The sequence below is a fragment of the Streptomyces sp. NPDC089799 genome (genome assembly GCF_040684755.1).
Classification (GTDB): domain Bacteria; phylum Actinomycetota; class Actinomycetes; order Streptomycetales; family Streptomycetaceae; genus Streptomyces.
In genome coordinates this window covers 1-54737 of the sequence record NZ_JBFBGR010000044.1, presented here as the reverse complement: position 1 = coordinate 54737, position 54737 = coordinate 1, and the positions used below count along the sequence as shown (strand labels likewise).

The window sequence follows — 54737 nt, the reverse complement described above, 5'->3', positions numbered from 1 at the left end:
TCACCCGTGCCCTCGACGCGCGCGGGCGGGCGACCGTACCGGGTCTGCTGCCGGCGGCGGCCCCTCCGGCGGAGGGGGCCGGATCCCGGCCGTCCGAGCCCGACCTGTACGACTACGGGCTGCCCCGGCTGCTGCTGTGCCAGGACCGCTCGATCGCCGCGATGCTGCTCGCCAACCACGTCCACCTGGAGGCGGCCTGCCCGATCCTCACGGCGGCCGACGGGCTGCCGCTGGATCCGCGCCTCGTCGCGGCCCTGGAGCGGGCGGAGGGCGCCACGGTGCACGTCCTGCACGACGCGAGCCCCGAAGGCGTGCTGCTCCCCGCCCGGGTACGGGCCGCGCTCGGCCCCGCGGCCGGGGTGCGGGTCAGCTCCCTGGGCCTCGTACCGCGGCACGTCTCCGCCCTGCGGCTGCCCACCGGGCGCGGCCCTGCCCCCGCCCCGGCGGCGGGCGCCCACTGGCCGGCCGCGCTGCGGCCGCGCGAGGCGGCATGGCTGGCCCGGGGCCGGTTCGCCGAGGTGGCCGCGGTCCCGCCGGCCAGGCTCGTACGGACGGTGCTGCGCCTGACCCGGGGGCCGCGGCCGCCCCGCGACTCCGTGTGGGGCGAGCTGAGCGGCCTGCGCACCGCCGGCTTCATGACCTGGCCCACCGCGTGACCGGCCCCCGTCACCCCTTCCACCGACCCGAGGTACGCATACGATGATCCGGCCCCAAGAGATCGGCTACGCGGACGAACTCCTCGCCGACGGCACGGTCCACCGCAGGTACGAGGACGGCCTGGAGGAGTGGCGCAGCCGTACCGCCGGCCGGCCGCACCTGGTGGGCTGGCGCGACAACCGGGGCGGCTCGGGGACCGATGAACTGCTCGGCAACCGGGTCATCAAGCGCACCCTCGCCGACGGCACCGCCCTCTACGCCCGGGACATCGGCTACGGCCGGACGGTGTGGCCGCGCGGCGAGCGCGTCACCGTGAACCGCAGCTCCTTCGGCGGCCGGATGGGGGTGCTGCTCGCCGGGCTGGGCGTGGCGGCCGTCGCCGTCACCGCCGCCCACCTGCCGCCGCTGACCATGAGTCCGGAGGAGGAAGAGGCGCTGCGCCGCCAGCAGGAGCAGGCCCAGGCGTCCTCGTCCTCCGGCGGCGGAGGCGGCGATGCCGGCGGCGACGTCGGCGGCGATGCGGGCGGGGACTCCGGCGACGACAGCTGGGAAGACGGCTGGGACGGCGACGAGGACGCCTGGAGCGACGACGACTTCGGCTGAGCCGAAGCCCCGGGCGACGGGACACCACGCACGAAGCCCCGACGCGCCGAAGCACGAACCACCACGCGCCGAAGCGCGAACCACCACGCGCCGAAGCGCGAAGCACGAAGCACAGCACCGAGGAAAGGAGCCGTCCGTGGCACGTCTCTGCGCCTGCCTGGCCGAGACCGCCGGGCGGGCCCGCGCCCATCTGGAGAGCATGGGCGCGGTCGGGCCGGGCCACGTCCCCGCCGGCGTACCCGGTGCGGAGCTGAGCCTCGTCACCGGGGAAACCGGCCGCGCCACGGGCCCGTTCACGGCGCACGGGCGCACCGCGGTCGGCGAAGTCACCCTCCACAACCGGCCGGCGCTGTTCGCCGCCCTCGCGGCCCGCGCCGACGCGCCCCCGCCGCCGGCCGACTGCCCCGACGCCGAACTCCTCCTCCACTGCTGGGCACTGCTCGGCGAGGCCGGAGTGGCGCTGGCCGAGGGGATGTTCGTCCTGGCCGTGCTCGACGGCCCCGATCTGGTCCTGATCCGCGACCACGTCGGAGCCCGCACCCTCTTCTACGCGCGGGCCGACGGCGCCTGGGCCGCCTCGACCTCGCTGCGGGCGCTGCGCCGCTGGCCGTCGCTCGGCACGACCATGAACCTGTCGGCCGTCCGCTCCTTCCTCACCTTCGCGTACCTGCCCGGCGAGGAGACCCTCCTCACCGGGGTCCGCGAGGTGCTGCCCGGCAGGATCCTGAGGCTGGCCCGCGACGGCGGGGTCACGGAAACGGTCCACTGGGAGCCCCGGGAGCACGTCGAGGACCCCGGCGCCGACGGGCCGACCGGCCATGTCCTGGCCCTGCGCGCCCTGTTGGAGCAGGCCACCGCGGCCCGGCTGCCCGAAGCCGAGCCCGCCGCGGTACTGCTCTCCGGGGGCATCGACAGCTCCCTCGTCACGGCCCTGGCGGCGAAACTCCACAGCCACCCCGTCCACACGTACTCGATCAGCTTCGGCGACGACCTGCCGAACGAACTGGGCTACTCGGGCCTGGTCGCCTCGCACTGCCACACCCGGCACCGGATCCTGAACGTCTCGGGGACGGCGGTGGCCTCGCGGCTCGCCGAGGCCGCGGCGCTGCTGGACAGCCCGGTCGGGGATCCGCTCACCGTGCCCAACCTGATGCTCGCCGAGGCCGTGGCGGCGGACGGTGCCTGCGTGGTCCTCAACGGCGAGGGCGGCGACCCCGTCTTCGGCGGGCCGAAGAACCTCCCCATGCTGGTGCAGGAGATGCACCGGACTCCGGGCGCGCCCTGGGACGAGGACCGGGCCACCGCCTACCTGCGCTCGTACCGCAAATGCTGGACGGACCTGCCGGTGCTGCTGACCGCCCCGGTCCTCGAAGCACTGGAGGACGCCCCGCGCCCGGAGCGGCACGTGGAGCCGTACCTGACGCCGCAGGGCCCCGGCCCGCACGCGATGGACCACCTCCTCAACCGGCTGCTCCACTGCAACCTGCGGACCAAGGGGGCGCACCACATCCTGACGAAGGTGGAGCGCCTCACCTCCTCCCAGGGCGTGGAAGGCCGGTCCCCGCTCTTCGACCGGTCGGTCATCGACCACGCCTTCGCGACACCGCCGGGGTACAAGCTCCGCGGCACGGCGGAGAAGTGGATCCTCAAGGAGGCCGTACGTGACCTGCTCCCGGCCACCGTGGTCGACCGGCCGAAGAGCGGCATGCGGGTGCCGGTCCAGCAGTGGCTGACCGGCCCGCTGCGCGACCTCGGCCACGAGCTGCTCCTCGGCCGCCGGTCCCGGCAGCGGGGCCTGTTCCGGCCGGAGACCATCCGCACCTGGCTGAAGGGCGAGGGCACGCTGCTGCCCCGGCAGGGCGGCAAGCTGTGGCTGGTGCTGACGCTGGAGCTGTGGCTGAGGTCCTACGACGTATGAGTTCCGAGTCAGACGTATGAGTTCCGAGGCAACGGCTCCGAGGCAAGAGCCCCGAGGCAAGAGCTCCGAGCAAGACCCGAGCAGCGAAAGGCACCCATGACCGCCGCACCCACCGCACCGTCCGAGCTGACCGACCCCCGCACCGGGCGGGTGCGCGGTACGGCCGCCCTCTCCCGCGGGACGGAGGTGGCGGCCGCCGTCGCGGCGGCCCGTGGCGCCCTCCCCGGCTGGAGCGCGCTGACCCCGAAGGACCGGGCCCGCCGGCTGGACCGTCTCGCCGCCCTGATCGAGGAGCACGCGGACCGGTACGCGGCCCGCGAGCAGGCGGGCACGGGCAAGCCCGCGGCAGAGACGGCGGGGGAGATCGAGCAGGTCGCGGACCTGTTCCGGTTCTACGCCTCGGCCGCCCGCACCCGGACCACCCCTGCCGCGGGGCACCTGGCCGAAGGGCACGAGAGCTGGGTCCGCTGGGAGCCGATGGGCGTGGTCGGGGTGATCGTGCCGTGGAACTACCCCCTCCTGATGGCGGCCTGGCGCTGCGCGCCGGCCCTCGCGGCGGGCAACGTGGTGGTGGCGAAGCCCGCCGAGACGACCCCCGACAGCCTGGAGCTCCTGGCGGAGCACGCGGCTCTGGCCCTGGGCGCGGACGTGCTGCGCCACCTCCCGGGCGACCGGGAGACGGGCCGGCTCCTGGTGGAGTCCGGGGTGGACATGGTCGCCTTCACCGGCAGCGGCCGGGCCGGCGCGGACGTCGTGGCACGGGCGGGGACCCGCCGGGTCAGCCTGGAACTGGGCGGCAACGCACCGGCGGTCGTCCTCCCGGACGCCCCCGCCGACACCTACGACGCGCTGGCGGCGGCCGCCACGTACAACGCGGGCCAGAGCTGCGCGGCCCCGGCCCGGGTGATCACCCTCGCGGAGAACTACGAGCAGACCGTCGCCGGCCTCGCCGCGGCCATGGGATCGCGGTTGGCCGGCCGCGACTTCGGTCCGCTGAACAATCCTGACCAGACGGCGCGCTACGACGCCCTGGTCGCCTCCTCCGCCGCCAAGCGGAACTTCGCGGCCGGTCTGTCTCCCGAGGCCGGCGAGGAGCGGGGCCACTGGCGCCCGGCCCGCCTGCTGGCGGACCTCCCGTACGACGACCCGGCCGTCACCGAGGAGGTGTTCGGCCCCCTCCTCACCGTCCAGCAGGCACCGGACGTGGAAGCGGCCCTGGCCCTGGCGAACGGTGTCCCGCAGGCGCTCGGGGCGAGTGTGTGGACCACCGATCTGGCCACGGGCCTCGACCTGGTCGCCCGGCTGGACGCGGGCGAGACATGGCTCAACTGCCACCTGGTGCAGACGGCCGAACTCCCGCACGGGGGCCGGGGGGCGTCCGGCCACGGCACCGACCTGAGCATCCTGGCGCTACACGAGTACCAGCGGCCGAAGACCGTGACCGTAAGGGTGCCGCGCCAGGCCCTTTCCCCCGGATCACCCCGCTGAGACCTGCTTGCGGTAGGCCCCCGGCGGCGATCCGAAGTGTCGCTTGAAGGCTTTGGCGAAGGCGAACTCCGACGTGTACCCCGTCTGCTGCGCGACGGTGCTCAGCGGGGCCGGCGACCGGTGCAGCAACCGTGCCGCGGTGGCCATCCGCCAGTTGGTCAGGTAGGTCAACGGCGGCTCGCCGACCACCGAGGCGAAGCGGCGGGCGAACGCCGCGCGGGACAGCCCGGCGCGGGTGCCCAGGGACTCGACGGTCCAGGGATGGCCGGGGTCGTCGTGGATCGCCTTCAGGGCCGGGGCGACCGCCGGGTCGGTCAGCGCGGCCACCCAACCCCGGGTCCGCTCCTTCGGCAGCTCGGCGTACCACGACCGGAGGATGTACAGCAGCAGCAGATCGACGAGCGCCGTGACGACCGCGTCCGAGCCCGGCTGCGGCGCGTGGAACTCGGCGCACAGCTGATCGACCGCCGAGCGCAGCACCGGGTGGCGGCCGGGAACCGCCGGGAGGTGGATGACCTCCGGCAGATCGCCGAACAGCGGGTGCGGGCGATCGACGTCGATCGCGTACGCGCCGCACACCAGCACCGTGCGCGGCCCCGGTCCGTCCACGGTGACCTGGCCGATCGGCGAGGAACGGTCCACCCGGTCCGGTACGAAGTCCACCGGATCGCGGTCCGGCACGTCGCACAGGGTGTGTCCGCTGCCGCGCTGCAGGAACACGATGTCGCCGGGTCCGAGCGCGAGCGGCCGGCCGTTCGGTGGCAGCAGGTGGCAGTGCCCTTCCACGACCACGTGGAATCCGGCTCCCGATACGGGTTGGAACGTCAGGGCCCACGGGGCGTGCGCGTCGGTGCGCGTCACCATCGGGCGTCCCGTGCGCAAGACTTCGAGGGTGTCGCTCAGGATGTCCATGGCGCCACCCTAATGCCTGCACGGCGAGACGATAAGACAGGGAATCAAGATCCAGAGCCATTCGTCGTCTTGTTGCGGAGCCGTAGGTTCTTGCCATGGCAGGTGCCGAACCCCGGCACTGCACCGACGAAGGAACGGATCCCATGTCTCTGTCCGGCAAGAAGATCGTGATCATCGGTGGCACCTCCGGCATCGGCTTCGCGGTGGCGCAAGGGGCCGCGGCGGCCGGCGCGCACGTCGTGGTCGCATCCAGCAGTCAGGACCGCGTGGACGCCGCGACCGGGCGGTTGGGCGCGCCGGCCGAAGGCCGTCGCCTGGACGTCACCGACGGCAACGCCATCGCCGCGTTCTTCGAGCAGGTAGGCGAGTTCGACCACCTCGTCTACACCGCGGGCGAACCCCTGCTGATCAAGCCGTTGGCCGACACCACCCCGCAGGAGGCCAGGGCCGTCTTCGAGCGCCGGTTCTGGGGCGCGTTCCTCTCCGCCAAGTACGCCGCACCGCGACTGCGCGACGGCGGCTCGATCACCTTCAGCTCCGGCGTCCTCGCGATCCGCCCCCTGTCCGGAACCGCGCTCACGGCAGGCATCACCGGCGGCATCGAGGCCCTGTCCCGGGCACTCGCCGTCGAACTCGCCCCTCTGCGCGTCAACGTGATCCAGCCCGGTGTCATCCGCACCGAGCTGTGGGACGGCAGCGTCCCGGACCCGGAGGCCTTCCTCCAGGGCGCCGGGTCCGAGCTGCTCACCCGGCGTGTCGGCACTGCCGGGGAAGCCGCGGCGGCCTATCTCTTCGTCCTGGCCAACGCCTACGTCACCGGCACCACGCTCGCGATAGACGGCGGCGCGGCACTGGTGTGACCCGGGCGCCACGCACGAGCCCGTCCCGGTCCGCGCCGGGCGGTCAGGGCGCCAGGGGCGCGAGCACCTGGTTGTGGGTGTGCTGGTAGATCACGGACGTACGGAATCCGACGACTTCGCGCCGCGCGGTGAACTTGTCCATGAGGAAGCCGTGGAGGTGGTCCACGCTGGGCGCGGAGACGTGCACGATCATGTCGTCGCCTCCGGTGACGACATAGACCGTGCTGACCTCGGGCAGGCCGGCGGCGTAGGCCTTGAACGCCTCGATGACCGCCCGGCTGAGCGGGCGGATCTGGAAGTGGATGAGCGCCTGCACATGGCGGTTCAGGGCGGCCGGGTCGACCGCCGCGTGGTAGCCGGTGATGACCCCGCGGGCCCGCAGGGCGCGGACGCGTTCGAGACAGGTCGACGGGGCGATGCCGAGCGTGCGGGCGAGATCGCGGTTGGTCTGCCGCGCATCGCGCTGCAGATGCCGGACGATCGCCGAATCAAGTTCGTCCATACGGCGATTATGGCCTCCGATCCGAATTCCGTTCGGCTGCCGGCCCCAACCACCGTTGTAATGGCTAGCTTCGGGCCATGACAGCCGGACTCGAGCACACCCTGTTCCTGAACGTCACCAGCCCCGCCCACGAGTTGGTGCACACCGTGCGAGGCCGCCGCAGCGGCCTCGCCATCACCGTCGCGATCCACTCGACCGCCCTGGGCCCGGCCGCCGGCGGATGCCGGATCGCCCACTACCCCTACCCCGCCGCCGCGATCGCGGACGCGATGCGGCTGGCGGAGGCCATGACCGCGAAGAACGCGCTGGCCGGTCTGGAACACGGTGGCGGAAAGACCGTCGTCGCGCTCCCCACGGCGACCCCGCCCACCGGCGCGGAGCGTACGGCGCTGCTCCACGACATCGGCGACGTGATCGAATTCCTCGGCGGCCGCTACGTCGCGGGCCCGGACGTCGGGAGCGGCCCGGCCGACATGTCCGTGATCGCGGAACGCACCGCGCACGTCTGCTGCAGGCCCGTGGAGGACGGCGGCAGCGGCGACTCCTCCCTCCACACCGCCCGCGGCACCCTCGCAGCACTGGGCGCGGTGGCGGAAGAGGCCTTCGGCTCGCCGGAGCTCGCCGGCCGGATCTTTGGGGTGATCGGCCTCGGCGCGGTCGGAGCCCATGTGGCCCGGCTCCTGCAGCGGGCCGGCGCACGGCTCGTGGTGACGGACGTCGCCCCGGCCGCCCGCCGCCTGGCCGCGGAGCTGGGCGCGGACTGGGTGGATCCGGACGACGCCCTCGCGGTGGAGGTCGACGTCCTGGTGCCGGCCGCGCTCGGCGGTCTGCTGACCGCCCGCACGGTGCCGCTGCTGCGGTGCGCTGCCGTCGCCGGCCCGGCCAACAACCAGGTCGACGAACCGGACACCGCCCGACTGATCGCCGCACGCGGCATTCTCTGGGCGCCGGACGTGGTCGTCAGCGCGGGAGGGGTCATCCACGCCACCGGCGTCGAACTGCGCGGGGAATCCGAGGAACAGCTGACCGGACGACTCCACGGCATCGCCACCACGCTCCGGCAGGTCTTCAGGTCGGCCCGCGCCCACCGGACCACACCCGCGGAAGCGGCCGCGGAACTCGCCGGGGAGCGAGTCCGCCGGGGAACCATGCACCCGGACCGCGGCGCACTGCCCCTGCTTCCGGGGCTCGCCGAGCCGGCGAAGCACGAGCCGCAGCCCTGCGCACCACGGTTCCACCCGAGCGCACAGGGGAGCTGACGACATGACGAACCGCTGGGTCGGAGTGACCATCGACTGCATCGACGTGGAACGGGTCGCGGGCTTCTGGAGCGCATTGCTGGACCGTCCGCACCTGCCGTCCCGGCCCGGCTGGGCCTACCTCGGCCGCCCCGGCGACCCGCAGCCGCGCCTCACCTTCCAGCCCGTGACCGAGCCGAAGAGCGCCAAGGCACGCCTGCACCTCGACGTCGCAGTCGACGACATCGGTCAGGGCATCGCCCAGGTCATCGCCCTCGGCGGCCGGTTCACCGGCGAACGGCACGACTACGACGAAGGCGTGGTCGTCGTGATGGCCGACCCCGAGGAGCACGAGTTCTGCCTGGTCCGGCACCACTGATCCGCAGGGAGCCGCTGCCGGGATGACGACCCGCCCATGCGCGTCCGGCGGCGACGGACCTCCCAGGCTCGGCTGAACGCCCTGCGGACCTCTTCTCCCCACGTGTCAGGACCGTACGGGGGAACTCCGTGGAATTCAATGGTGGTTGATCGGGCGTAATCCGTAGTTGATGTCGAGGTGTCGAGTGGCTACTGTCTCCCCGGAAAGGTCGCCACCGCGGCCGTTCCAGGGGGGCATCCACGCGTGAAGGGCATGACCCGGACGCTGCTGGGCGCTGTCGCACCACCAGGCTTTGCCATCGAGGACAGGGGGCTCGGCGGCGGAGGGATCGCAGTCCTTCTCGCGGTCAAGGGACTCCACCCAACCCCGGATCGTAGAGACCTCCCCGCAGCGTTCTCGTCGAGAGCACACCGCCGGCTGATTGCCGACAGCCGGACCATTCCGTTCAAAACGCCCGGCGCCGCCCGCGTTTCCGCCATCGCCGCGTCGCGGAAACGCTGCGCCATGCATCACGAAGGAAGTCCCATGCCTGATCCCCGTCTGCGCCCGGTGCGCATGACCTGCCTGCTCGTCACCGCCACCGCGGTCGCCGCGAGCCTGATCTCGGCCGGCTCCGCCCATGCCCTGGCGGGCCCCGAAGCCGCTCCCGGCCAGTACGCCCACGCCGCGAGGCTGACCGTCGGCGACGAGGCCAACAGCCGTGCCTGCACTGCCACACTGGTCAACGCACGCTGGGTGCTCACCGCCGCCGCGTGCCTCGCGGCCAGGCCCGGTGACGCGATCCCGGCCGGGCGGCCCTCGCCGGCGGCCACGGCCACCTTCGCCGACGGTCAGGCCCGACAGGTCGTGGAGGTCTCGGCGAGCGCGACCGACCGCGACCTGGTGCTGGCCCGTCTCGCCGCCCCGGTCACGGGCATCGCCCCCGTCAAGCGCGCCACCACCGCCCCGGTGAGCGGCGCGGACCTGACGGCGGCCGGGTTCGGTCGTACGAAGACCGAGTGGGTTCCCGGCAAGCTCCACAGCGGCACCTTCACGGCCGACTCCAGCGACGCCACCACCCTGGCCATCACCGGCAAGGGAACCGACGCCATCTGCAAGGGCGACACCGGCGGCCCGCTCCTCAACGCGGCCGGCGAGCTCGTCGGCATCAACAGCCGCTCCTGGCAGGGTGGCTGCCTCGGCACGACGGAGACCCGTACCGGCGCCGTCTCCGTCCGCACCGACAACATCGGCGATTGGATCGACCAGGTCGTCGCCCCCCGCAACAGCGATCAGGTCTCCCTGCTCGCCGGTGGTGGCGGGGCCATGTGGAAGCAGACCGGCGACCTCGGGTACGGAGAGTACGGACAGTCCTGGGCCAAGGCGGACGGGCTGGACGTCTCCCGGGTGAGCACGGTCCGCCACGGCGATTGGATCCGTGCGTATGGCATTGCGGGCGGCCGGATCTACGGCCAGGACTTCGACATGGGCACCGGCAGGTGGTCCGGCTGGGGCGAGGTGCCGGGTGGTGGCGGCGGCGCCAAGGACATCACGGCCTCCCTCGTGGGTGACACCGTCCACGTTCTGATCGTCGGCGGGGACGGCAACCTGTATGCGCAGGCCGCCGACTACAAGGCCCTGCGCTGGAACAACACCTGGACCGCGGTGGGCGGGGCCGGGCTCACCCACATCACCAGCGCGGTCTCCGGTACGACCGTGCGCGTCGCCGGCATCGCCGGCGGGCTGGTCTACAACCGCGACTTCGACACCCGCAACGGCAGCTGGAGCCCGTGGGGCGCGGTTCCGGGAGGCGCCGGCGGAGCCGTCGACATCGCCTCCAGCACCATCGGCAACAACGTCCACGTACAGATCATCGGCGCTGACGGCGGGATCTGGGCGCAGTACGGCAGCTACGACGCCGGCCGCTGGCACGACGTGTGGACCAGGGTGGGCGGCACCGGTCTCACGCGCATCACGAGCGTGGCCTCGGGCGACACCGTCGAGCTGTACGCGGTCGGGGCCGACGGTAAGATCAAGAACGCCGCCATGGACGCGGTCGACGGAGCCTGGAGCGCGTTCCGTGAGCTGCCGGGTGGTCTCGCCGGCGCCTCTGACGTGGCCGTGGCCGTTTCCGTGGCCCCCTCGAAGGTGACGCTGGCCGCGGGCGCGGGCAACACGATGTTCGCCCAGAACGGCAATCTGGCCACCGGCGAGTTCGGCGCCCAGTGGACCAGCATCGGCGGCGCCCCCGTCACCGCGCTCACCAGCGTCGAGCACGGCACGGTCATCCGCCACGTCGGCGTGGCCGGCGGCAAGGTCTACGACCGCGTGTACGACCCGCGGACCGACACCTGGGCCAACTGGGTCGAGATCCCCGGCGGTGCCGGCGGCGTCAAGGACGTCTCCGCCAGCATGATCAACAACGTCCTGTACGTCCAGATCATCGGCGCGGACGGCGCCCTCTACACCCAGGTCGGTGACTACAACGCCGGCCGCTGGAAGGACACCTGGACCCGGGACGCCGGAATCACCGGCCTGACCGGCATCACCAGCGTGAAGTCCGGCCGGTTCGTCCGCCTGTACGGCATCTCCGGCGGCAAGGTCCACGGCCGTGACCTCGACACAGGCAGGGGCACCTGGACCGCATGGGGCGAGATCCCCGGCGGCATCACCGGCGCCAAGGACATCACGGCCGCCCGCGTCGGCCACACCGTCGAGGTCCAGGTGATCGGCTCCGACGGCACCGCGTACAACCAGACCGCCGACTACCTCGCCGGCATGTGGAAGCCGTCCTGGACCGCCATCGGCGGCAGCGGCCTGACCCGTATCACCAGCACCTCCGCCGCGAACAACATCCACGTCTACGCCACCGGAACCGACGGCAAGGTCCAGAACGCCACGCTGGACACCGTCACGGGCAACTGGGCCGGCTGGCGCCGGACACCCGGCACTCTCGCCGCTCCGACGGACCTCACCGCCACCAGCAGCAAGTAGAGCCCCCGTACAACGTCCCCGCCCCGCATCAGGACCCGTCCCGATGCGAGGCGGGGCCCTCGCCGTGTCCGCGGCGGGAGCTGCGGGGGTGAGGGGACGTCCGCAGGTGGAGAGGGTTCCGGCGAGTTCCGGTGCTCCCTGCGGGCCACTGCATCCTTTGGCCTACTGTGCTCTCGGCCCTGCGGAGGACGATCCTGCGGGACCGCTGCGAGAGGGTTGATCCGTGAGAACAACCATCGGCCACACCGTCGAGAGCATCGGCTACGTCATCGGGGCACAGGGGCTCGTCAGTTTCGCTTCGCGCACCTTCTTCGGCACGGAGTGGGGCTGGATGCACAAGGTCGTCGACCTTCCGTCCACTGCCTACCTGGGCATCGTCGCCGTAGGACTGGTGCTCGTCATCGGCGGGGTGAAGACGCGGAAGGCACCGCAGCGCCCCAAGTCCGCCTGACCGGCGGGCCGCCACCCGCTGCCCGTTCGCAAGACCGGCGAGCCGACCGCGAGGCCGCGCCTCCCGGGTGGCATCGTCGAAGCCGAGAGCGGCGCGGAAGGTAGCCCGCTCCCGCCGGACATCAGCGTGAAGGAAACGGTCAGTTCGCAGGCGCGAGGGCATCTGGCAGGATCAGCTCGTGGCTCGGCATGCGGTGACCTTGAGGAGAATCGAACTCGCGGACTGGCGGGCCGTTCATTCCTGGGCTTCCCTCGACCGGGTCTGCCGCTTCCAGACCTGGGGACCGAACACCGAAGAGCAGACGCGGGCGTTCGTGGCGGCTGCGGTCGCTGCCTGGACGCACTCACCTCAGCAGCGGTACGCCTATGCGGCGCATGCCGAGGGCGACGTGGTCGGCATGGGTGAGCTCCACGTCCGGAGCCGTGGGCAGCGGCAGGGCGAGATCACCTATGCCGTGCATCCTCGCGTCTGGGGACGGGGTGTCGGAACGGCGATCGGAACGGAACTGCTTGCGCGGGGCTTCGAGGATCTCGGGCTCCACCGCATCCACGCCACCTGTGACCCGCGGAACCTCGGGTCGGCGCGGGTGCTCGGCAAGCTCGGTATGACATGGGAAGGACGTCATCGTCACACCGCGCTGATCCGGGACGGCTGGCGGGACTCCGAAGTGTTCGGCATCCTCGAGGACGAGTGGCGCGAACAGGACCGCCGGAGTGCCGGCGAATAAACGGCCGGGCTGCCTGCGCCGACCGGGCGACCGTATCGGCAGCGGCAATTCCCGGGTGTTTGGGTGATCGCCCGCGGGATGGCCTCCGGCCGATATATGGTTCCCTCAGCCAGGCTGTACTCGGCCCGTTTTCCTGGGCGATGGGCGTGCGTCTTCTGCGGGGCGAACCGGATTGCGTTCCGGTCTTTCCCGCTCGGGACGCGCGACGGTCGTCGTCCGGAAGGAGGAGCCTTGCCCGCACCTGGTGATCACCCCGGCGGCCCGGATGGGAGCGGCAGGTGGATGCGGTTGGCCCTGGTGGCGATCCCGCTGCTCACCGCCTGTGTGTCTCTCGCGGAGGCACTGCTGAGGTGACCCCACCCGGACCTGTACTCATCAGGTCCGGGCGGGGAGTCTGAGGGGAGGCCCGTCACCACTCGGTGGCGGGCCTCCAGCCGTCCTGCGCCCGCCGGTCCCCGAGGGCAATGCCGCCCGGTAAAAGGTGGACGCCGGTCCAACGTTTACACCGGTGACCGAAATACATACTGAAGACAGAATAAGCAACGCTCGGGCCTATACGTCAAAGCAAAGGTGATCCTATGGGGCTCGGTCGGAAAAATCCACGGAACCGCGGTATTGGTACCGGGCGGCCCGGTGAGGAGGCGGCCCGGGCCCAACCGACGGCCGGGCGAGTGACGCTCCCGGCCGCGGACGGTGTGTACGGCCTCGGGCCGGGTGGCACCGTGCGAGGGTGCGTGGGCCTCTGCCCGCCTCACCCGCCGGGAGTCTTCGGTGCCGGAAACCCGTTCCGCTGTCCGGAGGCAGGCGACCACTGGTCCGACGACGACCACGCGCACGGTCATGACGGCGTCAACAGCCGCATCGGCACCTGACCGGCGGCGAGTACCCCGCAGACGCATCCCGGGCGGGGGCCCGTGCTCCCGGCACACCCTCCCGACGGTTGCCGTGGGTGCGGCCGTAGTCCTGCTGACGACTGCCGGGTGCGGGGCGCCCGCGGCCCGGCAGGACGCCGCAATGCGGGCCGCAGCGGGGTTCGAGCTCGCTCTGGCGGCTGGAGACCATGCTGCGGCGTGTCGGCTGCCGGCCCCCAGGACCCGTGAGCAGGTCGAGCAGGACGGCAAGCAGGACTGCCGGCACGCGCTCGCGTCCGAAGACCTGCCCGTGGCCGTGGGACCGGCCCGGACCGAGGTCTACGGACGTGAGGCGATGGTGCGTACCGCGAGCGACACCGTGTTCCTGTCCCTGTTCACCCCGGGCTGGCAGGTCGTGGCCGCAGGCTGCACACCCAGACCCGACCAGCCCTACGACTGCCAGGTCGCGGGAGGCTGAACCCTTCGGAATCGCGTTCCTGGTGCTCCTGGCCTGCCAGGCCGTGTCCGGGCGCGCCTGACTCCCGGGCTACATGGGGTCCATGGTCCCGCTGCCCGGACCGTTCTCCTGCTCGCTCTTCTCCCGGATGTGCAGGGCCTTTCGGGTGAGGCGCTGCCGCTCGGCCGGATCGGTGGCTCGCTGGGCGGCATGCTCCAGCTCCTCGGCCTTCTCGCGCATCTGCCGGGCTCGCTCGCTCGGCTGGGATTCGCCGTTCATGATCGACCTCGCTTCGGATGCGTACGGGTTCGCTGCGCTCGGCGCCTGGACTGCCCAGCCAAGCAGCGCCGGCGCCCACCCGCCACCGGGGGACCGGGCAGCTGCGGTTGGTCCGGCGCCGAACGGGCAGGCGCAGCACCGGGGGACCGCAGGACAGCAGAATGCGCACGACCAGCTACAGGGGCTAGGCGGTACCCATGGTGCACATCGGATACACGATGATGACCGAGCAGGCCGGACCACGTGAACTGGTCTCCCACCTGCGGGGTGCGGAGGCGGCGGGTTTCGACTTCTGCGTGATCTCCGATCACTCCTTTCCCTGGTTGCCGTCCCAGGGGCACGCCCCGTACGCGTGGAGCGTACTGGGCGCGGCAGCGCAGGCGACCTCCCGAATCCCGCTGATGACGTACGTGACCTGTCCGACGTTCCGCTACCACCCCGCGGTCGTCGCACAGAAGGCGGCGACCATGCAGATCCTGTCCGAGGGCCGGTTCCGGCTGGGGCTGGGCTCCGGCGAGAACCTCAATGAGCACATCGTCGGCACCGGCTGGCCCGCCGCCCACGTGCGGCTGGAGATGTTGGAGGAGGCGGCGGGCATCATCCGGCAGCTGTTCACAGGCCGGTACGTGAGTCACCACGGCGCGCACTCGGCGGCCGGAAGGTCAACTCGGAACTCCCGGGCCCGGCCGGCTTCGAGCAGGCCACGCAGCACACCCGCCCCGAGGACGTCGCCGAGGCCATACCGTGTGGCAACCAAGTGGATGCCTTCGTGGAGGCGGTACGCCCTTACACGGAGGCCGGATTCACCGAAATCGCGCTCGTCCAGATCGGCGGAGAGCACCAGGACCCCTTCCTGCGCTGGGCCGAGTCGACACTGCTCCCCGCCCTGCGCAACCTCTGAGGTCGGAATCCGGCATGGGACCCCGACCTCCGAGCGGCGGGTCAGCCGGTCCCGCCCGTCGTGATCCGTGCGCACTCGCGGACGACCGCCCCCAGGGACCCCGTCGAGCGCAGCAGCTCCCGCTGTACGCGCGCCCCGTTGCCGTGCTCCAGCAGCCGGGTGGTCCCGGCCCGGACCAGCTCCTCGTCACCGGCGTCGGCCAGGGCCGGGCCCACGTGCCGGCAGAGTACGGCCAGCGCTGCCGCCGACGATGTTCGCATCATGGACTCCGGGTTCAGCACGGGGCCGTCCAGACCCGACCGGGCGGCCTGCCAGTTGGCCAGCCGCAGCAGGCCCGTGCTGATCCCGGTCGGCGGTTCGCCCGCCCGCCACGAGCGGGCCGCCGTTTCCACCAGCGCCCGCACCAGGGCCGCCAGGAGGACGGGTGTCGACGCGTCCAGGCACACGTCCGCCACCCTGACCTCCACCGTCGGATAGGTGGCCGACAACCGCGCGTCGAAGTAGATCATCCCCTTGTCGCGCAGCACCCCCGACTCGATCATGGCCCCGACCTCGGCGTGATAGGCGTCGGCGGAGCCGAACACGTCGGTGGGCCCGGCCGACGGGAGCCTGTTCCACACCCGGCTGCGGTAGGAGGCGTACGCGGTGTCCTCGCCCTGCCAGAACGGCGAGTTCGCGCTGAGCGCGGTGAGTACCGCCAGCCAGGGCCGGATGCGGTCCAGGACCGCGACGCCCTCCTCGTCGGACTCCACCGACACGTGCACGTGACAGCCGCAGGTGAGCTGTTCCTGAGCGGTCAGGCCGAACTGCCGGGCCACCCACTCGTAGCGGCGGCCCGGCGACATCGAGGGCCGGACCGGGAGAGGTGAGGTGGCCAGCGCGGCGACGACCGCTCCGGCCGTCGCTGCGTTCCGCGCCGCTTCCGCGCGCCAACGGACGATCTCCTCCTGGAGCTCGCCCATCTCCGTCACCGGGCGCGTGGCGAACTCGACCTGCTCCTGCTTGAGCTCCGACTCCAGCGCATGGCCGGCGCGGCGCGGGCCGGAGGACGGCCCTCCGGCGGCCTGCCCTCCGGCGGCCCGGTCGGCCGCGGCGAGCAGCACGCTGGCCACGGCCAGCGGTTCGCCGGTGTCCGCGTCCGCAAGCAGCAGTTCCTCTTCCACACCCACACTGCGCATGTGGCCGTTCCGTCCCGTCGGCCTGTCGCCCGCCGTGCCGCTACCAGCGGTACCAGCGGCCCCTGCCGCCGGCAGGCCGCGCGACGAAGCCGAGCAGCCAGAGGACGAGCACCGCGAGGGCCAGCCACCACAGCACCTTCACGGCGAACCCGGCGCCGAAAAGGATCAGGGCGAGGAGGAGCACGAGAAGCAGGGCGACCATGTCAGTCCATTCCTTTGTCGTAGTAGGTCGGATGTCGTAGTAGGTCGGATTCAGGTGGGATCGCGGGCCGGGAGCCGTCAGGATGCCCCAACGGTGTCGGCCGCGATCCACGCGTCGTAATGCGCGCTTGCCCCGGATCGGGGATCTGACACGGACCGGCGCGTTCCTGTGCCTCCGGAGTGCGAAGCGGACCGTCGACTGCCCGTAAACCAATCCGCCCCGCGGCTGAAAGGCCGGGGACCGGGTAGACGCGACGACCTCAGGAAGGGAGCCGGAGCCATGGGCGGCAAGGAGAAGAAGCGGCAGGAGCCGGGTATCGGCCGTGAGGAGCAGATCAGGGAGGACCCCGGTCCGGACCCCGTGCACCCCGAGGCCGGCAGGCCCGTCGCCGGCAAGACACCGGACGAGCTCAGGGAGCGGCAGGAGCAGAGGATGCAGCAGGACCGGGGAGACCGGGGAGACCGGGGAGACCGGGGAGACCGAGGAGACCGGGGAAAATCCGGGCGGCGATGACGGAGTCGGCACGACGACAGCCCACCTGGCCTGCCTGCGGCCATGTACGGGAGCAGCCCACCTCACTGCTCAGTGGCAGGGGGACACCGCGGAGGGAGAGGCATGGACAGGCAGACGGACCGGCAGACGGACCGGCAGACGGACCGGCGCCTGGAACGGGCCATCCTGGGGCTGCTGGAGCAGCGCGGACCGCGCTCGACGATATGCCCGTCCGACGCTGCCCGGGCCGTGTACGGAAGGGACGACGACGGCTGGCGCACACTCATGGAACCGGCCCGCCGCGCAGCCCGACGCCTGGTCGCGGCCGGCGAGGTGGAGATCACTCAGGCCGGCCACCCGGTCGAACCGGCGAAGGCCCGCGGGCCGATCCGCATCCGCCGCACCCGCTGACCGTCGCGGAGAAGCCCCTCCATGACGGCGTCCCGCACGGGAGGGGGCGGCCTCCGGCCCTCGACGCGTCACCGTGCCTCGTGCCGGGCAAAGGTCGCGTGTTCTTGCACGATGCTCCCACCGGCAGCCGCATCCTGCCGGATTCGTGCTCCGATGGGGACGTGCCCCCGGGCCCCGGGCAGCACCCCTCGCAGACACGAAGAAGGACCAGAAGTTGAGTGATCTGATGCAGCAGCGTCCGCTCCCGCACGCCTTCCACCCGCCGGTGCCCGAGCTGTCGGTGAGCAGCACGGACCTGACCGACGGCGGGACCCTCCCGGACGACCATGTGTACGCCAAGGGCAACTCCTCGCCGCAGATCGGCTGGTCCGCCGGACCGGAGGGCACCGGCAGCTATGCAGTCACCTGCTATGACCCGGACGCACCGACCGGCAGCGGGTTCTGGCACTGGACGGTCTTCGACATCCCGGCGGACGTCACCGAGCTGCCCGCGGCGGCCGGAACCGGGGGCTTCGAAGGATTGCCCGCAGGCGCCGTGCAGGTGCGGAACGACTACGGCAGCAGCGACTTCGGCGGGGCCGCGCCTCCGGAGGGGGACGGCCCGCACCGGTACGTGTTCACGGTGTACGCCGTCGACCGGGAGAAGCTGGGCCCGGATGCGGACGCGACGCCGGCCCTGGTGGGATTCCACCTGCGGTTCCACGCCATCGCCCGCGGCCGGCTGATAGCCCACTACGAGGAGCAGGGCAGCGGGGCGTAGCCCCACCCGGCTGCGCCGGTGATCCGCCCGATCTCGGCGCGTCCTTGCACGATCCTGCTCCACGCGCGGGGATCCTGCCGGTCTCGTGGTGAGATGGGGGGCATGTCCCTCAACGAGCTCCGCGACCTGCTGGCCCGCCATGCACGGCCCGATCTGAGCACCGCCATCGACGGCGTCCGGATCTGCCGGGCCGAACCGGGTGCCGAGCCGGAGTACACGATGTCCGGCGTGGCGCTCGCGGTCATCGCCCAGGGGGCCAAGCGGCTCGCGCTCGGAGACAGGGTGTACGAATACGGCGTCGGCCAGTACCTGGTCGCCTCGGCCGACCTGCCGGTGGTCGGGCGCATCGCCCGGGGACCCGAACTGGGCTTCGGCATGACGCTGGAGCCCGCCGTCATCGCGGAGCTGATGCTGCAGGCGGGGCCGGGCGACCTGCCGCCTTCGACCAGGTCGGCCCGGCCCGGGATCATGGTCAGCGACGCACCGGCAGAGCTGATCGACGCGATCGTGCGGCTGCTGCGCCTGCTGGACCGCCCGCGCGACCGCCGGGTACTGGTCCCCTTGGCCAAGCGGGAGATCCTGTGGAGGCTGATGACGGGGGAGCAGGGCGAAGCCGTCAGGCAGCTCGGCCTGGCGGACAGCGGCCTGACCCACATCACCCGGGCGGTGGGCTGGATCCGCGACAACTACGCCGAGGCGTTCCGCGTGGAAGACCTGGCCCGGACCTCCGGAATGAGCGTCTCCGCGTTCCACCGCAACTTCCAGTCGGTCACGGCGATGAGTCCGATCCAGTTCCAGAAGCAGATCCGGCTACAGGCGGCGCGGCTGCTGCTGGCCCGCCGCCCGCACGACGTGACCGGCGTGGCCTCCAGCGTGGGGTACGACAGCCCCTCGCAATTCAGCCGCGAGTACAAACGGCAGTTCGGCGCGCCGCCGCGCGCAGATGCGGCACGCATGCGGACCCGTACCGATCACGCTGCGGCCGCGACGGCCTGAACGCACCGCGCATCCCCGCAGCGGCTGCTCCCGTGGCCGTGATGGGAGCCCGGGCAGCACGGGCCCCTGCCGAGAGCGCAGCAGGGGCCCGTGGTGCGGACGGCCACGAAGGGCTGCCACCCGTCTTCGACGAGTGGTGACGAGCGGCAGACCGCCGACGCAGGCCCCGCCTGCTGCCGGTCTACCGGCCCGGCCTCACTTCAGGTGCCGGGTGAAGAACCTGGTCACGGCGTCGCCCGCGAACTGAGGAACGCCGGCGTGACCGCCCATATTTGCGTGCAGGGTCTTCTCCTTGGATCCGAAGGCGTCGAACAGGTCCAAGGCCGCCTGCCGGTCGTTGCCCTCGTCGTCCCACTGCAGCAGGACATGCAGCGGAATGGTGACCTGCCGGGCTTCCTCGAACATGGCGCGAGGCACCAGACTTCCCGCGAACAGACCGGCGGCCACGATGCGCGGCTCGACCACCGCCAGCCGGATGCCGATGGAGATCACTCCTCCCGAAAACCCGACCGGACCGCCGATCTCGGGCAGCGACAGCAGGGCGTCCAGCGCTGCCTGCCATTCCGGGACCGCCCTGTCGACCAGGGGGAGGACCAGGGAGTCGACGATCTCACCGCTCACCGTCTCGCCGGCCTGCATTGCCCGGCGCAGGTCGGCGCGGGCGTTGTCGAGGGCGGGCCAACCGGGCCGTTCGCCGCTTCCGGGGAGCTCGATGGTGGCCGTGGCGAAGCCCTCCGCCGCGGAGTGCAGGGCCCGGGTCACCAGCCGGGGGTACATCCCGTGCAGCCCCAGCGGGGGATGGCCGAGGAGGATCAACGGCACCGGTGCGGAAGCGGATGCGGCTTCGGGCGTCCACAGGATGCCGGGAATGTCACCCAGGGCGAATCCGCGCTCGAGGACACCGCCGTCGAGGTGTTGCGTGGAAGTGAAATGCATGGTCGTGCCTTTCGGGAGTGCACTGGAACGGCGCTCCCGGACGACCTGTCTATCGCCCGACCGTGACCCCGGAGGGGAGCACCCACGTCAATACTGTGTTCACGGGTACCACCTCCTCGAACTCTCACACGGCCTCCGGAAACGTAGCAGTGATGGACAGGACCGCCAAACAATTTGTGCGGGGTGTCCGCGGCCGGGAGCCGCCACACACCCCGCAGAGCTCCCGGCATGTCGTCAAGGCTTCCCGAGCGGCGGCCGCGTGACGCCGGGCAAGGGTGGCGGCTGTGACCGGCGCTTTGGCAGCAGATCCTCAGCCCGGCAGTTGCCTGAGGCGCGCGAGGTCGTCGTGTACGGACTCCTGTTCCTCCGGGGTGAGGTGGACTGCGGTGGCCGCGGCGAGCGCGGACGTCGCGGTGTCCTTCTCGCCGAGGCGAGCGGCGACGTCCGCACGCAGCACGAGAAGACGGAGCAGCTGCACAGGCGTGGGGCGCTCGTCCTGAAGGCGCAGTGCCCGGTCGATGATCTTCGCGGCGCCCGCCGGGTCTTCCTTGGAGTCCGCGAGGAGGGATGCGTGGTGCAGTGCCCGGGCGAAGGTCTCCTGGGGGGCGGGCCGGTGGTGCTGGTCGTCGCTCGTCTGCTGCCCGATGCGGATGCAGTTGCCGCCCGGATCGGTCATGAGGAACTGCCGCACGCCGTGTGACGTGTTCTTCAGCGGCCCGATTCGTGGCAGCCCGCGGTTCGGCACTCTCCCGTACGCCGCCTTCAGTCTGGCCCGAAAGATCTCATGCAGCCCGTCGACGTCATCGGTCTGGACGATGCACGTACTGAACGACTCGGCCGGCTCGTACTGCTTCATCCCGAAGAAGTGGAGCTGTACGCCGCCGAGCTGGACGGCCGCGTACGGATTGGGGCTCTTCTGCTGGAAGGTCACCTCGAACCCAAGGGTCGTGTAGAAGTCGAGAACGGGCTGGATGGTCTGGCACGGCAGGATCGGAATGGTCTTCTCACCCATGCCGCCACTCTAGTCAAAGTTGAATAGAAAGCCACGGGACATGTCGGCGATCCGCGGGGAGACCCGCCGCTGACGAATCGTCACCGGGTCTCCCGCGGTGGCCCTCGTCGATCCAGACCTGTGCGGCGCAGTGGCCGAAGGTCTCGGCCTGCCCGCCCCGAAGCCACCGTGCCCCCCCGCAGGCGGCGAACCCAGCCCCGCCCTGTCCCAGATCGGGCGCCCCGGAGCCACAGGGCCCCGACCCGCGTGTCCTGCTCCTGCTGAACGAGGCGTACCGGCACGGCAAGGCGGTCGGTGGCTGGAACGGATCCGGGCCGGTGCTCGAAGCCGCCGGCATCGGTGCCGGAGAACCCGGCGTCGCCCTCGGGGACGAAGGGCCGGCCGTCGCCGGTACCGTCACCGAGGCCCTCGGCAGGCACCGCGCCTGGGACAGGTTCCCTCCGGCCATCTGACCCGGATCACGGCCCACGGAACACGGCTCACGGCCCAGGCCCCAGGCTCCTGAGTCGTCGCCCACGCGTCAGGAGATGAGCGAGCGGCCCGTGGGCGCCAGCCGCAGTCTTCGGGGCGCCGCCGTCTGTTCCCGCTCGATGGCCGGCAGGAGCTCGCCCCGCGCCAGCGGATGAGCCCGTACGTCGGTGAGGTGTCGACGGTGCGCTGTCTCGTCGGGGTACGAGGTGAGGATCGCGACGACGTTCTCGCCGGAGCGGACCGGCAGCCTGGGGAAATCATTGTGCGCGTGTTCGGTGATCAGCAGGGCGAGCGGCGCAGGGCCCGTCTCCAGGAGCACGGGAAGGAGCCCGTCCCGGATCAGCGCGATGCCGTCCTGCCGTCCGGGAGGGAAGGACCACAGGGTGGCGTCCACGAACCGGTCCGGCGCGGGAGCCCCGTCCGCGGGGCGCCCGGAGGGGGAGCAGGTGAATCCGCTCCCGGTCGGCAGAGGGCGCAGCAGGAGGACGTCGTCGGAGTCGATCATCGTGTCGTTCGCCCGGGGACCGTGCCTGGCCCAGACGTCGCCGCCGTAGAAGTCCGTGAGCCCGCGATGGCGGGCCGTCATGTCCCGGAATCCGCGCAGCCAGACGAAGCGGTCCGGGTCGTCGAGGTCCCGGAACTGGCCGAGCACGATCATCCCCAGCTCTTCCTGGGGCTCGATGAACTCCCGGTCGAAGAGCGCCACGAGCTCGTCTCGCCGCCCCGGACGCAGCGTGTACTGGCGAAGCTCGATCACGGCAGGCAGACCGGTCAGGTCGGTCGGTGGCACAGCTGGACTCCTGTTCGGTACTTCTTCGGATACGCCCTCGCGGTTCGCGCGGCGCGAGCCGGACGCGGACCGACGGTAGGGGAGTCATCTGACAGGGGCTGTCAGGGTTTCCGAGGAGAATGCATCCATGTCTGCCAGTCGCCTGCTGTCGGTGCTGTTGTTGCTCCAATCCTCCGGCCGCCTGTCCGCCCAGACGATCGCCGATGAGCTGGGGGTATCGGTGCGGACGGCGTACCGTGACCTGACGCGCCTGCAGGCTGCCGGAGTTCCGGTCTACGCGGAACCGGGCCGCGGCGGCGGCTACCGACTCCTCGACGGCTACCGCACCCGGCTGACCGGGATGAGCGAGGGCGAGGCACGGGCACTGTTCTTCGCAGGGCTGCCGGGGCCCGCCGCCGACCTGGGCCTCGCCGGCGAGGTGACGGCCGCCCGGCTGAAACTGCTGGCCGCGCTACCCGCAGGACTGCGTGAAGAGGCGGCGCGGACCGCGGCGGTCTTCCACCTGGACGCCCCCGGCTGGTACCGGGAACCCGAACGGACACCGCACCTCCCCCTCCTCGTCGACGCGGTGCTCACCCGGCGCGCGGTGGACGTGCGCTACCGCCGCTGGCGCGCCCCGCAGGAGGTGAGTCGCCGCCTCCGCCCCTACGGACTGGTCCTCAAATCCGGCACCTGGTACCTCGTGGCCGCCACGGAGACGGGCGTCGCGACGTACCGCGCCACCCAAGTCCTCGACGCGGTGGTGAGCGAGGAGGTGTTCGACCGGCCCGGCGACTTCGACCTGGGCACGTACTGGACCTCCTACCTCGATGACTTCCGGACGCGCCGCTACACCGGCACGGCCACCATCCGCCTGTCTCCGCAAGGACGCCGACGCCTGCCCGACAACGTCCCACCGGAAGTGGTGCGGGCCGTCGACTCCACCGCGACCGCGGCCGGCGCCGACGGTTGGGTCGAGGCGGTCATCCCGACCGAGAGCACCCGACACGCCTGCGGCGAGCTGCTGCGGCTCGGCGTCGACGTCGAGGTCATCGCACCGGCGGAACTCCGCCTGGCCATGGCCGAGACCATCGGGGTCCTCGCCCGGGCCTACGAAGTCCACTGACCGCCGGCCGATGAGACCTCCTGCCACGCCCCCTCTGAGCGGTATCACCGCCCCGGCACGGGTGGCCACGGCAGTGACCCGTCTCGTGCAGGGGCCCGACTGCTCCGTCAGGCTCCTTCCTCCAGTACGGCGCTGATCAACTGCCGCTGGTTCGCGGTGAGGTGCGGCTCGTGCAGTTCCATGACCTTCCCGTCGACCTGCACGACGTACCGGTAGCCGTCGGCCACCGGCTGCCGATCGGCCGGCCAGTCCTCGCCGAGCGCCCGCTCGGCCAGCAGCTCAAGGTCGGCCCGGTCGGGCCGGCACTCCGTGTCGACCGCGGCCTGCCGTTCCCGACCCGCGAGCCCACCCGTACGCGTCACGGTGATCAGCATGCTGAACGTCCTCTTCGGTGCCGCGGATCCACCACCCGGTCGTACGAGAGCGGCGGCAGCGGCGCGGCTGTGCAGGACACCTACGCGCCTGCCCCGCCATCCCCACCCCGGACACACCGTCCGCTCCACCGCGCGAAGACGACCGAAAACGTGCACCCGCGAGGAGTTCCGGTGTCATTCGGGTGAGCGGTCATCGCCTCGAATGCACGGATGACGGGAGGGCAGAAGCGCGGTGTGATGACCGAGCTCAAGGTTCATCGGACGCGGTTGCGGCACACGAGGGAGGCGTTCAGCGCCGTGGCGAAGCCGCACCAGGCGGCGTACGGGAGCAGGGCCGCCGCGGCCGCCCGGTCGGCGCGGGCGGTGCGCCGGATCAGGTCCACGTTGCCGATGTCCAGCGCAAGGGTGCCGGCGAGGCCCGCGCCCGGGCTGCGGGCCCGGAAGAACAGCCAGGTCCAGCCCGCGTTCAGGACCAGGTTGACGGCCAGGCTGCCGGCCAGGGCAGCGCGGCTGCCGGGTGCCGCCGCGTTCCACGCGCGCCCGCCCGCCCACGCGATCCCCGCGTACAAAGGGGTCCAGACCGCGCCGAACGCCCACTCGGGCGGCTGCCACACCGGCTTGCGCAACTGCCGGTACCAGGAGCTGTCGGGGTCGACGGCGACGGAGCCCGCTCCGGCGGTCGCCGCCACGGCGAGGGCGGACACGGCGTAGGCCCGCCAGGCCCCTGCCGGGCGCGCCCCGCACGGGTGGCCGGCACCGCCCGGCCGCGCTCGCCCGAGAAGTCGCACGCCCGGCGTCTGCCCTGTCCCGCGCGGTCCACACCGGCCGGCGGACCCGGGCACGTGCGGCCCGGGCAGGTGCGGCCCGGACCCAGACCGGCCGCCGCCCCGCCGACAGCAGCTCCTGACAGGTCACTCCTCGTTGAGCCAGCCACATACGAAGTACTGCTGGTCCGCGTTCCGCTCGATGATCCATTGGTTGAGGACGTCGCCCGCGGGTTCCCCGGTCTCAGGGTGACGCCGGGTGATCTTCGCTTCCACGCTGAGCTCGTCCCTCCCCGGAGGGATCTCGTAGGGCTGGAGCTCCCAGCGGTCCACGAAGTAGCCGTTGAGGGCGAATCCGAGCAGGCCCGAGCGCAGCCGGGGGCAGGTGCCCCGGCGCAGCGAGGTCATGTCGTGGTCGGCCAGGCCGTTCATGTAGAGCGCGAAGATACGCTCGACGGCCTGACGGTCGAGTGGGGTGTGCGTGGCCCCACGCGTGGAGGAGGGGGCCGCCGTGGGGGTGGTCCGTGTGGGACCGGGGACGGACGGGGTGGTGGCGGTGGGCGCGACGGAGGAGGGAGGCGGGGACGGAGACGGGGAGTGGTGCGTGGGTGCCGTCGAGCCCGTCGCGCGGCTGCGACCGGCGTCGTCGTCGCGGGATCCGGCTTCCGGTAACCACCCGGGCATGGCGACCAGGGAGGCGACGACGACCGCCGCCAGGCCGCCCAGGAGGTACCCCCGCCGCCGGGCAGGGCGGGCGAACCCGGTCGGCAGTGGGATCAGCCGTCCCGCCCCGGGGCCGCGGCCCTTCGCCACCCCCAGGCGCAGCGTGGACGCCGAGGCCGGCGCGGGGTCCGGCGAGAAGGGCTCCGCTGTGGCCGCCGGTCCGGCGAGCAGGTCGTACGCCTCCTCGGCGGTGAGGCGCTGCGCCGGGTCCTTGCGAAGGAGGCCCATCAGCACGGGGGCGAGCTCCCCGGCGCGGACGGCGGCGGCGGGCTCCTCGGTGGCGATGGCGACGAAGACGGCCCAGGAACCCGAGCTGTCGAACGGAGGCCGGCCCTCCACGGCGGTGAACAACGTCGCGCCCAGCGACCACAAGTCGGATTCGGCAGTCGCCGGAAGACCACGCACCTGCTCGGGGGACATGTAGACCGGGGTACCCATGAGGGCCCCCGACCGGGTCAGACCAGGCTCGCCCTGCACGGCGGCGATCCCGAAGTCGGTCAGCACCACCCGGTCGCCTTCCAGCAGCACGTTGGCGGGCTTGACGTCCCGGTGGGTGACGCCCGTGGCGTGCACGGCGCTCAGCGCGTCGAGGACCTGTCGGCCGATCCTGGCCACCCGGGCCGGCGGAAGCGGGCCCTCCTCCTTGATCAGATCATCCAGGGAGCGGCCGCGGACGAGTTCCATCACGATCCACGGGCGGCCGTCGTCGCCGGCTATCCGGTCGTGGACGGTGATCACCCCCGGGTGTTTCAGCCGGGCGGCCGCGCGCGCCTCGCGGTCCAGGCGGCCGATCCAGGCTTCCCGCCGGGACGCGTCGAGGTCGTCGGGGAGCCGGAGCTCCTTGAGAGCGACCTCCCGGTCGAGCCGCTCGTCGTGGGCCCGCCAGACGGTCCCCATACCGCCCTGGCCGAGCAGTTCGGCCAGCCGGTACCGGCCGGCCAGCAGTCGTCCGCGATCGTGAGTCACGACCGGGAACCTAACCCAACCCGCCTGGCCGCGAGAACGGCCCCCACCTGCCGACCGTGGCCTGGCGCGGTCGAAGGTCCACACGGCCCGGTCGCCCGGCCTGACGACGAGGGTCGAGCGTCCGATGCGCTCCTCGTGGCGGCGCGGAACCGGACGGTTGAGGGAGTGTTCCACGGCATCGGAGGTTTCCCGGTCGAGCGCCCCGCAGGTGCGCTTCCCGGGCGCAGAACACGGGCCGTACGCTCCCCGCCCCGATCACCGCACCGACCCTGCCGTCGGGCACGACGCCACCGGGCGGCCCACAACTGCCCAGCGGGTGCGGCACGTCACAGCATCCGTACGCCGCATGGCATCAGCCGCTCCTGCCCTCCACGCATGCTCCTGGAGTCCCCCATGCATCACACTCCCGGCCTGCGGAGCAGCAGGAGGGCCATGTCGTCGATGTGGGCGGTGGCCTCCTCGGCGTGCCTGATGATGCCGTCGGCCAGGCCGTCCAGGGTCGCCGCATCCGCGTGCGCGAAGTACCGGAGCAGATCGGCGGTCGAGTCCCCGATGTCGACGCCGGGGATTTCGACGAGCCCGTCGGTGTAGAGGGCGAGGACGGTGCCGGGCGGCAGCGCGACCTCGGTGGTGGGGTACCCGGCGTCGGCGTCGATGCCGAGGAGCAGGCCCGGCGGCACGTCGAGCACCTCGGCATGTCCGTCCCGGCTGCGCAGCAGCGGCGGGGGATGGCCTGCGCTGGCCAGACGGAGCAGCCCCTCGGACAGGTCGAGTTCGGCGATCAGGCAACTGGTGAAGAGTCCGGGGTCGAGCTCGGTCAGCAGTCGGTTGGTGCGGCTGAGGATGGCCCCGGGGGAGGCGCCGGCGATGGCGTGTGCGTGTACGGCCGTGCGGACCTGCCCCATCAGGGCGGCCGCACTGGTGTTGTGTCCCTGCACGTCACCGATGACTGCGACGGCGGTGCTGGCTGTACCGGCGGTGCCGGCACCGGCACCGGCACCGGGGTGGATGAGGTCGTAGAAGTCACCGCCGATGTCCATGCCCTGGCCGGCGGCCAGGTAGCGGGCGGCCACGGCGAGACCGGGCACCGGCGGAAGGGCGTGCGGCAGCAGCCCGGCCTGCAGCGTGTGCGCAAGGGCGTGTGTGGCGTCGTAGAGCAGGGCCCGGTCCAAGGCCTGGGCGATCAGCCCGGCCAGCGAGCTCAGAAGCGCGCGTTCGGCGGGCGGGAAGGGACGCGGCCGGTCGTAGGAGAGGACGAGCGAGCCCACCGAACGGCCGGAGGCGGTCAGCGGCAGGAACGCCCACGCCTGGCGTCCGGTGAACCGGGGGGCGGTGGCGTGCGCGCGGCGGAAGTGGTCGTACGTGCGGAAGAACACGGGTGTGCCGGTGGCCAGCACCTGGGCGTTGGTGACGTCGGAGGTCACCGGGGTGCCGTCGAAACGGTCGAGGAACTCCCGTTCGTAGCCCCGGTGTTCGACGATGTGCAGCCGGCCCTCGTCCAGGGTCATCAGGACCAGGCCCTGGGGGCCGAACGCCGGCACGATCTGGTCGGCGACCAGCCTGGCCACGTCGCGCACGCCGACGGCCTCGGCGAGGGCGGCCGCCAGGTGCGTCAGCTGGTACAGGGCCATGGCGCCGAAGGGCTCCGGCGCCTGCGGACCGTACGGCCCGGTGGCGTCGGCCGGCGCCGTCCCCGTGGTGGCCGGCATGCCTACGGCGACCTCCTCGGGGCTGATCTGGACGCTGATCCCGCTCGCGTCCGGGTGGAGCCGGAACGACAGCCGGATGCCGGGCGGCCGCACGGCGGTGAATGCGGTCGGCCGGCCGGAGACCACCGCGGCGCGGTAGCGGTCCTCGGCGAGCGGATCGCGCAGCCACTGCAGCACCTCCCACGGTTGCTCGCCCAGCAGCCGGGCCGGCTCGGCACCGACCAGGGCCGCGCCGGCGGTGTTGATGAAGGTGATACGGCCGTCCAGGTCCAGGGAGCAGCAGCCCAGCGGCAGCCGCTCGGCGCACTCGAGGGCGGCGGCTGCCAGGGCCGGGTCGGTCTCCGTACGGGCAGGCGGGCGGACGGCCCGCGGTTCACCGCCATCGCGCAGTGGCCGCCCGCCGTCGGCCGCCCGCTGCAGGAGCCGGGCCGCCAGGTGGCAGAAGCCGTCGAGCGCCTCGTGTTCGGATGCGCCGAGCTCCGGCGGGTGCGGGACCGGCCACAGTACGACGATGGCGCCCCACACGGCGGCCGGAGCGGTGATGGGCGCGGCGGCCAGCACGAAGTCGTACGGCAACACGATCCCCAGGCGCGGGTACCGGCGGGCGACCTCCTCCTGACCGCCGCCCAGCCAGACCAGCCTCCCGTCCGCGACAGCGTCCGCCACCGGGAGCGGCGCGTCCGCCGGGACGCGGTACCAGGGGGCGGCGATCTGCCGGGAGGCGCCCGCCAGCAGGAGCAGCTGGAGGACCCCTTCCTCCGGCACCAGCAGGTACACCAGGCCGACGGAAGCCCCGCTGTCCCGCATCACCCGGGCGAGGGCCGAGTCGAGCCGTTCCTCGACGGAAGCGTCGTCCGGAGGCCCGTCGACCGGTGGCCGCATGCCGCTCACCGTCCCGCGCGACGTCCCGCACCGCCGCACGGGCGTCCCAGGTCCGCCGGCCGTGGCCGCGGGACCCCGCACGGGCCCCCGCGGACGTCGCTCATACCCGGACCATACTCCCGCCGTGCCGGGATGGCGCCCGGTCCCGCCGTACCGCCCCGGTCCAGCCCTGCCGTAGGTCCTTGGACAGGGGCCCCGCCGGGGAGTCAGCGTGCATCGGCCTCGGTGGTGAGCGCCTTCAGGGTGGTGTCCAGCCAGTCCAGCTCGGTGCGGCTGGTGGCGCGGGCGATGGTCAGCAGGCCCTGGCGGAAGGGGTCGGTGAACTCCTCGGCGCCGAGCGGGCGGTCCCCCTCGTAGAAGAAGGAGCTCGGCTCCTTGAGGAAGGCCAGGCGGCGACGGAGGACCGCGGCCTGCTGCCCGGGGTCCTCCAGGTGGCGCAGGAAGGCCAGGGCGACGAACCAGTGGTTCTCGTCGCTGATCCCGATGCCGTCGGCATCCCGCAGGCGGTGGCGCAGTTCGTTCCGGCCCGCTTCCGTCAAGGTGAGGACGTGCCGGGGCGCGGCACGGGTGCCGGGCTCGGTCTGCCGGCTCAGCAGTCCGGCCTTCTCCAGTCGCTTGATGGCCGGATAGAGCGTGCCGTCCGCGATCGGCCGGACATGGCCGGTCAGATGCGCGACGCGCCTCTTCAGCTCGTAGCCGTGCAGCGGCTGCTCGTACAGAAAGCCAAGGATCGCCAGTTCCAACACCCTGCCATGATGCCTCACTCTCGCTATACATCGGTGCCGATGTATAGTCTCGCCGAGGCTTTCGAAGTAGCCGAGTGATCGAGTGATCGAGGAGGAGTCATGCGCGACGCCCAGGTGACGCCCGGAGGGGCGCGGATCCGCTGGGTGGAGATGCCCGGACACCCCGGGCGCACCACCCGGGTCTACCTGCACGGGCTCGGCGCCTCCGCCGCGCCGTACTTCGCGGCTTCCGCCGCCCATCCCGCCCTGGCCGGCCACCGCTCACTGCTGGTGGACCTGCTGGGCTTCGGCATCAGCGACCGCCCCACCGACTTCGGCTATTCCATGGAGGAGCACGCCGACACCGTGGCAACGGCCCTGGAGGCCGCCGGGGTCCGGGCGGCGGATGTCATCGGGCACAGCATGGGCGGCGGGGTGGCCATCGTGCTGGCCGCCCGGCACCCCCACCTGGTGGACCGGCTCGTCCTGGTCGACGCCACCCTCGACCCGGTGCCCCTGGGGGAGATCCGCCCCGGATCGAGCGGCATCACCGCCCACACCGAAGAGGAGTTCCTCGCCGGCGGATGGCGCCGGGTCCGCGAGAACGTCGGGCCGCACTGGTGGTCCACCATGCGTCTGGCCGGACGTGAGGCGCTGTACCGCAGCGCGGTGCACCGGGCCCTCGGCACCGAGCCCGCCATGCGCGACGTGCTGGCGGCCCTGCCGATCCCGCGGACGTGCCTGCAGCCCGAGGCCGACGGGCCGCTCCCCGGGGCGGAGGAACTCCTGGAAGCGGGGGTCGAGGTGGTATCGATACCGGACTGCGGGCACAACATCATGCTGGACAACCCGGAGGCATTCGCCCGGGCCGCGGCCCGCGCCCTGCAACGGTCGTGACTCGGGCGGAGCTGTCGCCCGCGGTTCGGGGAAGCCGTCCAGGGCGGCCGGCGGTCCACATCGATGCCGGTGATTTCCAACCAACTCATGTGAAGTGATGGGAAGTTGAGTCACCCATCAGTAACATCCGACCGGCCAGTAGCACTCCGCCCGAGAAGCCGAGTCGAAAGGCTCCCGCATGCGCCGGACCTCCCGCGTCGCCCCTGTCGCCCTCGCCGTGGCAGCCCTGCTGCTCGGCGCCCTCCCCGTGCAGGCACAGGACCGTCCCCACCGCACCCCCGACCGTGTCACGGTCGGTGACCGCACGTTCATCGCCGACGGACAAGGCCGCGCGCTGCAGTGGCGCGGCTTCAACCTCGCCGACAAACGCAGCCGAGGTGCCGACGCGTTCGCCGACATCCACGAGAGCGACCTCAGGGACATGGCGGCGCGGGGCTTCAACCTTGCACGCCTGGCGTTCTTCTGGGACGACCTCGAACCCACCCGCGGCCACTACGACCGCGGTTACCTCGCCAAGATGCGTCGCATCCTCGACTGGGCCGACCGCTATCACATCAAGGTCATCCTCGATGCCCACCAGGACGTGTACGGCCCGCACTTCGGCTCCCGCGGCATACCCGCCTGGGCCACCCGGGACGAGGGGCTGCCGTTCTGGCCGATACCGGAGGACTGGTTCTCCGAATACTTCGAGCCGTCCGTGCAGGCCGCCTTCGACCACCTGTACAAGGACGCCGATCTCCGCGCCGCGCACGCCCGTATGTGGACGACGGTCGCTTCCGCCCTGGGCGGGCACCCGGCGCTGCTCGGCTACGACCTGATGAACGAGCCGTTCGCGAGGTTCCTCGAAGGCGAAGACCTGCCCGCCGCCGCGGCCCGCTTCGAGGCCGGGGAGCTCACCGAGATGTGGAACCGCCTGGCCCGGGCGGTCCGCCTGGTCGACCGCACCTCGTGGGTGTTCGTCGAGCCGACCGTCATCGTCGGTCTCGGCGTCCCGACCCGGATGGGCCGCGTCGACGACCCGCACGCCGGCTACGCGCCGCACTTCTACGAGACCGCCATGGAAACCGGCGGCGACTACGACCCCGACGGCACCTTCATCCCCGCCTACGAGGCCGCGATCAGCGACTACCCGACCCGTCACCGCATGCCGGTGATCGTCGGGGAATGGGGCGGCAACCCCTACGTTCCGCACGCGAGCCGGTTCGTCACCGACATGACGGCCTCCATGGACCGCTTCTCAAGCGGCTGGACCTGGTGGCAGTGGTGCCGGGGCGGCGGCTACTGCTTCCTCGATCAGGCGGGCGCGGCGAAGCCCAACGCCCGGCTCCTCGTGCAGCCCTACGCGCAGGCCGTCGCCGGCGACCCGCTCAGCTTCGCCTACGACCCCGCCACACGTACGTACACCCTCACCTTCCGCACCCGTGACAACGCCGAGGGGCCCACCCGGATCACCGTGCCCGAGGACACGTACCCGAACGGCTACCGCGTCGATGTCCAGGGCGGAAAGGCCAGTTGGGACGATCACGGCCACGGCCGGACCGTCACCGTGAACACCCGCGGCAGGACCGGAGCCACGTACACGGTCACGATCCGCCCGAGGTGACGCCGGGGCCGGAAGCCGGCAACGTGCATGCCTTCAGCGCGTCACCGGCAGGGCGATCCCGTGGGCGTTGGCGGTCGCGCCCGGGCGCAGGGTCCACGGCACGGGGGAGGTGTCGGTGAGCCAACCGTCCGCCAGCAGTCCGCTCACGATGAGGGACTTCAGGCTTCGGCGGCCCTTCCAGCCCAGGCCGGCGCACAGCTGGGTGTAGGACGGGCCGTGTCCGTGCTCCGCGCGGAACGCGATCGTGAAACGGGCGGCCTCCTCCCCGTGTTCGGGATGCTTCTCCTTCCACGCGTCGTAGGCGTCGCGCGCGCGGCGCGGCGGCGGGAGGTGGACCTGCTCCTCCATGAAGGCGGACGTCACCCGCTCGAAGGGGAGGCTGCACACGGCACAGCTTTCGACTGCCCCGGCATGCTTCCGCAGACCCGGTCGCGCCGTGGCCAACCACTGCGTCCAGTCGGCCGGGCTGATCCCGGGCGGGTCGGCGCGGGGTGGCGTAGGCGGGGGGAGCGCAAAGGGGTCGGCGGGGTCGTAGACCCTGCCGGCGAGGTGCCGCACTCCGTCGCCGAGGCGGTACTCCTCGCCGGAGAGCTCCGCGAGGAAGCCCTTCTCCAGCAACTCCGGCAGCCCGGCGCGGCACGATTCGGGGAGTTCGCCGGGCAGCGTCCCGCGGAGCTCGGACGTGCTGTGGGCAGCGAGGAACAGCGCGGCGAGCCGTCCGGCCTGGCCGGCCTTCTTGAGCGGCTTGGCGGCCAACGTGCGGGTGGACCAGCCCGATACCCGGGAACGCACCTGCTTGCCGAGGGGCAGCGGGTGGTCCGTCCCGGCGGCCAGAGCCGGCACCGTCACTCCGACCGGGACCTCGGGAGGTCCGTCGAGCAGCTCGTCGGGAATCCGCCACCCCAGGCCGCGCAGCGCCTCGACCGCCCCGGCCGGGTCGGCTTGTCTGAGCGACCGCAGATCCTGGCCCGTGATGTTCCCGTTGCCGCCCCGGGCGGAGCGGATGACCACCATCACCGCGAGCAGCTGGGCGTCCGGGGAGGACAGCGGCAGCGCGGCCACGTACGCCAGGAGCAGGCGTGCCGCACGGCCCTGCGGCATCGTCAGCAGGAACGGCAACTCAGGGACAGCGGGGGCGGCATGGGTCAGCACATCCCCTACAACGCTCGCCGGCGCCTTCGGTCACGGGCCGACGGCGCCGGCGCCGTCGGCCTTGGACACGGAGGGAGGCGAGGACCAGGTCGCGGAGTTCGTCGGGAGCCTGGGGTGGAGCCCGGCCGCGAGGCGAGCCCTCGTCAGGTCGGCTCGGCTAGGACTTGTCCGGCCGATCAGTACGGAGCCAGATGACGAGGGTTGCGGCAGTCGCGGTCCCGAGGAAGACGTAGCCGCGCTTGATGCCCCTATGGATGTCAAGCAGCCAGGACGTGGGTTGTGGTGTGCGTGATGAGTCGGTGGATCTCGCGTGCGACGTAGCGTTTGAGGCAGCGGAGTGCTTCGCGTCGGGTCTTGCCTTCGGAGACGCGCCTGTCGAGGTAGCCGCGGGTGCGGGTGTCCCATCGGAGGCGGGCCAGCACGATGGTGTAGAGGGCGGAGTTGGCCTGGCGGTTTCCGCCGCGGTTGAGGCGTCGTCGCTGGGTTTTCCCGGAGGAGGCCTCGACTGGGCTGACGCCGCAGAGGGCTGCGAACGAGGCCTCGCTGCGGAGTCGTTCCGGGTTGCCGCCTGCTGCGATCAGGAGGGTCGCGGCAGTGTCGGGGCCGACGCCGTAGCAGGCCAAGAGCTGCGGGTTGTGCCGCGTGATGACCTCTGTGATCCGCGTGGTGAGGTCCTCGATCTCTTCGGAAAGGTGCTGGATCCGCCGGGCCAGGAGCCGGAGCGTGTGGGCCGCTGCCCCGGCCGCTCCGACTGCCGGGCCGTCCAGGCCGGCGCAGGCGCGTATCAGTTTGGGGTTGCTCAGACCGGCCATGGACTGGCGGAGGTCGGGGTCGGTGGCCACGAGGACGGCCTTGAGCTGGTTGATTGCCTGAGCCCGGGACTTGGTCGCGGAGGCCTTGGCCATCTTGAACGGCCTGAGCATCTCCACGGGCCCGTCGCCGGCCTTCGCGGTCGCGGTGGCCCGGCCGGTGGTCACGGCACGGGCTGCGGCCTCGGCGTCGATGATGTCGCTCTTACCGCGGCGCCGACGGGTGGCCTTGTCGGGCTGGTTCACCTCGAAGACGGTGATGCCCTGACGGAGGAGATACCGGCTCAGTGCGGCGCCGTATGAGCCCGTGCACTCCACCCCGGCTCGGTCGAGGCGGCCGAGTGCCCGGGCCCAATGCAGTAAATGCTCGTAGCCCTCGGCGGTCGTCGGAAAGCTCCGGCTCTCGATGAAGGCGCCGGCGGCCGTGACCACGGCGGCCACATGGATGTCCTTGTGGGTATCGACACCCAGCACGATCTCGGAGGTCTCCTGGTCCAGCGGGGCGGACTGGGTCATCCTGGTCACGGTCACCTGTCTCCTACAGCCATGGGAAGTGGGGCGGCCATCGCTGGATCGGTCAGGGCGGTCAGGACTGTGACGGTGCCTCTCGCGAAGGCCCCTATCGGGACACGCCTGCCGGTCCAGCGGCAGCGAGTACCGCTCCGGACAGTGGCTGACAGATCAAACGCAAGGCACCAGGGCCAGTCGTAACGCGGGTCAAGCCACCACCCGAAGCGGCACCTGCACATCCTCACAGTCGTAGCGAGTGGCGACGGCCCGGTGCTGCTTCAGGCGGTTGATCGCTCGTTCGACTGTGTTGCGTTTCTTGTAGCGGTCCTCATCGAAGCCGGGTGGCCGTCCGCCGCGTGACCCTTTGCGCAGGCGGGCGGCCTGACTGTCGGTCTTCTCCGGAATCGTGTGCCGGATGCTCCGGCGCCGCAGATACTCGCGGCATGGGCCGTTGCTGTAGGCCTTGTCGGCGGCGAGGCTGTCAGGCTTCTTGCGTGGCCTGCCCGGCCCGATGCGTGGGACTCGGATCTTCTCCAGCACGGGCTTGAACTGGGTGCAGTCCGCCCGCTGCCCTGGCGTGACGATCAGGGACAGCGGGCGGCAGCGGCCGTCCGCGCCCAGGTGGAGCTTGGTGGTGAACCCGCCGCGCGAGCGGCCCAGGCCTTCACCTCCTGCACCGCCTCCACCAGGCGGGCGGCGAGGCTCTGCCACGGTGTTTCGCCCTGGTGTTCTGCCGCTGCGTCCCCCTTTGAGGCGGGAGTCGGCGGTGGTTCTGTGCGGGCGCCGGCGGCGTGCTGATGTGCCCGCATGATGGTGGAGTCGATCGAGATGTCCCAGTCGATCTCCCCGGCCGCGTCGGCCTCGGCCTGGACTTGCTGGAGCAGGCGTTCCCAGGTTCCGTCGGCCGACCACAGGCGATGGCGTTCATAGACGGTCTTCCACGGGCCGAACCGTTCGGGCAGGTCACGCCACTGAACGCCGGTCCGCACCCGGTGCAGAATCCCGTCGATCACCTGCCACAACGCCTGTTGCTGACCGGCAGGAACGGCCGCAGCCGTTCCCACTCGGCATCCGTCAGATCTCCCCGCCCCATGTCCACATCAACGACACAACGGCGGAGTAGTCACATGATCGGCCGGCCAAGTCCAAGCCTCCTCGACGGTCCTCACCGAGCCAGCAGCCGAAGCAGTACCGGCACAGCAGCTCCGGGAGTATGCGTCAGGGAGAAAGCAGAATCCCATGGATGCGATGTCGACAGGATTCTGTGCCGACTGGGCGGAATGACCTTCAGCTGTGCTGGTCGCAGTCCTTTGCCATCAATGCCTTTGCCTGGCCGCTGTCGACAGGGATGAGCTGGACCTGATCGATCGAGTAGTCGAAGGTGTATCCGAGCGTGATCATATCACTCGAGATCGAAAGCGCGCCTGATCCCGGGTCGGTGCCCGTCTGATCAGAGCCGTTGACATCGTTCCAGAGCACGCTGGTCCGGCCGTCGTTGATTGTGCCGGTCGACAGGACCTGGTACTGCCCTTTGTCGGTTCTACCGTCTTTGACGATCGCGCGGCGTTTGATGTCGTCGAGGGCCATCGTGGTCAGCTTGCACCGCAGGTCGCCACCAGGGACGTCGATGTACGTGATCTCGTGACCGTCGATGGCTGCAATCTCCCCGCGGGCCCCATCGGTGATGGAGATGTAGGCACCGTCGAAGCTGGAGGCCTGGCTGCTGCTGGGGCCCTTCGAGGAAGCAGCGTCACTACTCGCGCCGCAGCCCGTGAGCATCAGTGCGCCCGGGGCCAGAGCCGCGATGGATGCGGCTATCCCGGCCCGCGTCACATATGTGGTCCTTGCGGAGTTCACAGTGTTCTGCCTTCGTTCGTTCTGGATGGTCGGCCGGCGTCAGCTCTGCGGTGGCTGGGGCGCCGGCAGCAGCACTGCCAGTACTGCTGGTTGCTGTATCAGAGGTACCACGCAAACAGCAGAATATCTGTCAGAGTCAGCCTTCATAGGCACCCTTGAGTGGTCGAAACTCAGTCGTCAGACGTCTTCGGGGAAGTTGTCGAGCCGCTGCACCGTCAACGCCAGTGCGACCTCTGCCTGATTGAGCGCGTGCTCGCCGTCCCGGATTCGGTACTGCAGACACTGGACGGGCAGGGCATCCGCTTCCTGCAGCGTCAGGTCGCCGAGCTCACGCAGCTCCGCGTGCACACCTTGCAGCTGCTCCTCATGATGCGCAGCCCGGACCCGGAGACGGGCGACCCGCTCCTTCCACCAGTTCACCCGCGCCTCGCGGTCGAGCGTGGTCTTCCCCTCCAGCCAGGCACGCAGCTCAGCCTGGTCGACGTCATTCGGCAGCCCGGTGGCGAGGGGCCCATCAGGTTCCGGCATGTCGATGGGGACGTGCGACAGCATCACCGCGGGAGTCGTCTCGAGCACGTAAGCGATCGCCACAAGATCGTCAACGGTCACGGGGCGAACACATCGCTCCATCTCAGCGAGGACGTCGGCAGAGATCGGGTGGTCGAGCATCAAGAGCACGTAGGCCAGCTCGTCGACGGTCAGCTCGCGCAGCTGGCGGTAGTGGGTGATGGCGTCGGACACAGCAAGGGACGTGGGAACCCTCGTCATCTGGCTCCGTACATGATCGGCCGGACAAGTCCTAGTAGGGCTTTGTTAGCTGGTCTTGTGACGTCGGGTGTCTGGTAGTTCGCTGGCGGTATGAGGGCTGGGGAGCTTGCGGCGGTGCGGGGCCGGTTGGAGGAGTTCGCCTCGGAGGTGTTCGCGCCGTTGACGCGGCGGGATCAGCGGGCGAAGGGCCAGTTGTATCTGCGAGGGCTGCTGTTGGATGGCCGGCGGAGGTCGATGCAGCCGATGGCTGAGCGGCTGGGGATCGACCATCAGCAGCTGCAGCAGTTCATGACGTCCTCGACCTGGCCAGTCGAGGAGGTGAGGGCCCGTCTTGCGTGGCGGGCGGTGCGGGCGGTCCGCCCGCAGGTGTGGGTGGTGGACGACACCGGGTTTCCGAAGGACGGGAAGGCATCCGCGGGGGTGGCCCGCCAGTACTCCGGCACGTTGGGCAAGGTCGGGAACTGTCAGATCGGGGTGAGTGTCCATGCCCCCTCCGACACTGCCTCGTGCCCGCTGGCCTGGCGTTTGTTCCTGCCTGCCTCCTGGGATGTCCCCGAGATGGCCGATCGTCGGGAGGCCTGCCGGATACCCGAGGACACGCACCATCAGCCGAAGTGGCGGCTCGCGCTGGACATGCTCGACGAACTGGCCGGCATCGGGCTGCGGCCCGCCGCTGTGGTCGCGGACGCGGGCTACGGTGCGAACGCGGACTTCCGCCACGCTCTGGAAGACCGCGGCCTGGGCTACGTCCTCCAGGTGAAAGGCGAGATGACCGCCCACTCGGAGGGCGCCGAGCCGCACCGGCCCGCCTATGGCGGACTCGGTCCCAGGCCACTGCCGCGATACCGCACCCGCCCGGTGGCCTTGCGGGAGCATGTGCTGGCCGCCGGGCGGGGGCAGGGGCGGGCGGTGGTCTGGCGCAAGGGTTCCAAGGCCGCGCTGAGCTCGCACTTCGTGCTCCTGCGGGTCCGTCTGGCCGCCCGGCGCCCAAAACCCTCCGACGACGGCACGATCCCGCTGACCTGGCTGATCGCCCAGTGGCCCGAAGGCGAGGACGAGCCGGTCAAGTACTGGATCTCGAATCTGCCCGCCGGTATTCCGGCGAAGGACCTGGTCAGGCTGGCGAAGTCACGCTGGCGGATCGGGCACGACTACCGCGAACTGAAAACAGTCCTCGGCCTGGACCACTTCGAGGGCCGCTCGTTCACTGGCTGGCACCGCCATGTCACCCTCGTCACCGCAGCCCACCTGTTCCTCACCGAACAGCGGACCTACCCAAAAGCCCCTGCCAGGGCCTGACCCTCTACCAGGCCCTGGACCTCCTCCAACACCTACTCGCCACCTGGACCGGCACCTGCCCCACCTGCCGACAACCCACCCCACGACAGCCCTACGACACGAGCTAACAAAGCCCTACTAGTGCCGGGCCTGCTTGATCCTGATCTGCCCGGTCCTCGGGTGTCCCAGCACGGTCAGCACCGGGGCCGTGGGATCCACCGGTCCGCCCGCCCTGTTCGTGATGCGTCCGATGTTCGTGCTGGTGGGGTCGATGCGTACGTGCCATCCGGCGGGCACCACGACCTGTATCGTCCCCATCCCGCACGATGCCTCCAGTGTCACCTCGCGGTGCCGGCACGCTGCCTGGGTGAAGGCGATCAGGATGTTCAGCATCTTGCACTCGGCCACGATCCGCGGCGGGACCACCCACGGCCCGGTCTGCCTGATCGCAGCGAGATGGGTCTTCAGCACCAGCGTCTCGGCGCCCGCCCCCGTGACGGCCGGCAGGTCCGCGACGAGCGGTTCCAACTCCGCGTAGGTCCTCGCCGCGTACGCCTGCTCGAGCCGCTCCTCCAACTCGGCCGGACTGATGCGTCCGTCCCCCGCCGCCGTACGCAGCTGCTCCGCGGCCCCATCCCGGTCACTGTCTGCCGCTCTCATCCGCGCCCGGCCATCGGTGGAGAGAAGCCCCTGCTCATACGATTGAGTCATACAACGAATCTAACCCCGTTCAGGCGGTGCCCCGTTCACCGTGCGAGCGTCACCCGGCGGACCCTGATCCGGGCCGCGGGCCGTACTCTGCGGGAGCGCCTCTTTATCCCCAGGTCCGAGGAGATCCATGGTCGACACCGTTATCTCACTGGCCACCCGTGTGCACGAGCTGCTGGTGACGCACCTGACCCAGGGTGCCGCCGCGACGGTACGGGAACAGGACGCCTTCACCTCGCTCGCGCGTCAGTTCCTCGGCTCCCCGCAGAGCGTCGACGTCAGCGCGGGCCTCCACGACGTCGTCGCGCGCGCCACGGCGCTCGGCCCCGACGGCACGTGGCTCGTCGCCGCCGGGCACGCGGCCCTCGGTGGCATGGCCCTCGCACACAGACGGATGGACCAGACCGTCTCCCACCTCGACCTCGCGGTGGCAGCCGGCTTCAACGACTGCGTGGCGCTGCACGCCGCCCCCGTACGACCGTTGCACCAAGACCGTCGTTTCCAGGCCCTGTACCAGCGGATGCGCATCACTTCGGCCGACCTCGACGAACTCTTCTGGCTGCACGGGGAAATGCAGGCCATGTCGAGGGACGCACAGACCGCGAGCGTCGACAACATCGGCCGCCAGGACACCGGGGTGTCGCTGCTGCCGCAGGCCCCCATACCCACCCGCGAACCGGACACCCCCGGGGTCCTGATCACCCGCATCGATCTCGCCGCGGTCCAGACCGCACTCCAGCAGGCCGCAGTGAAGGCGGAATTCCAGCGCAGCGCCGGCAATACCAGCCTCGGCCTCATCGACGACTCGTGGGACCACGACCGTGCCACGCGCGACGCCCGGTACGCCGACGAGCTGGAATCCCGGCGCCGACGGGCCGCCGCAGCCCGGGCCTTCGTCGAACGACCCGGCGCCGACAACCGGCTCATCCCGTGCCCGCCGCTGGGCTCGGTCACCTACCCGGGCTGAAGGAGGCGGGTGGGGAAGCTTCCCGGCGGCGCGTGGCGTGGAGGCTGCCCACCAGCGCGCGCCCGCGGGCGCTCTGCGGGCACCCGCGGAGCGTTCTCTGGCCTGCGGTGCGCCGGACGCCCCTAGGATCGCCCCATGACTTCCGCGCTGATCCTCATTGACCTGATGCCGCGCATCATCGCCCTCCCGCTCGCCCCGCACTCCGGTTCAGAAGTGCTCGCGCGCTGCCGCGAGTTGGCCACGTCGTTCCGGGCGAGTGGGCGCCCCGTGGTGCAGGTCCGGGTGGAGCGCCCGAACGTGGCGGAGCAACCGCCGGGCAGCGGCTTCGCCGACGACCTGGTGCACGACGGCGACGTCGTGGTGGTCAAGCGCACCATCGGCGCGTTCTACGGCACTGATCTGGACGAGCAATTGCGCAAGCTGGGTGTGGACACCTTGGTGATCGCCGGGCTGGTCACCACGCTGGGGGTCGAGTCCACCGCACGGGCCGCGGCGGACCACGGCTACGAACTCGAGTTCGTGGCCGATGCGATGTCCGGACTGGCCGCGGACGAGCACGAGTTCGCCGTGGAACGGACCTTCCCCCGCTTCGGCGAGGTGCGCAACACCGTCGACTACACCTGACGCCGCTCGGGCACCAGACGGGCGCGGGACGGGTCTTCGCCGGGACCGGACAGGATCCCTGCGCCCGGTGCGCCGCTCGTACACGACATCCAGCAGCCCCTGCGAAGCCAGCCGGTCCGAAGGGAACGCGGCGGTCTGCCGTGCCGGCCCCACCGCGGCGGACACGAGCGCTGACAGGCCGCGTCGCACCCGGGCCTGCGCCCGCACCGCGCTCGGGGGAGAGGTGCGGCAGCCGACGTCGTTCCTGGCCGCGCAGCGGCCGGTCCGGCCCCGATGGCGACCGGGCGGTCCGGATGGCAGCCTGGAAACGACGTCGAAGCGAAAGCGACTGGTCGCCTCACCCAAGCGCTCGAAACCACTGTTCGTGGTCGCGGGAGGTGTACCTCGTGGAATGCACTGCTTCACGTACCCGGAAGCTCATCGGTCCGGCCGTCGCTGCCCTTCTGGCGGCGACGCTCGTACCCGCTGCCGCGTCGCAGGACGCAGCTGCCCAGCCCGGGGACGTGGTGGGCTTGATCAATGCGGAGCGTACGCAGCGCGGGCTGCCGCCACTGACCGTCAACTCCGCCCTGAACACCGCGGCCCGGCAGCACGCCGCCGCGGCCGTGCAGTTGAAGTGGTGGGGTCCGGGCAAGGACTCGCACACCAATCCCCAGACGGGCTCGACCCCGCAGAGCCGCATCATGGGAGCCGGTTACTGCCCGAACCCCCGGTCGTGGCAGGTCGCTGAGATCACGTACACCGGCTGGGGCACCTCGGGCACGCCGAGCGCCGCCGTCAGATGGTGGATGAACAGCCCGGGCCACCGCGCGAACATCCTCAGCGGGACGCTGCGCGAAATCGGCAGCGCGGCGCTGCCCGGCTCCGCGGACCGGGCCGGAGCCGGTGCGAGCGGCGCCGCGACCTACGTGGTGACGTTCGGGCGCTGCCAGAGGTGACGGCCCTCTCGGCCGGACAAGTCCTGGCTAGTCATCCACGGCCCCCGGGGCCAGGGCCGGTGCCGGGAACACAGAGCGGGCCTCGGCGCCCGACCACCAGACGCCGACGGCGAAGACGGCGGTGGCCTCCAGCAGGGCAGCGCGATCGAGTCCGCCGCAGGGCAGGGGCGAGCAGCCCATGGAGGCGATGATCTCCTCCACCCGCCTGGCGGCGGCCGGCTGGTCGGTGCAGAACGGCACCGCCAGCCGAGCCCCTTCGAAGGCCGGCCGGTCCAGGGTCCAGATGCTCTCGTGGCACACCCCGAACGCCTTCACCACATGGGCGCCGGGGGCGGCGTCCGCGATGAGCCGCGCGACGGAGGTGGTGCCGCCCGTGGTCAGGGTCGGGCCGTCGGCTCCCGGAGCCATCGGCACGGTGCAGTCGATCACCGTCCGCCCGGCGAGCAGGTGCGCCAGTTCCCCGGCCAACTGCGGCGCGTCGCCTGCCGGTACGGCGGCCAGTACCACTTCCCCGTGGGCCGCGGCCTCGGCGAGGGTGCCGTGCCCGGAGGCACCGGTGAGCAGGGCGGTACGGGCGGCCGCTTCGGTGTCCCGACCGCCCACCCGGACGTCATGGCCGACGCGTACCCAGGCCCCGCCGAGGGCCGCGGCCATCGCCCCCGTACCCAGAATGCCGATGCGCATGTGCTTGCTCCTGTCGTAGGTGTCGCGAGACGTGCGAGGTGTGACGGAGAGGACGCTAGGCGCGCCGATGCACACCACATGGTGTGCGTCGGGCCGGGCAGGATGGCCGCATGGTCGATGCGGCGGTTGAGGCAGACGGACAAGGCATGTGCGGGGCCCGTGGCGGGGACCTTGACGGGGACCTTGACGGGGACCTGGGCGGCGGTGCATACGCTGCGGACTGCCGGGCGAGGGTTGCCTTCGAGGTCCTGTCGAACCGCTGGGACAGCGTGATCGTGTACGTGCTCGGCGAGAGTGGGCCCATGAGGCCGCGCGCGCTGATCACCCGCATCGGCGGGATCAGCCCCAAGGTCCTCAACGAAGCCCTGCGCCGCCTTGAGTACAACGGCCTGGTCGTGCGCCAGGTGTACGCCGAGGCCCCACCACGCGTCGACTACTCCCTGACCGAGGCGGGCCTCGCGCTGCTGGGCCCGATCCGCGCGATGGGCGCGTGGGCGGGACGCCATGCCGACGCCGTCCTGAGCGCCCAGGCGCGCTTCGCACCGAGAGAAGATCCCCCGGACGGCAGCTAGGCAGAACGTCTCACGACCCCGAGCCCGACCCCCCTGCGTGAGCGCCGTCCGGCTGTACTCGACCGAGGACGTCACCCTGCCGTTTCCTGCGTTCGGGCCGGGGTAGCCGGGGACTGGAGCCGCGCGACGGCCGGCAGGGCGACCAGGCGCCATGCCTGCCGACCCCACTGCGCGAAGACGGCCGAAAAGCGCCTGCGGGAGCAGAATCGGGGCGCGTAGGTCCGCGGATGTGGGGCAGGGGCGCTGAAAGCCTTCACTGTCCGCCCCGTCTGGAGAGAGGGTCACCATGTCGCGCCCCGCAACGGTTGCCGAGTCCGTCCGCCCGGCCGAGGTCGACGCGGCCCCGGAAACGGGCCCCCTGTGCGGGGCGATCGCCGGCAGGGCCGGCCTTCCTCCGCTGACGATGCCGGCCCGCGAGGTCGCACCGGCGGACGCCCGGGAGCTGACCGGCCTCTTCATCGCCAGGCTCCGCTCGCTGGAGGAGGGCACCCGCGAGTACCAGTACGTGCGCGGCACTCTCATCGAGTTGAACATCTCCCTGGTCAACTACGCCGTACGGCGCTTCCGCAACCGGACCGTCCAGGCCCGGGTGGACCTGGACGACATCGTGCAGGTCGGCACGATCGGGCTGATCAAGGCCATCGACCGGTTCGACCCCGACCGCGGCGTCGCGTTCGCCACCCTCGCCCTGCCGTTCATCGTCGGCGAGATCAAGCGCTACTTCCGCGACGCCACCTGGGCGGTCCACGTGCCGCGGCGGCTCCAGGAACTGCGCACGGCGATGGCGAAGAGCCAGGAGGCGCTGTCCGTCCTGCTCGGCCGGGCCCCGACCGCCGCCGAACTCGCCGCCGACCTCGGGATCAGCGAGGACGAGGTGCTCGAGGGCGTGGTCGCCGCCAACGGCTACGCGTCCGAATCCCTTGACGCTGCAGCAGACGCCGACACCCATCCGGGGACCGTCCGGCCCGGCCGCCGGACCCTGGCCGACACGATCGGCGAGGAGGATCCGGCCATGGAGCTCTTCGAGGACTTCGCCACCCTGGGTCCACTGCTCGCCCGACTCGACGAGCGGGCACGGCGGATCCTGGTCATGCGGTTCGGCGAGGATATGACCCAGGCTCAGATCGGCGCCGAACTCGGCATCTCCCAGATGCAGGTCTCCCGCTTGCTGTCACGTACGCTGGCCCGTCTTCGCGAGGGCATGCTCGCGTCCTGACGTCCACCCGCCCCGGTCAGCGGGCACCGGTCACCGGCCCGGGATGAGCCTGCCGGTGTCGAATTCCGCCCACACGGACTTTCCCCGGTCGTGGCGTTGGGTGCCCCAGCGGTCCGAGGTGCGTTGGACGATGAGCAGGCCGTGCCCACCGGGTTGGGCGGGCTGGTGGGGTCGGCGGGGAGAGGGCAGGCCTGGGTCTGCGTCGCTGACTTCGATGCGCAGGCGCGTCCGTGAGGCGTCCAGGACGAGGGCCAGAGGGCCGCCGGCGTGGAGCATGGCGTTGGCCACGAGTTCGGCCACCAGCAGGACGACGTCCTCGGCGACGTCCCGGTCGACGCCGGGTGACGTGGCCGACCAGGCCCAGTCCTCCAGCGCGGCGGCGACGAAGGCCCGGGCCCGCGCAACGGGTTTGGGTATACCGGCCAGCGGGAGGGTCCTGCGTTGACCGCCGGGCGGGAGCGCGCTGCCGGCCCGTCGGCCGTCGTCCAGGGTCCCGGGGCCGGTCGTCATGTGCGGGTACCCCTTCGGCGTGGTCGTCGGCGTGGTGGCGGTTCCAGCTCCGTCCGGTTCCGAATGCCCAGCCGGGCCCGGATCATGCCTTCCCGGTGGCCCGTCGGGCAGCTGCGTCATCCCGTGAGAGCGGCGTCGACCGAGGGGTGCAGGGAGAAGACGGCCTGCGCGCCGCTCAGTTCGAGCACCCGCATGACGGCGGGGGCCGCGGCGGCGAGCCGGAACTCGATGCCGGCTCCCAGCGCGGCGGCCCGGGTCTTGAGCAGCAGGTTCAGGCCGGAGGAGTCACAGAACCCGATGCCCTGCAGATCGGCCACCAGCACAGGGGGGTTCTGCCCGAGCAGGACGGTCAGGGACTCCTGCGCGGGGGCAAGGCTTTCGATGTCGAGGTCCCCGCTGAGACTGCAGACCGCCGCACCGTCCGGTGTCCGCCGTACCTGCACCTCGAGAGCGGTGTTCCGCGGGTCCCCGGCCATCGTGGTCGCTCCCTGTTCGTTCTCGGCAGGCATGGTCCTCGCCCCTCCCCGGAGTGCTCCACGACCTTACGCAAGCCGTCCCCCTACGGCCAGGCCGCGCGGAGCCCCCGTCGGGGGCCGCCCGCTGCAGTGACTGAGCCGCACGCGGCGTCCTGCAACTCACGAGCCAAACCCGGCTGACAGCAACAGCAGGCGGAACCCGCGAGTGCGGTGACGCATGGAAACGCAGATTCCGGTGATACGCGCGACACAGGTGGTCAGCGAGACCACACCCACCGGAAGGAGCCCCACTGTGGCCGACCTCGCCCGCACGGCCGGACGGTTCGATCAGCAGCACGCCGCGCAGCTCGGCGTTCGCCCCGAGGTGCACCCCGACGTGCACCCTGACGGTGCGTGCCGTACCGGGTATGAGGACGCGTTCGCCCGGGTTCCGTACGAGCCGGCCGCGGCCGCCCGGGCGCGCGAGCAGGCTGCCAAAGCCGTGTGCGGCGGTTGCCCGGTCCGGATCGCGTGCCGCCGCAGCGCCCTCGCCGACCGCGTCCGCCACGGCGTCCGGGGCGGCCTCACCGCGGACGAGCGCCACGTCCTGCTGCTGGACAGGTCGCCCACGCTCGGGTGACGGCGCACCTGCCACGCAGAACGGTCGGAAAGAGACGGAGGCGCCACCGCGCGCATGGGTCGAGGCCCGGGACTCCCGCCCCTGAACGTGCCGGGCCCAACGGTGCCACGAGGTCGGGGACTACCGGGACGTGGGTCGGTTCAGGAACCGCGCGATGCGCTCACCCCACGTGGCGACGTCGGCGCGCGTACGGGAGACGTGCACTTCGGCGTCCCGGAGCCAGTCGGCCAGGGTCTCCGCGGTCGAGACGGGGTGGCCCGGGTCCTTCGCCCAGGTGAGGATCAGGACCGGGCAGCGCAGCGCGGCGACCTCCACGGGTGCCGGCAGGTCGGACCCTGCCAGGCCCCGGAGCACCGAGGGCAGGAGCCCGGCCGGTGGTGTGGGCGGGAGTTCGGGTACGTCGGCCACGACTGCGGGGCGGGGCCGGTCCCCCCGGGCGGCGAGCCATGCCTCCGCCCCGTCCCGCTCGATGGTCTCGGCGGATGCCCGGTTGGCCCGGGCATAAGCGGGGCGGGTCGCCCAGGCCGTGGGCGGGAGGAGGAGCGCGAGCCGTGAGAAGCGTGCCGGGGCGCGTACGGCGGCGTGCAGCACGGTGCCGCAGCCCATCGATGCCCCGACCGCGTCGACGGGCCCGGCGGCCCCGAGGTGGTCGAGCAGGGCCAGGAGGTCGTCGGCGAGCGAGGCGTACGTGTAGTCGGCGTCGACCGGTTCGCCCGTCGAGTCACCGTGTGCCCGCGCGTCGTAGCGCACGAGGCACCGCCCGGCGTCGAGGACGGGCGTCCAGCGGAACAGCCCCATGCGGTCCTCGACGGAGCGGCTGACCAGCCCGCCGTGCACGTAGACGGCGATTGGGCCGCGCCCTGTCACCTCGTACGCGAGCTCTGCCCGGCGGTGCCGGAAGCGGCTCTGCTCGGCCGGATGGTTGTCCACGCCCTTCACCTGCGCGTGCTGGTCCCGGGACCCCCTCGTGTGTCGACGCTAAGCCCGACGGCCGCCGTCCGCGCGCCGGCGGTGCCTGCCGGCCCACGGCGGTCGACCATGCGATACCGCCCCGGCCCCACGCCCCCGGGGCGCTCATCGCCCCCGGTCGGAGGCCGGCCAGACGTAGGGAAGGTCGTCCGGCACGCCCGGGAAGTGGGGGCCGTAGTGCTCCGGATCCTTGCGCAGCAGCGCGGACTGATGGCTGCGGTGGAACCCGGGGTCACCGAGCCAGGGCGGCAGCTCGCCGGCCGCCGCGAGTTCGCCCTGTTCCCGGACCGCCGCTGACGTCCGCCAGGCGGTGTAGTCCCGCATCAGGGTGGCGGAGCAGGTGTCCGAGCGGCCTTCGGCAGTCCAGGTGCCGCAGATGTCCAGTCCGTAACGGACCAGGGCTTCCTCATAGCCGGCCCACATCCGGACCGCGGGGTGCCGACGCCAGCCGTACGTCGGCACGGTCAGGCCCCGCAGGACCTGGAGCGCCTCGACGCGCTGCTTTCCGAGACGTTTCGGGTCCAGGACCGCCGCAGAGTCGGCGAAGCTCGGAAACGGAAGAAAGGTCTGCATGAACATCCCTCGGGGAGTCGGCCCCCCGACGTCACGGCCGCGCGACACGGAACGGACGGACCACCTCTCGACGGCGGCGTGAGCCCGTCCGGCACAGCGGGGGACCGGTTCAGCCGGGCCAGGTGCCGGTCAGCCGCCGGGTGGCGGTGGCTCCCGCCCGCTCGACGGCGGCCCTGACCAAGGCGAATGTCGCGCCGTGCAGCGCCGCGGCGAGCAGCACCTCCCGCCAGGTCCGGTCCTCGTCGGTGGCACCGGGGGCGGCATCATCGTGGCCGATCACCTTCCACACCTGCCTGAAGGCCGCCCCGGCGGCGAGGCCGCCCCGGCGGCGAGGCCGCCCCGGCGGCGAGGCCGCCCCGGCGGCGAGGCCGCCGACGGCACCGAGCGTCAGCCCCACGGGCTTGTAAGCGATCCTGGACGCCTTCATGGTGTGCCCTTCCCTGATCTCGACCAGCACGGCCCGCCCCGAGGACCTTTCCTCTCCGCCGCGTGATGTCCTCCGTCGCGCCTACCCCTCCACCCGGGCGGACACCCGCGACGGCCGGTCATGGAGAGCGCACGGCTCACCGCGTGGAGGCTGCTGGAGCACCGCCCGACCGGTGGGGCCCGTGGCGCCGAGGACGTCGCGGCGGTCATCCCGAGCGCGGGGCTGCGCGTGTCCCCGCAGGTTCCCTGCTCGCCAGAGGAGCCACGGCCATGGCCGGCCGCACCGGGGCCGGCCTGTGGGGACGGGCGGCGAACGCAGCGGCCCCGCCGGGTTCCCGCGCTGTGGGCTGTGTGCGGCGGGCGTGCCGGGCGCGTCGCCGAGACCCGCCCGGCGACCGGGGGCGGTCGAGAAGGAGTTCCTCGTAGCGGCCCAGCGCCAGCACAAGGCAGAGCATGAGGACCGGTATCGACACGGCCACCACGGCCATCACCAGGTCACCGGGGGCGCCCGTCATGATGACGGGCCGTCTCGTAGGGTTGATGGACATATGCACGACAAAGCGGCCATAGTGCACTGCTGCCCGCAGCCGACGCACCCATGCGCCGGAGTCCTGCACCGCGTCCCGCACCGCCCGCAGCGCGGTGGCACCGGATGGCCCGGGGGCGGGACGGCCACCGCGGGCCACACGGTCACGCCGCGCGTGGGCCGGCCTTGGGTGGGCAGGCGAGGGAAGGAAGCAGGAGTTGTACGGACGACGAGCCGTACGGACGAGGAGCCGTCCATGAGCACACCCCCCGGCGATCCTGTGCCCCCAAACCCGACGCCGCCGCCGGGTCCCGGACCGGGCCCGCAGCCCGGGCCTGCCCCCGGCCCGGTGCCCGCCCCCGGCCCGGACCCCGTGCCTCCCGCACCGCCCGGGCCGCAACCCGACCCGGAGCCTCCCCGCCCCCAGCCGGAGCCCGGCCCGGGCCCCCTGCCGGGCCCGCTCCCGGCGCCGGAGCCGGCCACCTGACCCGGAGGCGTCGGTTGAATCCGGCGGTCAGCAGGGCCAATCGGTCGGGGCGCCGGGTTCGCGGTCGCCGGACACCGAACGGATCTGCGGCCGGCTGAGCACCGCGCCGGTCGAGGCGTCCAGGAGCAGTAGGTCGTCCCCGGTGCAGTTGCGGCCCGGCTCCAGGCCGTATACCAAGGCGGCTTTCCCCTCCTCGGGTTCGAGCGTCGGCACGACGACGCTCACCCGTCGCCCGTCCGGGCTGACGGCCGGTGTGCAGTGCGTGCGGGCAGTGCCGTGCCACGGGTCGTGCGAGAGCTCCCGGCGCAGCCCGCCCTCGGTGGCCGGGGCGTGCGCGCACGACGACCCGGCCACCACGAACCAGCCGTCGGGCCCAAGCGGCCGCCCGTTCCCGCTCCTCCGCCCGCAGGGCTGCCGAAGCATCCACGGTCCTGCCCGCGAGGAATTCCTCGCGGTCGTGGACCTCGACCAGCCCCGGTGTGCGCACGAGGGGCCTGGCCTCCGCCGACCACCTCGACCGTGCCCCACGCCCGCGCCCACGCCCACGCCCGCGCCGCGCCGAGCAGCGCCACGTCGAGCCGTTCGCCCCCGACGTTTCCGCGGCGGGCACGGTCGCATGTGTCCCTCGCGTTCCGCCGACCGTTTCGCGGGCCCGCCGCTCCTGCTCGATACTCCCCGGAATTCCCTCGTCCCACATCTATGGCCCGAGGTGTTACCTCCAGTAAGTTACCGCCGGGTTAATCGTTTTGCTCGACACGCCGGGGGAGTCATGAACTGGAGAACCACTGCTCTGTTGTGCGCCGTCATAGCGACTGCCGTCCCCGTCGGCACGGCGTCGACGGCGTCCGCCGCACCCGCGGTGGTCGCACGGGCGTCGGCCACGGCGGCCGACCCGTTCTACCGCTACGACGGCAGCAAGCCGTTGTCCGCGTACCAGCCGGGCGACGTTCTGAAAAGGCGCACGCTGGACTACCACGTCCTCGGCATCCCGACGCCGGTGAAGGCCGTCCAGTTGCTCTACCGCACGACCGACGCGCAGGGCCGGCCCTCGGCCAACGTGACCACAGTGGTCCGCAGCCACCACGGCGATGGCAGCAAGGCCGTGTCGTACCAGTCGTTCTACGACTCCCTCGACCCGGAGCACGGACCTTCCCGGGCCATCGCCGGTGACGTCTCGCTCGGCGGCGTCATCGCCAACGCCGAATCCGTCATCCTCGCGCCGTTGCTGTTCAAGGGCTACGACCTGGTCATCCCGGACACCGAGGGCCAGAACGCCGATTTCGCGGCCGGACCGGAGTACGGAACGAACACCCTGGACTCGATCCGGGCCGCCACCCGCGCCGAGGAGACCGGTCTGCACGCCGGGACCAGGTTCGGCCTGTTCGGCTACTCCGGCGGGGCCATCGCCACCAACTGGGCGTCTGCCCTGGCGCCCGCGTACGCACCCGAGGTGAACAGGCAACTGGTCGGCTTCGCCGAGGGCGGGCTGCTCGTCGCCCCTGCGCACAACCTGAAGTACGTCGACGGCGCCCTGGCATGGAACGGGGTGATCCCGATGGCGCTCATCGGCGTCGCCCGCTCCTACGACATCGATCTCACGCCCTACCTGAGCGCGAAGGGCCGCGCGATCTTCGAGGACCTCGAACGCGGCTCCATCGTCGACGCGCTGGGCCGCCACCCGGGGCTGACCTGGAAGGACATGACGAGGCCGGAATACGGGGATCCGAATTCCATTCCGGCCTTCGTCGAGGCGGTCAACAAGCTCAATCTGGGCCAGGCCGCGACCCCGACCGTCCCGGGGTTCATCGGGCAGGGGAACGCCGGCCTGCTCGAAGGAACGTTCAGCAACGTACGGGGCATCGGCACGGGCGACGGCGTCATGGTCGCCGGGGACGTACGGACACTGGCCCGCCGGTACTGCGCCACCGGCAACTCGTCGATCGCATACGAGCAGTACAACCTGCTCAGCCACGTCGGCGCCATGCCGTACTGGGCGCCGCGCGCGGTGGCCTGGCTGGACGACCGCTTCGCGGGCAGGCCCGCCCCCAGCAGCTGCGGAAGGATCCCTGCGGGCAACTCACTGGAGCCGGAGAAGCCCACCACCGCACGGTGACCGCCCCGGACCGGGGCAGTGCCGGAACCAGCGTTCACGGGACTGCACTGCCCCGGTCCGCGTCAGGCGTTGAGGATCCGTCCGGACACGGCCAGGGTGACGCGGCGTGGGGTCAGGGCGGAGGAGGCGGCGGAGATGTGGTGGGCGGTGCCTCGCCGGCCCCGCGGTCCCCCGGGTCTCTCACATCGCGGTGCCTGGTGCCGATGCCGGCAAGGAGAGTCAGGAAGGCTCGGTGGTCACGTTGACGTACGAAGAGATCACGGTTCGGAGAGCATGACCTCCCACGCCGCGGGCGGGTACCGGCAAGCCGGGTGGTGGGTGTGCGGGATATGGCGGAACCGGAGCTGCGGGCGCGCCGGAGTCGTGGTGGCATCGGTGGGATGAAGGACCCGTTTGCGTGTGAGGAGTCGGCGCTCTTGGCCCGCTCGGGTACGGCGGACCGCGCCGCGGCCCGCCGTGCCGTTGCTTCCCGTGCGACCGACGGCCAGGACCTGAGGATGCTGCTGGACATGCTCGGCTTGTGGCCGGCGGACGATCCGCCGGACAGGGCGGCCCGCTGACCGCCCACCGCCCGGATCCGGGCGGTGCAGCGGGGGCCGGCGGTCGGTTTCAGCGACGATGGCGGTGCCGGCCGTGCCGGTGGCGTTCGCCACCGACCAGCAGAACGAGCGCGAGTACGAGGGGGAGGAGGACCAGCACGGTGAAGGCCATGCGCCGCGCATGCCCGTATCCGGGGCACTGATGCCGCCGCTCCGCGGGCGGAGGGATAGGCTCCGCCCCCATGAGCGACATAGGCGAGGCATCCTTCAGCGTCACCGGTGACGTCAGCCGGGACGAGTACACCGAGGCTGCCAAGGCCGCCGGGTTGTTCCGACGAGGCCGGGCGGTGGCCGCCCTCGGCACGGTCTTCCTCGCCGCGGCGAGCGTCTCGCCATCCCGGGACCGCCTCACCGTGCACCCCGTCTTCCTCGGCATCGCGGTGCTGTACGGCCTCGTCGGGCTCGTGGTCCTGCCGCGGTGGGCGGTGGCCCGCGGCTTCCACACCGGCCGGGCTGCCGAGGAGAAGCGGGCCGTGGTGGACCGGGAAGGCATCACGGTGTTCCGCGGCGACGAGTCGATGCGGCTCACGTGGGACGACGTCCGCTGGTACCACGAGACGCCCCGGGTGCACGTGCTGGTGAGCCGCCGGCGCCGCCGGACCTGCCTCCTGGTGCTGCCCAAGCGGCTGTTCACGACCCCGGGCGAGAGCGAGCTGTTCGGCGCGCTCGCCCACGGTCAGGCCGGCGACGGCCCGAGCGGGTGTCATGCCGATCAGGGCGTGGACGGCCCTGCGCAGCACCGGTGAGCAACGGGTCGTCGTAGGCATCACCGAGTGCGGGCAAGGCGGTCGCCCGGATCCGGCACGTCGCCGAACCGGCCCGGCACCGCAACAGCCCGCATGTGCTGCGAGCCGCCCGCGGCCCCCCTGGCTTCCGACCGCTGCCTATCCGCCGGTGTCCGGGCCCCCGACGTTCCCGCTGCTCCGATCGACCGGGATCCACAGCTGGGAGTCGGTCTCCGCACCGATGTCCACCGGCAGCGTCCGCAGGAGCTCCGGACCCGGCCGGCTCGTGTACGGGTTCGAGGGGAACCACTGCGTGAACACGTCCCGCCACAGCTCCTGGAGGGCGCTCGGATAGGGACCGCGGTTGTCGAAGACCGCCCAGGTCCCGGCCGGCACGTCGAGGGCGTCGAGGTCCTCGGCGGCCGTATCGGGACCGGTCACCACGCCGATCCAGTAGTCCGCCGCCGCGCCCTCTTCGCGGCTGTCGGTCACGTACACCACCGCCGACAGGACGCCCTCCGGCTCCTGGCCGGCCAGCCCTTTCATCCGTACGATCGCCTGCGCGTCCAGGCTTTCCACGTGTGCCGCGGCGGCCGCATTGACCCCCTCGTGCACGAGCGGCAGCCGGGTCTTCCGGCCGACGACCCGGAACGGCTCCTTCTCCACGATCCGGTAGTGCATGGCCGTACTTCCTTCGACGACGACACGGAAGGACATGCGCGGCTGTGCCGTGAGCACCGCACCCGTACGCCGGGCCTCGCCCGGACCGATGCCGTGCACCGACCGGAATGCCCGGGCGAATGCCTCGCCCGAGCCGTACCCGTACCGCACCGCGACATCGAGCAGAGTCCGTTCCCCGGCCAGTACCTCGGCCGCGGCGAGCGTCATCCGCCGGCGGCGCACATAGACCGGTAGCGGCATCCCGGCCAGCGCGGAGAACAGCCGTCGGAAGTGGTACTCCGACACCCCGGAGATCCGGGCGACTTCGGCCATGTCGGCCTCCCCGTCGAGGCGGGCCTCCAAGTGGTCCAGCGCCAGGTTCAGCCGCTCCAGCACGCGTTCCGTCCGTATCCGATCGAGCCCCGCCCGACAAAACCGGTGCGGGAACTGTCGGGTGGGAAGCCCTGCAGCCACCCGAGGCTTACGTCATGACTGAGATCAAGGGATTCTGCGAGCCGCGGTTCGGCGCAGTCCGAGCGGCTCTCGCAGCTCTGCTCCGCAAGGACGACGTGGGTGCCTCGGCGGCTGTCTGCATCGACGGCGAGCCGGTGGTCGACATCTGGGGCGGGTACGCCGACGCGGACCGCTCCGTCGGCTGGGAGCGCGACACCCTCACCGCAGTGAACTCGACGACCAAGAACATGACCGCCCTGTGCGCGCTGATCCTCGCCGACCGAGGCGAGCTCGACCTGTCTGCCCCGGTCGCCGCCTACTGGCCCGAGTTCGCCGCTGCCGGCAAGGAGAACGTGCTGGTGCGGCACGTACTGTCGCACACCGCGGGACTGCCGGACCTGTCCGGGCCGACGGCGGTCGAGGACCTCTACGACTGGGAGGGCGTGACGGCAGGGCTGGCCGCGCAGGCGCCCGCATGGGAGCCGGGAACGGCCGCCGGCTATCACGCGCTCACCTTCGGCTTCCTCGTGGGTGAGATCGTCCGCCGCATCACCGGCCGCAGTCTCGGCGAGTTCTTCGCCGAAGAGGTGGCCGAACCGCTGGGCGCGGACTTCCACATCGGGCTCTCCGCCGAACATGACCACCGTGTCGCACCGCTCATCCCGCCCCCGCCACTGACCGACGAGTACGCCGCCGGCGCACCGCTCGGACCGGACGGTACACGCCGGGGGCACGCGGGCGCCGCGATCCGGGTCCGGGACACCAACTCCATCGCCTGGCGCCGTGCCCAGATCCCGGCGGTGAACGGTTTCGGCAACGCCCGCTCCGTCGCCCTCGTGCAGTCGGTACTGGCGAACCACGGGTCGGCCGGCGGCGTACGACTGCTGTCCCCCCAGGGATGCGAGGCCGCGCGGCAGGAAGTGTTCCGCGGCGACGACCGGGTGCTGCGGAGGCCGATGAGCTGGACGGTGGGCTTCGGAAGGTTCGGCAACACCTTCGGATGGGGCGGTTGGGGCGGCTCGTTGGTCGTGAACGACCCCGATGCACGCATGACGGTGGCCTACGTCATGAACCGGATGATCGACCGGGACCGGCAGGAGGACGACCGCGGCATGGAGATCGTGATGGCCGCCTACAGCGGCTCGACCCCGTGACCGGCCCCGTGCCGCGGCCCTGTCGCCGGCTGATCCATCCACCGGACCCCCAGGCCGCCTCCTGGGGGTCCGGCGTGGGGACTTACTTGGTGCCGAGGCCGGCGTCGGAGACCTCGGGCTTGCCGGCGGCCTTGAGCACCTTGTTGAGGAGCGTCAGGTCGTAGATGCCGGC

General features: G+C 71.8%; 54 protein-coding genes and 3 pseudogenes (1 of these 57 running past the window's edge). 29 read left to right on the top strand and 28 right to left on the bottom strand.

All coding sequences use genetic code 11. The features are described from left to right. The 4 genes from AB0O36_RS32920 to AB0O36_RS32905 all read left to right on the top strand — a co-directional run. Window positions 1-656: the 3' portion of a hypothetical protein gene (locus AB0O36_RS32920; RefSeq protein ID WP_365116642.1), read on the top strand. Its footprint begins 271 nt before the window's first position; only the last 656 of its 927 coding nucleotides appear in the window; its start codon lies off the left edge, out of view; its stop codon occupies window positions 654-656. A gap of 43 nt (window positions 657-699) precedes the next feature. Continuing rightward, window positions 700-1260, top strand: coding sequence for a hypothetical protein (locus AB0O36_RS32915; protein ID WP_365116639.1), 561 nt, complete (start codon window positions 700-702; stop codon window positions 1258-1260). Window positions 1261-1396: 136 nt separating this feature from the next. Continuing rightward, the gene (locus AB0O36_RS32910; RefSeq protein ID WP_365116635.1) at window positions 1397-3178 is read left to right on the top strand and encodes an asparagine synthetase B family protein; all 1782 of its coding nucleotides are present in this window, start codon (window positions 1397-1399) and stop codon (window positions 3176-3178) included. 96 nt (window positions 3179-3274) lie between these two features. Beyond that, complete coding sequence (locus AB0O36_RS32905; RefSeq protein ID WP_365116633.1) at window positions 3275-4666, top strand: aldehyde dehydrogenase family protein; 1392 nt, start codon at window positions 3275-3277, stop codon at window positions 4664-4666. Here the strand turns inward: AB0O36_RS32905 and AB0O36_RS32900 are convergent. Then, the gene (locus tag AB0O36_RS32900) at window positions 4655-5578 is read right to left on the bottom strand and encodes an AraC family transcriptional regulator (protein WP_365116631.1); all 924 of its coding nucleotides are present in this window, start codon (window positions 5576-5578) and stop codon (window positions 4655-4657) included. The two genes, AB0O36_RS32905 and AB0O36_RS32900, sit on opposite strands and share 12 nt — an antisense overlap. Before the next feature lie 143 nt (window positions 5579-5721). Here AB0O36_RS32900 and AB0O36_RS32895 point away from each other — a divergent pair, with 143 nt between their 5' ends. After that, window positions 5722-6438 (top strand): SDR family oxidoreductase, encoded by a 717-nt coding sequence (locus tag AB0O36_RS32895; RefSeq protein ID WP_365116630.1) that lies wholly within the window; start codon window positions 5722-5724, stop codon window positions 6436-6438. A 43-nt stretch (window positions 6439-6481) separates the two neighbouring features. On the opposite strand, the gene AB0O36_RS32890 is transcribed toward AB0O36_RS32895, so the two are convergent. Then, window positions 6482-6940 (bottom strand): Lrp/AsnC family transcriptional regulator, encoded by a 459-nt coding sequence (locus AB0O36_RS32890; protein WP_365116627.1) that lies wholly within the window; start codon window positions 6938-6940, stop codon window positions 6482-6484. A gap of 77 nt (window positions 6941-7017) precedes the next feature. Between AB0O36_RS32890 and AB0O36_RS32885 the strand changes: the two genes are divergently transcribed. The 6 genes from AB0O36_RS32885 (at window position 7018) to AB0O36_RS32860 (ending at window position 14037) form a co-directional block, all read left to right on the top strand. Continuing rightward, window positions 7018-8199 carry a Glu/Leu/Phe/Val dehydrogenase dimerization domain-containing protein gene (locus tag AB0O36_RS32885; protein WP_365116624.1) on the top strand — a complete coding sequence of 394 codons (1182 nt, stop codon included), beginning with the start codon at window positions 7018-7020 and terminating at the stop codon, window positions 8197-8199. Window positions 8200-8203: 4 nt separating this feature from the next. Further along, window positions 8204-8557 (top strand): VOC family protein, encoded by a 354-nt coding sequence (locus AB0O36_RS32880; protein WP_365116622.1) that lies wholly within the window; start codon window positions 8204-8206, stop codon window positions 8555-8557. 525 nt (window positions 8558-9082) lie between these two features. Then, window positions 9083-11530, top strand: coding sequence for a trypsin-like serine protease (locus AB0O36_RS32875; protein WP_365116619.1), 2448 nt, complete (start codon window positions 9083-9085; stop codon window positions 11528-11530). A 223-nt stretch (window positions 11531-11753) separates the two neighbouring features. Continuing rightward, window positions 11754-11981: a hypothetical protein gene (locus tag AB0O36_RS32870; protein WP_365116616.1), complete on the top strand. Its 228-nt coding sequence runs from the start codon at window positions 11754-11756 to the stop codon at window positions 11979-11981. A 178-nt stretch (window positions 11982-12159) separates the two neighbouring features. Next, complete coding sequence (locus AB0O36_RS32865) at window positions 12160-12708, top strand: GNAT family protein (RefSeq protein ID WP_365116613.1); 549 nt, start codon at window positions 12160-12162, stop codon at window positions 12706-12708. Between the two features lie 1014 nt (window positions 12709-13722). Further along, a complete protein-coding gene (locus AB0O36_RS32860; RefSeq protein ID WP_365116610.1) occupies window positions 13723-14037 on the top strand; it encodes a hypothetical protein in 315 nt (104 codons plus the stop codon). A gap of 69 nt (window positions 14038-14106) precedes the next feature. Here the strand turns inward: AB0O36_RS32860 and AB0O36_RS32855 are convergent, their stop codons facing one another. Further along, entirely contained in the window at window positions 14107-14295 is a 189-nt protein-coding gene (locus tag AB0O36_RS32855) for a DUF6381 family protein (protein WP_365116608.1), read from the bottom strand. 197 nt (window positions 14296-14492) lie between these two features. Here AB0O36_RS32855 and AB0O36_RS32850 point away from each other — a divergent pair. Continuing rightward, window positions 14493-15196 (top strand): annotated as a pseudogene (locus AB0O36_RS32850) (TIGR03557 family F420-dependent LLM class oxidoreductase). A 41-nt stretch (window positions 15197-15237) separates the two neighbouring features. On the opposite strand, the gene AB0O36_RS32845 reads toward AB0O36_RS32850, so the two are convergent. Next, window positions 15238-16374: a glutamate--cysteine ligase gene (locus AB0O36_RS32845; protein ID WP_365116605.1), complete on the bottom strand. Its 1137-nt coding sequence runs from the start codon at window positions 16372-16374 to the stop codon at window positions 15238-15240. A 40-nt stretch (window positions 16375-16414) separates the two neighbouring features. Then, complete coding sequence (locus AB0O36_RS32840; RefSeq protein WP_365116602.1) at window positions 16415-16576, bottom strand: hydrophobic protein; 162 nt, start codon at window positions 16574-16576, stop codon at window positions 16415-16417. 615 nt (window positions 16577-17191) lie between these two features. Here AB0O36_RS32840 and AB0O36_RS32835 point away from each other — a divergent pair. The 3 genes from AB0O36_RS32835 (at window position 17192) to AB0O36_RS32825 (ending at window position 19235) form a co-directional block, all read left to right on the top strand. Beyond that, window positions 17192-17479, top strand: a complete 288-nt coding sequence (locus tag AB0O36_RS32835) for a DUF3253 domain-containing protein (protein WP_365116599.1) — start codon at window positions 17192-17194, stop codon at window positions 17477-17479. A 214-nt stretch (window positions 17480-17693) separates the two neighbouring features. Next, complete coding sequence (locus AB0O36_RS32830; protein ID WP_365116597.1) at window positions 17694-18239, top strand: YbhB/YbcL family Raf kinase inhibitor-like protein; 546 nt, start codon at window positions 17694-17696, stop codon at window positions 18237-18239. 102 nt (window positions 18240-18341) lie between these two features. Then, complete coding sequence (locus AB0O36_RS32825) at window positions 18342-19235, top strand: AraC family transcriptional regulator (protein WP_365116595.1); 894 nt, start codon at window positions 18342-18344, stop codon at window positions 19233-19235. Window positions 19236-19430: 195 nt separating this feature from the next. On the opposite strand, the gene AB0O36_RS32820 is transcribed toward AB0O36_RS32825, so the two are convergent. After that, window positions 19431-20171, bottom strand: coding sequence for an alpha/beta hydrolase (locus tag AB0O36_RS32820; protein ID WP_365116593.1), 741 nt, complete (start codon window positions 20169-20171; stop codon window positions 19431-19433). Between the two features lie 310 nt (window positions 20172-20481). Further along, window positions 20482-21183, bottom strand: a complete 702-nt coding sequence (locus AB0O36_RS32815; RefSeq protein WP_365116590.1) for a VOC family protein — start codon at window positions 21181-21183, stop codon at window positions 20482-20484. Between the two features lie 23 nt (window positions 21184-21206). On the opposite strand from AB0O36_RS32815, the gene AB0O36_RS32810 reads away from it, so the two are divergent. After that, window positions 21207-21635: a hypothetical protein gene (locus AB0O36_RS32810; RefSeq protein WP_365116670.1), complete on the top strand. Its 429-nt coding sequence runs from the start codon at window positions 21207-21209 to the stop codon at window positions 21633-21635. Between the two features lie 68 nt (window positions 21636-21703). On the opposite strand, the gene AB0O36_RS32805 is transcribed toward AB0O36_RS32810, so the two are convergent. Then, entirely contained in the window at window positions 21704-22444 is a 741-nt protein-coding gene (locus tag AB0O36_RS32805) for an NIPSNAP family protein (protein WP_365116587.1), read from the bottom strand. A gap of 127 nt (window positions 22445-22571) precedes the next feature. On the opposite strand from AB0O36_RS32805, the gene AB0O36_RS32800 reads away from it, so the two are divergent. Then, entirely contained in the window at window positions 22572-23549 is a 978-nt protein-coding gene (locus tag AB0O36_RS32800) for a WYL domain-containing protein (RefSeq protein ID WP_365116585.1), read from the top strand. Between the two features lie 107 nt (window positions 23550-23656). On the opposite strand, the gene AB0O36_RS32795 is transcribed toward AB0O36_RS32800, so the two are convergent. From AB0O36_RS32795 to AB0O36_RS32775, 5 genes are all read right to left on the bottom strand, one after another. After that, on the bottom strand, window positions 23657-23923 hold the full coding sequence (locus AB0O36_RS32795) for a protealysin inhibitor emfourin (protein WP_365116582.1): 267 nt from the start codon (window positions 23921-23923) through the stop codon (window positions 23657-23659). 254 nt (window positions 23924-24177) lie between these two features. Then, window positions 24178-24627 (bottom strand): TspO/MBR family protein, encoded by a 450-nt coding sequence (locus AB0O36_RS32790; protein ID WP_365116579.1) that lies wholly within the window; start codon window positions 24625-24627, stop codon window positions 24178-24180. Window positions 24628-24834: 207 nt separating this feature from the next. Further along, complete coding sequence (locus AB0O36_RS32785; RefSeq protein ID WP_365116578.1) at window positions 24835-26376, bottom strand: protein kinase; 1542 nt, start codon at window positions 26374-26376, stop codon at window positions 24835-24837. A gap of 398 nt (window positions 26377-26774) precedes the next feature. Then, on the bottom strand, window positions 26775-28967 hold the full coding sequence (locus AB0O36_RS32780) for a SpoIIE family protein phosphatase (protein WP_365116575.1): 2193 nt from the start codon (window positions 28965-28967) through the stop codon (window positions 26775-26777). A 206-nt stretch (window positions 28968-29173) separates the two neighbouring features. Continuing rightward, entirely contained in the window at window positions 29174-29713 is a 540-nt protein-coding gene (locus AB0O36_RS32775) for a PadR family transcriptional regulator (protein ID WP_365116572.1), read from the bottom strand. A 99-nt stretch (window positions 29714-29812) separates the two neighbouring features. Between AB0O36_RS32775 and AB0O36_RS32770 the strand changes: the two genes are divergently transcribed. Both AB0O36_RS32770 and AB0O36_RS32765 read left to right on the top strand, forming a co-directional pair. Next, window positions 29813-30589: an alpha/beta hydrolase gene (locus tag AB0O36_RS32770; RefSeq protein WP_365116569.1), complete on the top strand. Its 777-nt coding sequence runs from the start codon at window positions 29813-29815 to the stop codon at window positions 30587-30589. A 178-nt stretch (window positions 30590-30767) separates the two neighbouring features. Continuing rightward, a complete protein-coding gene (locus tag AB0O36_RS32765; protein WP_365116566.1) occupies window positions 30768-32192 on the top strand; it encodes a cellulase family glycosylhydrolase in 1425 nt (474 codons plus the stop codon). Window positions 32193-32225: 33 nt separating this feature from the next. On the opposite strand, the gene AB0O36_RS32760 is transcribed toward AB0O36_RS32765, so the two are convergent. The 5 genes and pseudogenes from AB0O36_RS32760 to AB0O36_RS32740 all read right to left on the bottom strand — a co-directional run bounded on the left by AB0O36_RS32760 (window position 32226) and on the right by AB0O36_RS32740 (window position 37261). Further along, window positions 32226-33293 carry a hypothetical protein gene (locus AB0O36_RS32760; RefSeq protein WP_365116564.1) on the bottom strand — a complete coding sequence of 356 codons (1068 nt, stop codon included), beginning with the start codon at window positions 33291-33293 and terminating at the stop codon, window positions 32226-32228. A 308-nt stretch (window positions 33294-33601) separates the two neighbouring features. Further along, the gene (locus AB0O36_RS32755; RefSeq protein WP_365116668.1) at window positions 33602-34669 is read right to left on the bottom strand and encodes an IS110 family transposase; all 1068 of its coding nucleotides are present in this window, start codon (window positions 34667-34669) and stop codon (window positions 33602-33604) included. A 201-nt stretch (window positions 34670-34870) separates the two neighbouring features. Then, window positions 34871-35756 (bottom strand): annotated as a pseudogene (locus tag AB0O36_RS32750) (IS5 family transposase). A gap of 194 nt (window positions 35757-35950) precedes the next feature. Further along, window positions 35951-36496: a hypothetical protein gene (locus AB0O36_RS32745; protein WP_365116561.1), complete on the bottom strand. Its 546-nt coding sequence runs from the start codon at window positions 36494-36496 to the stop codon at window positions 35951-35953. Between the two features lie 201 nt (window positions 36497-36697). Beyond that, window positions 36698-37261, bottom strand: coding sequence for a DNA-binding protein (locus tag AB0O36_RS32740; protein WP_365116558.1), 564 nt, complete (start codon window positions 37259-37261; stop codon window positions 36698-36700). Window positions 37262-37378: 117 nt separating this feature from the next. On the opposite strand from AB0O36_RS32740, the gene AB0O36_RS32735 reads away from it, so the two are divergent. Continuing rightward, window positions 37379-38587 carry an IS701 family transposase gene (locus AB0O36_RS32735; protein ID WP_365116556.1) on the top strand — a complete coding sequence of 403 codons (1209 nt, stop codon included), beginning with the start codon at window positions 37379-37381 and terminating at the stop codon, window positions 38585-38587. 117 nt (window positions 38588-38704) lie between these two features. Here AB0O36_RS32735 and AB0O36_RS32730 read toward each other — a convergent pair whose 3' ends face one another. After that, entirely contained in the window at window positions 38705-39277 is a 573-nt protein-coding gene (locus AB0O36_RS32730) for a DUF1707 domain-containing protein (RefSeq protein WP_365116553.1), read from the bottom strand. Between the two features lie 127 nt (window positions 39278-39404). Between AB0O36_RS32730 and AB0O36_RS32725 the strand changes: the two genes are divergently transcribed. Next, window positions 39405-40241, top strand: a complete 837-nt coding sequence (locus tag AB0O36_RS32725; RefSeq protein WP_365116550.1) for a hypothetical protein — start codon at window positions 39405-39407, stop codon at window positions 40239-40241. Between the two features lie 135 nt (window positions 40242-40376). Beyond that, a complete protein-coding gene (locus AB0O36_RS32720; protein WP_365116547.1) occupies window positions 40377-40865 on the top strand; it encodes an isochorismatase family protein in 489 nt (162 codons plus the stop codon). A gap of 60 nt (window positions 40866-40925) precedes the next feature. Here AB0O36_RS32720 and AB0O36_RS32715 read toward each other — a convergent pair. Further along, window positions 40926-41024 (bottom strand): annotated as a pseudogene (locus tag AB0O36_RS32715) (transcriptional regulator); the annotation flags it as partial. 347 nt (window positions 41025-41371) lie between these two features. Here AB0O36_RS32715 and AB0O36_RS32710 point away from each other — a divergent pair. Continuing rightward, a complete protein-coding gene (locus AB0O36_RS32710; protein WP_365116665.1) occupies window positions 41372-41803 on the top strand; it encodes a CAP domain-containing protein in 432 nt (143 codons plus the stop codon). Window positions 41804-41830: 27 nt separating this feature from the next. Here AB0O36_RS32710 and AB0O36_RS32705 read toward each other — a convergent pair whose 3' ends face one another. Next, complete coding sequence (locus tag AB0O36_RS32705) at window positions 41831-42697, bottom strand: NAD(P)-binding domain-containing protein (RefSeq protein WP_365116544.1); 867 nt, start codon at window positions 42695-42697, stop codon at window positions 41831-41833. On the opposite strand from AB0O36_RS32705, the gene AB0O36_RS32700 reads away from it, so the two are divergent. Together AB0O36_RS32700 and AB0O36_RS32695 are read left to right on the top strand one after the other, a co-directional pair. Next, on the top strand, window positions 42598-43059 hold the full coding sequence (locus AB0O36_RS32700; RefSeq protein WP_365116541.1) for a helix-turn-helix domain-containing protein: 462 nt from the start codon (window positions 42598-42600) through the stop codon (window positions 43057-43059). The genes AB0O36_RS32705 and AB0O36_RS32700 overlap by 100 nt on opposite strands. A gap of 403 nt (window positions 43060-43462) precedes the next feature. Continuing rightward, entirely contained in the window at window positions 43463-44275 is an 813-nt protein-coding gene (locus AB0O36_RS32695) for a SigB/SigF/SigG family RNA polymerase sigma factor (RefSeq protein WP_365116663.1), read from the top strand. 30 nt (window positions 44276-44305) lie between these two features. Here AB0O36_RS32695 and AB0O36_RS32690 read toward each other — a convergent pair whose 3' ends face one another. Together AB0O36_RS32690 and AB0O36_RS32685 are read right to left on the bottom strand one after the other, a co-directional pair. Continuing rightward, window positions 44306-44785 (bottom strand): ATP-binding protein, encoded by a 480-nt coding sequence (locus AB0O36_RS32690; RefSeq protein ID WP_365116539.1) that lies wholly within the window; start codon window positions 44783-44785, stop codon window positions 44306-44308. A 116-nt stretch (window positions 44786-44901) separates the two neighbouring features. After that, window positions 44902-45294, bottom strand: coding sequence for an STAS domain-containing protein (locus AB0O36_RS32685; RefSeq protein WP_365116536.1), 393 nt, complete (start codon window positions 45292-45294; stop codon window positions 44902-44904). Window positions 45295-45553: 259 nt separating this feature from the next. On the opposite strand from AB0O36_RS32685, the gene AB0O36_RS32680 reads away from it, so the two are divergent. After that, a complete protein-coding gene (locus tag AB0O36_RS32680) occupies window positions 45554-45880 on the top strand; it encodes a WhiB family transcriptional regulator (protein WP_365116534.1) in 327 nt (108 codons plus the stop codon). Between the two features lie 120 nt (window positions 45881-46000). Here AB0O36_RS32680 and AB0O36_RS32675 read toward each other — a convergent pair whose 3' ends face one another. The 4 genes from AB0O36_RS32675 to AB0O36_RS32660 form a co-directional block, all read right to left on the bottom strand. Further along, on the bottom strand, window positions 46001-46810 hold the full coding sequence (locus tag AB0O36_RS32675; protein WP_365116532.1) for an alpha/beta hydrolase: 810 nt from the start codon (window positions 46808-46810) through the stop codon (window positions 46001-46003). Window positions 46811-46954: 144 nt separating this feature from the next. Next, entirely contained in the window at window positions 46955-47422 is a 468-nt protein-coding gene (locus AB0O36_RS32670; RefSeq protein WP_365116530.1) for an MSMEG_6728 family protein, read from the bottom strand. Between the two features lie 109 nt (window positions 47423-47531). Beyond that, window positions 47532-47849, bottom strand: coding sequence for a DUF4235 domain-containing protein (locus AB0O36_RS32665; protein ID WP_365116528.1), 318 nt, complete (start codon window positions 47847-47849; stop codon window positions 47532-47534). 1039 nt (window positions 47850-48888) lie between these two features. Continuing rightward, window positions 48889-49284, bottom strand: a complete 396-nt coding sequence (locus AB0O36_RS32660; protein WP_365116526.1) for a hypothetical protein — start codon at window positions 49282-49284, stop codon at window positions 48889-48891. A gap of 346 nt (window positions 49285-49630) precedes the next feature. Here AB0O36_RS32660 and AB0O36_RS32655 point away from each other — a divergent pair, with 346 nt between their 5' ends. Together AB0O36_RS32655 and AB0O36_RS32650 are read left to right on the top strand one after the other, a co-directional pair. Continuing rightward, window positions 49631-50974, top strand: a complete 1344-nt coding sequence (locus AB0O36_RS32655) for a lipase family protein (protein WP_365116523.1) — start codon at window positions 49631-49633, stop codon at window positions 50972-50974. A gap of 781 nt (window positions 50975-51755) precedes the next feature. Continuing rightward, window positions 51756-52319 (top strand): YcxB family protein, encoded by a 564-nt coding sequence (locus AB0O36_RS32650; protein ID WP_365116521.1) that lies wholly within the window; start codon window positions 51756-51758, stop codon window positions 52317-52319. A gap of 138 nt (window positions 52320-52457) precedes the next feature. On the opposite strand, the gene AB0O36_RS32645 is transcribed toward AB0O36_RS32650, so the two are convergent. Continuing rightward, the gene (locus tag AB0O36_RS32645) at window positions 52458-53354 is read right to left on the bottom strand and encodes an AraC family transcriptional regulator (protein WP_365116518.1); all 897 of its coding nucleotides are present in this window, start codon (window positions 53352-53354) and stop codon (window positions 52458-52460) included. A gap of 92 nt (window positions 53355-53446) precedes the next feature. Between AB0O36_RS32645 and AB0O36_RS32640 the strand changes: the two genes are divergently transcribed. Then, on the top strand, window positions 53447-54565 hold the full coding sequence (locus tag AB0O36_RS32640) for a serine hydrolase domain-containing protein (RefSeq protein WP_365116516.1): 1119 nt from the start codon (window positions 53447-53449) through the stop codon (window positions 54563-54565). The last annotated feature ends 172 nt before the right edge of the window (window positions 54566-54737 follow it).

What these genes read in the sequence shown, in the direction of transcription:
- AB0O36_RS32915 (WP_365116639.1), top strand. Translation starts at nt 700, where the DNA reads ATGATCCGGCCCCAAGAGATCGGCTACGCGGACGAACTCCTCGCCGAC.
- AB0O36_RS32905 (WP_365116633.1), top strand. Translation starts at nt 3,275, where the DNA reads ATGACCGCCGCACCCACCGCACCGTCCGAGCTGACCGACCCCCGCACC.
- AB0O36_RS32900 (WP_365116631.1), bottom strand. Translation starts at nt 5,578, where the DNA reads ATGGACATCCTGAGCGACACCCTCGAAGTCTTGCGCACGGGACGCCCG.
- AB0O36_RS32895 (WP_365116630.1), top strand. Translation starts at nt 5,722, where the DNA reads ATGTCTCTGTCCGGCAAGAAGATCGTGATCATCGGTGGCACCTCCGGC.
- AB0O36_RS32890 (WP_365116627.1), bottom strand. Translation starts at nt 6,940, where the DNA reads ATGGACGAACTTGATTCGGCGATCGTCCGGCATCTGCAGCGCGATGCG.
- AB0O36_RS32885 (WP_365116624.1), top strand. Translation starts at nt 7,018, where the DNA reads ATGACAGCCGGACTCGAGCACACCCTGTTCCTGAACGTCACCAGCCCC.
- AB0O36_RS32880 (WP_365116622.1), top strand. Translation starts at nt 8,204, where the DNA reads ATGACGAACCGCTGGGTCGGAGTGACCATCGACTGCATCGACGTGGAA.
- AB0O36_RS32875 (WP_365116619.1), top strand. Translation starts at nt 9,083, where the DNA reads ATGCCTGATCCCCGTCTGCGCCCGGTGCGCATGACCTGCCTGCTCGTC.
- AB0O36_RS32860 (WP_365116610.1), top strand. Translation starts at nt 13,723, where the DNA reads ATGCGGGCCGCAGCGGGGTTCGAGCTCGCTCTGGCGGCTGGAGACCAT.
- AB0O36_RS32855 (WP_365116608.1), bottom strand. Translation starts at nt 14,295, where the DNA reads ATGAACGGCGAATCCCAGCCGAGCGAGCGAGCCCGGCAGATGCGCGAG.
- AB0O36_RS32845 (WP_365116605.1), bottom strand. Translation starts at nt 16,374, where the DNA reads ATGCGCAGTGTGGGTGTGGAAGAGGAACTGCTGCTTGCGGACGCGGAC.
- AB0O36_RS32840 (WP_365116602.1), bottom strand. Translation starts at nt 16,576, where the DNA reads ATGGTCGCCCTGCTTCTCGTGCTCCTCCTCGCCCTGATCCTTTTCGGC.
- AB0O36_RS32835 (WP_365116599.1), top strand. Translation starts at nt 17,192, where the DNA reads ATGGACAGGCAGACGGACCGGCAGACGGACCGGCAGACGGACCGGCGC.
- AB0O36_RS32825 (WP_365116595.1), top strand. Translation starts at nt 18,342, where the DNA reads ATGTCCCTCAACGAGCTCCGCGACCTGCTGGCCCGCCATGCACGGCCC.
- AB0O36_RS32820 (WP_365116593.1), bottom strand. Translation starts at nt 20,171, where the DNA reads ATGCATTTCACTTCCACGCAACACCTCGACGGCGGTGTCCTCGAGCGC.
- AB0O36_RS32815 (WP_365116590.1), bottom strand. Translation starts at nt 21,183, where the DNA reads ATGGGTGAGAAGACCATTCCGATCCTGCCGTGCCAGACCATCCAGCCC.
- AB0O36_RS32800 (WP_365116585.1), top strand. Translation starts at nt 22,572, where the DNA reads ATGTCTGCCAGTCGCCTGCTGTCGGTGCTGTTGTTGCTCCAATCCTCC.
- AB0O36_RS32795 (WP_365116582.1), bottom strand. Translation starts at nt 23,923, where the DNA reads ATGCTGATCACCGTGACGCGTACGGGTGGGCTCGCGGGTCGGGAACGG.
- AB0O36_RS32780 (WP_365116575.1), bottom strand. Translation starts at nt 28,967, where the DNA reads ATGCGGCCACCGGTCGACGGGCCTCCGGACGACGCTTCCGTCGAGGAA.
- AB0O36_RS32770 (WP_365116569.1), top strand. Translation starts at nt 29,813, where the DNA reads ATGCGCGACGCCCAGGTGACGCCCGGAGGGGCGCGGATCCGCTGGGTG.
- AB0O36_RS32765 (WP_365116566.1), top strand. Translation starts at nt 30,768, where the DNA reads ATGCGCCGGACCTCCCGCGTCGCCCCTGTCGCCCTCGCCGTGGCAGCC.
- AB0O36_RS32760 (WP_365116564.1), bottom strand. Translation starts at nt 33,293, where the DNA reads ATGCCGCAGGGCCGTGCGGCACGCCTGCTCCTGGCGTACGTGGCCGCG.
- AB0O36_RS32755 (WP_365116668.1), bottom strand. Translation starts at nt 34,669, where the DNA reads ATGACCCAGTCCGCCCCGCTGGACCAGGAGACCTCCGAGATCGTGCTG.
- AB0O36_RS32735 (WP_365116556.1), top strand. Translation starts at nt 37,379, where the DNA reads ATGAGGGCTGGGGAGCTTGCGGCGGTGCGGGGCCGGTTGGAGGAGTTC.
- AB0O36_RS32730 (WP_365116553.1), bottom strand. Translation starts at nt 39,277, where the DNA reads ATGACTCAATCGTATGAGCAGGGGCTTCTCTCCACCGATGGCCGGGCG.
- AB0O36_RS32725 (WP_365116550.1), top strand. Translation starts at nt 39,405, where the DNA reads ATGGTCGACACCGTTATCTCACTGGCCACCCGTGTGCACGAGCTGCTG.
- AB0O36_RS32720 (WP_365116547.1), top strand. Translation starts at nt 40,377, where the DNA reads ATGACTTCCGCGCTGATCCTCATTGACCTGATGCCGCGCATCATCGCC.
- AB0O36_RS32700 (WP_365116541.1), top strand. Translation starts at nt 42,598, where the DNA reads ATGGTCGATGCGGCGGTTGAGGCAGACGGACAAGGCATGTGCGGGGCC.
- AB0O36_RS32705 (WP_365116544.1), bottom strand. Translation starts at nt 42,697, where the DNA reads ATGCACCGCCGCCCAGGTCCCCGTCAAGGTCCCCGTCAAGGTCCCCGC.
- AB0O36_RS32695 (WP_365116663.1), top strand. Translation starts at nt 43,463, where the DNA reads ATGCCGGCCCGCGAGGTCGCACCGGCGGACGCCCGGGAGCTGACCGGC.
- AB0O36_RS32690 (WP_365116539.1), bottom strand. Translation starts at nt 44,785, where the DNA reads ATGACGACCGGCCCCGGGACCCTGGACGACGGCCGACGGGCCGGCAGC.
- AB0O36_RS32685 (WP_365116536.1), bottom strand. Translation starts at nt 45,294, where the DNA reads ATGCCTGCCGAGAACGAACAGGGAGCGACCACGATGGCCGGGGACCCG.
- AB0O36_RS32670 (WP_365116530.1), bottom strand. Translation starts at nt 47,422, where the DNA reads ATGCAGACCTTTCTTCCGTTTCCGAGCTTCGCCGACTCTGCGGCGGTC.
- AB0O36_RS32665 (WP_365116528.1), bottom strand. Translation starts at nt 47,849, where the DNA reads ATGAAGGCGTCCAGGATCGCTTACAAGCCCGTGGGGCTGACGCTCGGT.
- AB0O36_RS32660 (WP_365116526.1), bottom strand. Translation starts at nt 49,284, where the DNA reads ATGCTTCGGCAGCCCTGCGGGCGGAGGAGCGGGAACGGGCGGCCGCTT.
- AB0O36_RS32655 (WP_365116523.1), top strand. Translation starts at nt 49,631, where the DNA reads ATGAACTGGAGAACCACTGCTCTGTTGTGCGCCGTCATAGCGACTGCC.
- AB0O36_RS32650 (WP_365116521.1), top strand. Translation starts at nt 51,756, where the DNA reads ATGAGCGACATAGGCGAGGCATCCTTCAGCGTCACCGGTGACGTCAGC.
- AB0O36_RS32640 (WP_365116516.1), top strand. Translation starts at nt 53,447, where the DNA reads ATGACTGAGATCAAGGGATTCTGCGAGCCGCGGTTCGGCGCAGTCCGA.